General features: G+C 64.2%; 49 protein-coding genes and 8 pseudogenes (2 of these 57 cut by a window edge). 20 read left to right on the plus strand and 37 right to left on the minus strand.

Annotation, left to right across the window (positions count from 1 at the left end):
• From ACSKB8_RS35270 to ACSKB8_RS35280, 3 genes are all read right to left on the minus strand, one after another.
• On the minus strand, positions 1-533 hold the beginning of the coding sequence (locus ACSKB8_RS35270; RefSeq protein ID WP_438109108.1) for a cytochrome P450. It extends 736 nt beyond the left edge of the window; the window shows 533 of its 1,269 coding nt (coding positions 1-533); the start codon lies at positions 531-533; the stop codon falls past the left edge of the window.
• A 102-nt stretch (positions 534-635) separates the two neighbouring features.
• A complete protein-coding gene (locus ACSKB8_RS35275; RefSeq protein ID WP_438109109.1) occupies positions 636-962 on the minus strand; it encodes a hypothetical protein in 327 nt (108 codons plus the stop codon).
• A gap of 209 nt (positions 963-1,171) precedes the next feature.
• A complete protein-coding gene (locus ACSKB8_RS35280; RefSeq protein ID WP_438109111.1) occupies positions 1,172-1,945 on the minus strand; it encodes a ferredoxin--NADP reductase in 774 nt (257 codons plus the stop codon).
• 157 nt (positions 1,946-2,102) lie between these two features.
• On the opposite strand from ACSKB8_RS35280, the gene ACSKB8_RS35285 reads away from it, so the two are divergent.
• Complete coding sequence (locus ACSKB8_RS35285) at positions 2,103-3,299, plus strand: amidohydrolase family protein (protein WP_438109112.1); 1,197 nt, start codon at positions 2,103-2,105, stop codon at positions 3,297-3,299.
• Between the two features lie 118 nt (positions 3,300-3,417).
• Here ACSKB8_RS35285 and ACSKB8_RS35290 read toward each other — a convergent pair whose 3' ends face one another.
• The 8 genes and pseudogenes from ACSKB8_RS35290 to ACSKB8_RS35325 form a co-directional block, all read right to left on the minus strand.
• Positions 3,418-3,873 (minus strand): MarR family winged helix-turn-helix transcriptional regulator, encoded by a 456-nt coding sequence (locus ACSKB8_RS35290; RefSeq protein WP_091888638.1) that lies wholly within the window; start codon positions 3,871-3,873, stop codon positions 3,418-3,420.
• Between the two features lie 25 nt (positions 3,874-3,898).
• On the minus strand, positions 3,899-4,603 hold the full coding sequence (locus ACSKB8_RS35295; RefSeq protein WP_438109114.1) for an ABC transporter ATP-binding protein: 705 nt from the start codon (positions 4,601-4,603) through the stop codon (positions 3,899-3,901).
• Positions 4,600-5,391, minus strand: a complete 792-nt coding sequence (locus ACSKB8_RS35300; RefSeq protein WP_128934453.1) for an ABC transporter ATP-binding protein — start codon at positions 5,389-5,391, stop codon at positions 4,600-4,602. The genes ACSKB8_RS35295 and ACSKB8_RS35300 overlap by 4 nt, the downstream gene beginning before the upstream one ends.
• Positions 5,388-7,276 (minus strand): annotated as a pseudogene (locus ACSKB8_RS35305) (ABC transporter permease). Before ACSKB8_RS35305 ends, ACSKB8_RS35300 begins: the two are co-directional and overlap by 4 nt.
• A 70-nt stretch (positions 7,277-7,346) precedes the next feature.
• Entirely contained in the window at positions 7,347-8,549 is a 1,203-nt protein-coding gene (locus tag ACSKB8_RS35310; protein WP_438109116.1) for an ABC transporter substrate-binding protein, read from the minus strand.
• 79 nt (positions 8,550-8,628) lie between these two features.
• Complete coding sequence (locus ACSKB8_RS35315) at positions 8,629-9,213, minus strand: amino acid synthesis family protein (protein WP_438109117.1); 585 nt, start codon at positions 9,211-9,213, stop codon at positions 8,629-8,631.
• Between the two features lie 26 nt (positions 9,214-9,239).
• Positions 9,240-10,136 (minus strand): UPF0280 family protein, encoded by an 897-nt coding sequence (locus ACSKB8_RS35320; RefSeq protein ID WP_438109119.1) that lies wholly within the window; start codon positions 10,134-10,136, stop codon positions 9,240-9,242.
• A pseudogene (locus ACSKB8_RS35325) lies at positions 10,133-11,589 on the minus strand (6-hydroxynicotinate reductase). Before ACSKB8_RS35325 ends, ACSKB8_RS35320 begins: the two are co-directional and overlap by 4 nt.
• 244 nt (positions 11,590-11,833) lie before the next feature.
• Here ACSKB8_RS35325 and ACSKB8_RS35330 point away from each other — a divergent pair.
• Entirely contained in the window at positions 11,834-12,316 is a 483-nt protein-coding gene (locus ACSKB8_RS35330; RefSeq protein WP_438109121.1) for a (2Fe-2S)-binding protein, read from the plus strand.
• On the plus strand, positions 12,316-15,846 hold the full coding sequence (locus tag ACSKB8_RS35335) for a molybdopterin cofactor-binding domain-containing protein (RefSeq protein ID WP_438109123.1): 3,531 nt from the start codon (positions 12,316-12,318) through the stop codon (positions 15,844-15,846). Before ACSKB8_RS35330 ends, ACSKB8_RS35335 begins: the two co-directional genes overlap by 1 nt.
• On the opposite strand, the pseudogene ACSKB8_RS35340 reads toward ACSKB8_RS35335, so the two are convergent.
• Positions 15,843-16,812 (minus strand): annotated as a pseudogene (locus ACSKB8_RS35340) (catechol 2,3-dioxygenase). The gene ACSKB8_RS35335 and the pseudogene ACSKB8_RS35340 overlap by 4 nt on opposite strands.
• A 464-nt stretch (positions 16,813-17,276) precedes the next feature.
• On the opposite strand from ACSKB8_RS35340, the gene ACSKB8_RS35345 reads away from it, so the two are divergent.
• Positions 17,277-19,016 (plus strand): ATP-binding protein, encoded by a 1,740-nt coding sequence (locus ACSKB8_RS35345; protein WP_164939471.1) that lies wholly within the window; start codon positions 17,277-17,279, stop codon positions 19,014-19,016.
• 331 nt (positions 19,017-19,347) lie between these two features.
• A complete protein-coding gene (locus ACSKB8_RS35350) occupies positions 19,348-19,833 on the plus strand; it encodes an MgtC/SapB family protein (protein ID WP_438109125.1) in 486 nt (161 codons plus the stop codon).
• 47 nt (positions 19,834-19,880) lie between these two features.
• Here the strand turns inward: ACSKB8_RS35350 and ACSKB8_RS35355 are convergent, their stop codons facing one another.
• The 3 genes from ACSKB8_RS35355 to ACSKB8_RS35365 form a co-directional block, all read right to left on the minus strand.
• Complete coding sequence (locus tag ACSKB8_RS35355) at positions 19,881-20,048, minus strand: hypothetical protein (protein WP_165405372.1); 168 nt, start codon at positions 20,046-20,048, stop codon at positions 19,881-19,883.
• A 244-nt stretch (positions 20,049-20,292) separates the two neighbouring features.
• On the minus strand, positions 20,293-20,436 hold the full coding sequence (locus ACSKB8_RS35360; RefSeq protein ID WP_164934455.1) for a hypothetical protein: 144 nt from the start codon (positions 20,434-20,436) through the stop codon (positions 20,293-20,295).
• A 143-nt stretch (positions 20,437-20,579) separates the two neighbouring features.
• Entirely contained in the window at positions 20,580-21,203 is a 624-nt protein-coding gene (locus ACSKB8_RS35365; RefSeq protein ID WP_091888661.1) for a ParB-like protein, read from the minus strand.
• A gap of 310 nt (positions 21,204-21,513) precedes the next feature.
• On the opposite strand from ACSKB8_RS35365, the gene ACSKB8_RS35370 reads away from it, so the two are divergent.
• The 6 genes from ACSKB8_RS35370 (at position 21,514) to ACSKB8_RS35395 (ending at position 26,262) form a co-directional block, all read left to right on the plus strand.
• Complete coding sequence (locus ACSKB8_RS35370; RefSeq protein ID WP_091888663.1) at positions 21,514-21,852, plus strand: hypothetical protein; 339 nt, start codon at positions 21,514-21,516, stop codon at positions 21,850-21,852.
• Between the two features lie 203 nt (positions 21,853-22,055).
• Positions 22,056-22,343, plus strand: a complete 288-nt coding sequence (locus tag ACSKB8_RS35375) for an acyl carrier protein (RefSeq protein WP_007592476.1) — start codon at positions 22,056-22,058, stop codon at positions 22,341-22,343.
• 10 nt (positions 22,344-22,353) lie between these two features.
• Positions 22,354-22,824 (plus strand): 3-hydroxyacyl-ACP dehydratase FabZ family protein, encoded by a 471-nt coding sequence (locus ACSKB8_RS35380; protein WP_091888665.1) that lies wholly within the window; start codon positions 22,354-22,356, stop codon positions 22,822-22,824.
• Complete coding sequence (locus tag ACSKB8_RS35385) at positions 22,821-24,026, plus strand: beta-ketoacyl-ACP synthase (protein WP_438109130.1); 1,206 nt, start codon at positions 22,821-22,823, stop codon at positions 24,024-24,026. Before ACSKB8_RS35380 ends, ACSKB8_RS35385 begins: the two co-directional genes overlap by 4 nt.
• Positions 24,027-24,043: 17 nt before the next feature.
• Positions 24,044-25,321: a beta-ketoacyl-ACP synthase gene (locus ACSKB8_RS35390; RefSeq protein WP_128934463.1), complete on the plus strand. Its 1,278-nt coding sequence runs from the start codon at positions 24,044-24,046 to the stop codon at positions 25,319-25,321.
• Positions 25,322-25,329: 8 nt separating this feature from the next.
• A complete protein-coding gene (locus ACSKB8_RS35395) occupies positions 25,330-26,262 on the plus strand; it encodes a lipid A biosynthesis lauroyl acyltransferase (RefSeq protein ID WP_438109132.1) in 933 nt (310 codons plus the stop codon).
• 9 nt (positions 26,263-26,271) lie between these two features.
• On the opposite strand, the gene ACSKB8_RS35400 is transcribed toward ACSKB8_RS35395, so the two are convergent.
• The 11 genes and pseudogenes from ACSKB8_RS35400 to ACSKB8_RS35450 form a co-directional block, all read right to left on the minus strand.
• Entirely contained in the window at positions 26,272-26,481 is a 210-nt protein-coding gene (locus ACSKB8_RS35400) for a DUF5615 family PIN-like protein (protein ID WP_438109134.1), read from the minus strand.
• 100 nt (positions 26,482-26,581) lie between these two features.
• Positions 26,582-26,629: pseudogene (locus ACSKB8_RS35405) on the minus strand (hypothetical protein); the annotation flags it as partial.
• Position 26,630: 1 nt separating this feature from the next.
• Positions 26,631-26,861: a DUF433 domain-containing protein gene (locus ACSKB8_RS35410; RefSeq protein ID WP_091888676.1), complete on the minus strand. Its 231-nt coding sequence runs from the start codon at positions 26,859-26,861 to the stop codon at positions 26,631-26,633.
• Positions 26,862-26,943: 82 nt separating this feature from the next.
• Positions 26,944-28,056 (minus strand): polyamine ABC transporter substrate-binding protein, encoded by a 1,113-nt coding sequence (locus tag ACSKB8_RS35415; protein ID WP_438109136.1) that lies wholly within the window; start codon positions 28,054-28,056, stop codon positions 26,944-26,946.
• A 7-nt stretch (positions 28,057-28,063) separates the two neighbouring features.
• Positions 28,064-29,242: an aminotransferase gene (locus tag ACSKB8_RS35420; RefSeq protein ID WP_438109138.1), complete on the minus strand. Its 1,179-nt coding sequence runs from the start codon at positions 29,240-29,242 to the stop codon at positions 28,064-28,066.
• An 8-nt stretch (positions 29,243-29,250) separates the two neighbouring features.
• A complete protein-coding gene (locus ACSKB8_RS35425) occupies positions 29,251-29,577 on the minus strand; it encodes a rhodanese-like domain-containing protein (protein ID WP_027571677.1) in 327 nt (108 codons plus the stop codon).
• A gap of 324 nt (positions 29,578-29,901) precedes the next feature.
• Positions 29,902-31,830 carry a potassium transporter Kup gene (locus tag ACSKB8_RS35430; RefSeq protein ID WP_438109140.1) on the minus strand — a complete coding sequence of 643 codons (1,929 nt, stop codon included), beginning with the start codon at positions 31,828-31,830 and terminating at the stop codon, positions 29,902-29,904.
• 139 nt (positions 31,831-31,969) lie between these two features.
• Positions 31,970-33,869, minus strand: a pseudogene (locus tag ACSKB8_RS35435) (potassium transporter Kup).
• A 180-nt stretch (positions 33,870-34,049) separates the two neighbouring features.
• Entirely contained in the window at positions 34,050-34,880 is an 831-nt protein-coding gene (locus ACSKB8_RS35440) for an OmpA/MotB family protein (RefSeq protein ID WP_091888688.1), read from the minus strand.
• Between the two features lie 23 nt (positions 34,881-34,903).
• On the minus strand, positions 34,904-35,677 hold the full coding sequence (locus ACSKB8_RS35445) for a motility protein A (protein ID WP_018645542.1): 774 nt from the start codon (positions 35,675-35,677) through the stop codon (positions 34,904-34,906).
• A 302-nt stretch (positions 35,678-35,979) separates the two neighbouring features.
• Entirely contained in the window at positions 35,980-36,804 is an 825-nt protein-coding gene (locus ACSKB8_RS35450) for an SDR family NAD(P)-dependent oxidoreductase (protein ID WP_438109142.1), read from the minus strand.
• Between the two features lie 100 nt (positions 36,805-36,904).
• On the opposite strand from ACSKB8_RS35450, the gene ACSKB8_RS35455 reads away from it, so the two are divergent.
• Positions 36,905-37,198, plus strand: a complete 294-nt coding sequence (locus ACSKB8_RS35455; RefSeq protein ID WP_438109144.1) for a hypothetical protein — start codon at positions 36,905-36,907, stop codon at positions 37,196-37,198.
• A gap of 17 nt (positions 37,199-37,215) precedes the next feature.
• Here the strand turns inward: ACSKB8_RS35455 and ACSKB8_RS35460 are convergent.
• From ACSKB8_RS35460 to ACSKB8_RS35475, 4 genes and pseudogenes are all read right to left on the minus strand, one after another.
• Positions 37,216-37,936: pseudogene (locus tag ACSKB8_RS35460) on the minus strand (RraA family protein).
• 122 nt (positions 37,937-38,058) lie between these two features.
• Positions 38,059-38,940 (minus strand): CDP-alcohol phosphatidyltransferase family protein, encoded by an 882-nt coding sequence (locus tag ACSKB8_RS35465; protein ID WP_249761034.1) that lies wholly within the window; start codon positions 38,938-38,940, stop codon positions 38,059-38,061.
• A gap of 86 nt (positions 38,941-39,026) precedes the next feature.
• A pseudogene (locus ACSKB8_RS35470) lies at positions 39,027-39,740 on the minus strand (phosphatidylserine decarboxylase); the annotation flags it as partial.
• Between the two features lie 72 nt (positions 39,741-39,812).
• Positions 39,813-41,771: pseudogene (locus ACSKB8_RS35475) on the minus strand (ABCB family ABC transporter ATP-binding protein/permease).
• Between the two features lie 201 nt (positions 41,772-41,972).
• Here ACSKB8_RS35475 and ACSKB8_RS35480 point away from each other — a divergent pair.
• Positions 41,973-42,578: a TIGR00730 family Rossman fold protein gene (locus ACSKB8_RS35480; protein ID WP_164934453.1), complete on the plus strand. Its 606-nt coding sequence runs from the start codon at positions 41,973-41,975 to the stop codon at positions 42,576-42,578.
• Between the two features lie 3 nt (positions 42,579-42,581).
• Here ACSKB8_RS35480 and ACSKB8_RS35485 read toward each other — a convergent pair whose 3' ends face one another.
• The 4 genes from ACSKB8_RS35485 to cysS form a co-directional block, all read right to left on the minus strand.
• The gene (locus ACSKB8_RS35485) at positions 42,582-42,959 is read right to left on the minus strand and encodes a VOC family protein (protein ID WP_438109147.1); all 378 of its coding nucleotides are present in this window, start codon (positions 42,957-42,959) and stop codon (positions 42,582-42,584) included.
• Between the two features lie 126 nt (positions 42,960-43,085).
• Entirely contained in the window at positions 43,086-44,684 is a 1,599-nt protein-coding gene (gene cimA, locus ACSKB8_RS35490; RefSeq protein ID WP_370986723.1) for a citramalate synthase, read from the minus strand.
• Positions 44,681-45,172: a GNAT family N-acetyltransferase gene (locus tag ACSKB8_RS35495; protein WP_438109149.1), complete on the minus strand. Its 492-nt coding sequence runs from the start codon at positions 45,170-45,172 to the stop codon at positions 44,681-44,683. Before ACSKB8_RS35495 ends, cimA begins: the two co-directional genes overlap by 4 nt.
• Positions 45,173-45,288: 116 nt before the next feature.
• The gene (cysS, locus tag ACSKB8_RS35500; protein WP_438109151.1) at positions 45,289-46,671 is read right to left on the minus strand and encodes a cysteine--tRNA ligase; all 1,383 of its coding nucleotides are present in this window, start codon (positions 46,669-46,671) and stop codon (positions 45,289-45,291) included.
• Between the two features lie 289 nt (positions 46,672-46,960).
• Between cysS and ACSKB8_RS35505 the strand changes: the two genes are divergently transcribed.
• Positions 46,961-47,266 carry a hypothetical protein gene (locus tag ACSKB8_RS35505; protein WP_438109153.1) on the plus strand — a complete coding sequence of 102 codons (306 nt, stop codon included), beginning with the start codon at positions 46,961-46,963 and terminating at the stop codon, positions 47,264-47,266.
• 143 nt (positions 47,267-47,409) lie between these two features.
• Entirely contained in the window at positions 47,410-48,597 is a 1,188-nt protein-coding gene (locus tag ACSKB8_RS35510) for a DUF2865 domain-containing protein (protein WP_438109155.1), read from the plus strand.
• 180 nt (positions 48,598-48,777) lie between these two features.
• Here the strand turns inward: ACSKB8_RS35510 and ACSKB8_RS35515 are convergent, their stop codons facing one another.
• A complete protein-coding gene (locus ACSKB8_RS35515) occupies positions 48,778-49,680 on the minus strand; it encodes a DUF2189 domain-containing protein (RefSeq protein WP_438109156.1) in 903 nt (300 codons plus the stop codon).
• 540 nt (positions 49,681-50,220) lie between these two features.
• On the opposite strand from ACSKB8_RS35515, the gene ACSKB8_RS35520 reads away from it, so the two are divergent.
• From ACSKB8_RS35520 to ACSKB8_RS35540, 5 genes are all read left to right on the plus strand, one after another.
• A complete protein-coding gene (locus ACSKB8_RS35520; RefSeq protein ID WP_438109158.1) occupies positions 50,221-51,054 on the plus strand; it encodes a cytochrome c oxidase subunit II in 834 nt (277 codons plus the stop codon).
• 73 nt (positions 51,055-51,127) lie between these two features.
• Positions 51,128-52,906, plus strand: a complete 1,779-nt coding sequence (locus ACSKB8_RS35525) for a cbb3-type cytochrome c oxidase subunit I (protein WP_438109160.1) — start codon at positions 51,128-51,130, stop codon at positions 52,904-52,906.
• Positions 52,903-53,607, plus strand: coding sequence for a cytochrome c oxidase subunit 3 (locus ACSKB8_RS35530; RefSeq protein WP_370986716.1), 705 nt, complete (start codon positions 52,903-52,905; stop codon positions 53,605-53,607). Before ACSKB8_RS35525 ends, ACSKB8_RS35530 begins: the two co-directional genes overlap by 4 nt.
• A 14-nt stretch (positions 53,608-53,621) precedes the next feature.
• Complete coding sequence (locus tag ACSKB8_RS35535; protein ID WP_438109162.1) at positions 53,622-54,344, plus strand: heme-copper oxidase subunit III family protein; 723 nt, start codon at positions 53,622-53,624, stop codon at positions 54,342-54,344.
• A gap of 9 nt (positions 54,345-54,353) precedes the next feature.
• Positions 54,354-54,746, plus strand: coding sequence for a cytochrome C oxidase subunit IV family protein (locus tag ACSKB8_RS35540; protein ID WP_438109164.1), 393 nt, complete (start codon positions 54,354-54,356; stop codon positions 54,744-54,746).
• A 125-nt stretch (positions 54,747-54,871) separates the two neighbouring features.
• Here the strand turns inward: ACSKB8_RS35540 and ACSKB8_RS35545 are convergent, their stop codons facing one another.
• Both ACSKB8_RS35545 and ACSKB8_RS35550 read right to left on the minus strand, forming a co-directional pair.
• Positions 54,872-56,629, minus strand: coding sequence for an NAD+ synthase (locus ACSKB8_RS35545; RefSeq protein ID WP_438109165.1), 1,758 nt, complete (start codon positions 56,627-56,629; stop codon positions 54,872-54,874).
• Between the two features lie 233 nt (positions 56,630-56,862).
• Positions 56,863-56,980 carry the 3' end of a diacylglycerol kinase gene (locus ACSKB8_RS35550; RefSeq protein ID WP_128934485.1) on the minus strand. 236 nt of this gene lie beyond the right edge of the window, so only the last 118 of its 354 coding nucleotides appear in the window; the start codon falls outside the window, past its right edge — the gene reads right to left on this strand; the stop codon is at positions 56,863-56,865.

Genomic DNA, 56,980 nt, shown 5'->3' on the forward strand with positions numbered 1-56,980 from the left:
ACGGCATTGGTCAGCGAGGACATCGTGTTGGCCCAGGCGATGAATCGCGGACGGTCCGCCGGAGGCAGGCCCAGGAGCTCGGAGATCACCGCGAGCGGCAGGATACGCGCGTAGCGCTGGACGAGATCGACCGGACTTCCGTTCGCAAAGAGTTCGTCGGCGAGATCGTCGGCGATGGCGCGGATGCGCGGCTCCATCGCGACGATGGCGCGCCGACGAAAAGCCTCGTCCACGATGCTGCGCAGCCTGGTGTGATCCGGCTCGTCCATCGTCAGCATGTTGTTGGCGATGGTCCTGACGTATCTCGGCATCCACCAGCGCAGACCGGCGACGTCGCCATCCTCCTTGCGCAGCGTGAAGGTGGTGCCGTCCTTCAGGACCTGCGCGGTAGCGTCATGGGTCGTGGTGATCCAGACGTCGCCGACGAGAGGAAATCGCGTCGCGACCACGGGGCCGGACATGCGCAGCGTCGCGATCGCCTTGGCCGGATCGCGAAAGAAGGCCTCGCTGGTGAAATCGAGACGCGCTGTCATGGGTTCACCGGAGTGATTGCTGGCGTCTCAACCAGATGGTGCGCGGCGCGGCCGATGCAAGGTCGCAACGTGCACCTGCTTCGGCCGCAGACGTCGCAAGACCTATCCGCGTCCCGGAGATCGCTGCCCGGTCTTGCGCTGCTGCTGGCTGGTGTAGGCGTCCCAATGGCTCCAGCTGCCATTGCTGAGGCTTTGCAGGTCGGTTGCGAGCGGTCGGCGCGTGCGCTTGTCGTGATCGGCGATCACGCGCTCGGACTGCGCGATCTTGCGCTTGAGTTCCGCGATGGTCTTCTGGGTGTGGCCGTTCCGCTTCGACGAGGCGATCTCGCCCATCGTGAAGCGCGCAGTCTCCAGCGCCTTCAACTCGGCGCGATTCTTCTTCAACTGGACCCGGTGCCAGGCGATGTTGCTGTCGCTGTCCGCAACCATGTGGGAACTCCGCTGATTCGCTCCCATATAGTATCGTGCGCCGAATCGGCGCCGCAACGGGCGCCCGGCGGCGAAAATGCGACCTTATTGGGCAGGAATTACGGGGCCTATAGCGTTTTCGAGCGAAGCGGACATCGGTTCGCGTAAAGAAAACGCGTCAAAATGAGAATCCAGAGCCCCCCGTTCCGACTCATCGGAAGGGAAATGGCTCAGCGTTCGGCAAAGGCCTTTTCGACCACGAACTGGGCCGGCTCGCCGTGATTGCCCTCGACGAAGCCGCGTTCGCCCAGCAGCACGCGGGTGTCCGCGACCAGGGCCGGACTGCCGCAGATCATGACGCGGTCGTGGGCGGCTTCCAGGGCCGGCAGGCCGATGTCGGTGAACAGCTTACCTGACGTGATGAGGTCGGTGATGCGGCCGCGGTTGCGGAAGGGATCGCGAGTCACGGTCGGGTAGTAGATCAGCTGGTTCTGGATGTACTCGCCGATCAGCTCGTCCTTGGGCAGCGTCTCAGTGATCATCTCGCCATAGGCGAGCTCCCTGACGTGCCGGCAGCCGTGCAGCAGCACCACCTTCTCGAAGCGCTCGTAGGTCTCGGGGTCCTTGATCACGCTCAGGAACGGCGCAAGGCCGGTGCCGGTGCCGATGAGATAGAGGTTACGGCCCTCTTCCAGATTGTCGATCACCAGCGTGCCGGTGGCCTTGCGGCTGACGATGATCTCGTCGCCTTCCTTCAGGTGCTGAAGCCGCGAGGTCAGCGGGCCGTCCGGCACCTTGATCGAGAAGAACTCCAGCGTGTCCTCGTAATTGGCGCTGGCGACGCTGTAGGCCCGCAGCAGCGGCTTCTCGCCGACCTTGAGCCCGATCATGGTGAATTCGCCGTTGCGGAAACGGAAGGTCGGGCTGCGGGTGGTCTTGAAGGAGAACAGCGTGTCGGTCCAGTGGTGGACGCTCAAAACGCTTTCCTGATTGAAATTGCTCATCTCACCTTCCCTGTCGCTTCCAATGCGGTTCCGAGGCGGGCAGCTATGCGTCGTTTGTACACGATCATTCGTATACTAATGAATAATCCGGCTTGATCCCGCGGTCAAGGCTGCCCAAGATCGGAAGCGTTGCAGTTAGGAATAAGGAGCCCCTTCCATGGCGCATGACGCACCCCAGGCCACCGGACCCTCGAAGCTCGTGATCCGGAATATCGGCCTGATCCTGTCCGGCGCCCTGGAAAGGCCGATCCTGGACGGCGACACCATCGTTGCCGAGAACGGCAAGATCACCGCGATCGGCCGCTTCAAGGACGTCGATACCGAAGGCGCGACCACCATCGTCGACGCCCACGGCACCACGGTCGCGCCGGGCCTGATCGACAGCCACGTCCATCCCGTTGCCGGCGACTGGACGCCGCGGCAGAACCAGATCAACTGGATCGACAGCTACCTCCATGGCGGCGTCACCACCATGATCTCGGCCGGCGAAGTGCATATGCCCGGCCGCCCCCGCGACGTTGTCGGTCTCAAGGCCATGGCCGTATACGCCCAGCGCGCGTTCTGGACCTTGCGCCCCGGCGGCGTGAAGGTTCACGCCGGCGCGCCGGTGATCGAGTGCGAGATGGTCGAGGAGGATTTCAAGGAGATGGCCGCCAACGGCGTCAAGCTGCTCGGCGAAGTCGGGCTCGGTGGCGTCAAGGATGGTCCGACCGCGCGGAAAATGGTCGGCTGGGCGCGTAAATACGGCATCCAGAGCACGATCCATACCGGCGGCCCCTCGATCCCCGGCTCCGGCCTGATCGACAAGGACGTGGTGCTGGAGGCCGATACCGACGTGGTTGGCCACATCAATGGCGGCCACACGGCGCTTCCCGACGACCAGATCCGCTGCATCTGCGAGGGCTGCAAGCGCGGCCTCGAGCTCGTGCACAACGGCAACGAGCGCTCGGCCCTGTTCACGCTGCGCACCGCCCGCGATATGGGCGATCTGCACCGCGTCATCCTCGGCACCGACGCGCCGGCCGGCTCCGGCGTGCAGCCGCTCGGTATCTTGCGCATGGTGTCGATGCTATCCTCGCTCGGCGAGCTGCCGGCCGAGATCGCCTTCTGCCTTGCCACCGGCAACACTGCGCGGATGCGCGAGCTCGATTGCGGCCTGATCGAGGTCGGCCGCTCCGCCGACTTCGTCATCATGGACAAGGCGCAGCACTCGCCGGGCAAGACCATTTTGGAGAGCGTTCAACTCGGCGATCTCCCCGGCATCGGCATGACCATCATCGACGGCATCGTCCGCACCCAGCGCAGCCGCAACACGCCGCCGGCGGGCAAGGTACCGGAAGTGGTAGCGAAGTAGGCCAGGGGAGCGGTGCCGTAGGGTGGGCAAAGCGAAAGCGTGCCCACCATTCTTTCTCCAGTCGCAGAAATGGTGGGCACGGCGCCAGCGCGCCTTTGCCCACCCTACGAGACCGACATCACCGGAGCTTATTGAGCAGCGCCATCAGCGTCTCGCGCTCTTTTGCGTCGAGCGGCGCCAGCGTCTCGCGGGTGATCGCAAGCGCGTTCGGCGCCAGCTTCTCGGCAAGCTGCTGACCGGCGCGCGTCAAGCTGACCAGCAAACGCCGTCCATCTTCGGGATCCTGGCTCGTTTCCGTCAGGCCGCGCGCCGTCAGGCGGTCGATCACGCCCTTGATGGTCGCAACGTCCATCGCCGTCAGACGTCCGAGCTGGTTCTGCGAGCACGGCCCGGTCTCGGCGAGCTTCGACAGCGCCGCCCATTGGGTCGGTGTCAAATTGGTGCCGATGTCACGGGAGAAGATCGAACTGTGACGCTGCCACACCTGGCGCAGGATGAAGCCAACCTGCTCGTCGAGCACGTAAGGCGGTTTTGCCGGTTTGGCGTTCTTCTTTGCCGCAACGCTTCTCGCCATCCGTTCGCTGCCCTTCCCTTTGCCCTCACAACGACAGATGCGCGTCGCGGATATCCGGACGTGCGTCGAGCTCAGCCATGGTGCCGCCGAAGCAGATGCGGCCGCGCTCGATGATGTAGGCGCGATCGGAAATCAGCCGCGCGAAATGCAGATTCTGCTCGGAGACGACGATGCTGACGCCTTCCTTCTTCATGGTCAGGATGGCATCGACCATCTGCTCCACGATCTTCGGCGACAGGCCCTCCGAAGGCTCGTCCAGCAGCACCAGCGACGGATTGCCCATCAGCGTGCGCGCGATGGTGAGCATCTGCTGCTCGCCGCCGCTCATGCGCCCGCCCGGACGATTCTTCATCTCACCCAGGTTTGGAAACAGCGCGAACAGTTTTTCGCGCGTCCAGTGCGGCGCGTTCGGACGCTTGGGCTGGCGGCCGACCTCGAGATTCTCCTCGACGGTCAGGTCCGTGAAGATGCGCCGCTCCTCCGGCACATAGCCGAGCCCTTCGCGCACGATCTCATGCGTCGGACGCACCGAGACGTCCTTCCCTTCGAACGTGATGCGGCCGGTTCGCTGCGCGACGAGGCCGACAATGGAGCGAAAGGTCGTCGACTTGCCGGCGCCGTTGCGCCCGAGCAGCGCGACGACCTCGCCCTCGCCGACCTCGAAGCCGATATCGAACAGGATATGCGCCGGACCATAATGGCTGTTGAGCGCTTCGACCGTCAGCTTCATGTCGAGGCTCCCTCGCGATGGCGGGCATCGTAGACAAGGCCCTCGCCGAGATAGACCGCCTGCACCTGCGGATTGCCGCGCACCTCGGCCGGCGAACCCTCGGCGATCAGCGTGCCGCGGTTGAGCACGATGATGCGGTCGGCATGCTCGAACACGACGTCCATGTCGTGCTCGGTGAAGAGCACGCCGATCGATTTCTCCCGCGCGATCTGCGCGGTCAGCCGCATCAGGTCGACGCGCTCGCGCGGCGCCATGCCGGCGGTCGGTTCGTCCATCAAGAGCAGCTTTGGCTGGTTGGCAAGCGCGACCGCAAGCTCGAGCCGCTTGAGGTCGCCATAGGCGAGCTCGCCGCAGGGCCGATCCGCGTAGCCGCTCATGCCGACCAGCTCGAGCAGACGGCCGGCCTCGCCGCGGTCGAACTTCGGCGCCGAGCCGAACAGATTGAACAGCTGCTTCCCGTGCGAGATCAGCGCGACCTGCACGTTCTCGCGCACGGTCATGGTAGCGAAGGTCGCCGTGATCTGAAACGTGCGCCCGACGCCGAGGCGCCAGACATCGCGCGGCTTCCTGCCGGTGATCTCTTCGCCGAGCAGACGGACATGGCCGGAATCCGGCTTGTTCTGGCCGTTGAGCATGTCGAAGCAGGTGCTCTTGCCGGCGCCATTCGGCCCGATCAGCGCCAGGATCTCGCCGGCGCGCAGCGAGAACGAGACACCGCGCACGGCATGGATGCCGCCATAGGATTTGGTCAGGCCTTCGACCGCGAGAAGTGGGGGTGCGACGCTCATTCGGCGGACTCGATCGGCTTGGCAAGCAAGGGGGATCCCGGCGGCGATGCTTTCTTACGGCGCTGCGCCAGCAGCTCCAGCATGCCGACGATGCCCTTGGGGAAGACGACGACGATCAGCATGATGAAGCCACCGAGCACGAGCTTCGATAGATCGGTCTGGCTGACCAGCCAGATGTTCAAAGCCTTGTAGACGATGGCGCCGATCACCGCGCCCGATACAGTTTCGACGCCCCCGAGCAGCACCATGACCAGCGCATCGACCGACAGCGAGATGCCGAGATTATCAGGGAAGACGCTGCCCTTGAGGTAGGCGAACAGCGCGCCGCCGATACCGGCAGTGGTGCCTGCGATCACGAAGGCAGTCCACTGGATACGCTTCGCGTCGATACCGATCGCTTCGCTGCGCAGCGCCGAGTCACGCGTCGCCCGGAGTGCATAGCCGAACGGCGAGAACACCATGGCTCGCAGCGCGATGGTCACCAGCGCCGCGACGCCGAGCGCGAGCCAATAGAAATGCGATGGGCTCGCGGCCCAGCTCGACGGCCAAAGGCCCAGAATACCGTTGTCACCGCCTGTCACGTTCACCCACTGGAATGCGATCGACCACACGATCTGCGCGAAGGCGAGCGTCAGCATGGCGAAATCGACGCCGGATAGCTGCACTGCGAAGAAGCCGAACACGGCCGCGCCCAGGCAGCCGAGCAGCGGGCCGAGCAACAGACACACGATCATCGGCAGCCCCGCCATCTTGGCGAGGAAGGCGATGCCGTAGGCACCAAGCCCGAAATAGGCGGCATGGCCGAACGAGGCGAGCCCGCCGACGGACATCAGGAAGTGCAGGCTGACGGCGAAGATGACGAAGATCGCGATCTCCGAGCCGACCGTCAGCGCGTAATTGCCGGCGAACAGCGGCAGCGTCGCTGCGATGACGAGCGCGGCAAGAGCCGCCAGCCGTTCATTCGACGTCAGCGGGCGCCAGGGATTGACGGTGAGACCAGGCGTCTTGCGCGCGGCCGCCTCGGGCTTGCCGAACAGGCCCAGGGCCGGACGATCAGCACCACCGCCATCACCAGGAAGACCAGGATGATGGAGATCTTCGGAAAGATCAGGATGCCGAAGGCATTGAGCTCGGACACCAGCACCGCCGCAACGAACGCACCGACGATGCTGCCGAGACCGCCGATCACGACCACGACGAACACTTCCACGATGATCCGAAGATCCATGGCGTGATGCACGGCATCGCGCGGGATCTGGAGCGCGCCGCCGAGGGCGGCGAGGAAGACGCCGACCGCGAACACGCTCGTAAACAGCCACTTCTGGTTCACGCCGAGCGCGGCGACCATGTCGCGGTCCTGCGTCGCGGCGCGCACCAGGACGCCCCAGCGCGTGCGCTGGAACAGCAGCCAGAGAATGCCGAGCACCACGGGTCCAAGCACGATCAGGAACAGATCATAACTCGGAATGTTCTGGCCGAAGAAATCGATCGCGCCCTTGAAGCCGGGCGCGCGGCGGCCGACGAGGTCGTCAGGCCCCCAGATCAGCACCACGAGATCTTCGACCATCAGGGTCAGGCCGAAGGTCGCGAGCAGCTGGAACAATTCGGGCGCGTGATAGATGCGCCGCAGCAGCACCATCTCGACGATGACGCCGATCAGCGCCACCGCCAGCGCCGCCAGCACGATCCCGCCCCAGAAGCCGAACGCACCCGACAGCCGCTCGGTGAGCGTGAAGGCGATGTAGGCGCCGATCATGTAGAAGGCGCCATGCGCGAAATTCACGATCCGCGTCACGCCGAAGATGATCGACAGGCCCGAGGCCACCAGGAACAGCGACGCTGCGCTGGCGAGACCGGTCAGAAACTGTACGACATAAAAGGCCATCGGCGGTCCGGGTTAGGTTTGAAGTCACCTCTCCCCGCTCTTGCGGGGAGAGGTAGGGGATAAAGAGAGATCAATCCTTCGGACGCAGCTTCTCGACTTCGGCGTCACCAGGCAGATAGTCCGCGCCCTTCTTGTAGGACGAGTCCACCATCACACCCTTGCCGTCCTTCAGCGCGGTCTTGCCGACATAGGCACCAAGCGTCGACTGATGGTCGATCTTGCGGAAGGTGATCTCGCCGAACGGCGACGGCATCGACAGCCCTTCAGCTGCCGCGATCAGCTTCTCCGGATCGGCCGAGCCGGCCTTCGCCAGGATTGCCGCCGCCGATTTGATGGTCTGGTAGCCGACGATCGAGCCGAGGCGCGGATAGTCGTTGTACTTGACCTGGTAGGCCTTCAGGAACGCGTCATGCTCGGGCGACTTGATCGAGTACCAGGGATAGCCGGTGACGATCCAACCCTCCGGCGTCTCGTCCTTGAGCGGATCGAGATATTCGGGCTCGCCGGTCAGGAAGGAGACGACCTCGCGCCCCTTGAACAGGCCGCGGGTGTTGCCTTCGCGCACGAGCTTGACGAGATCGGCGCCGAAGGTGACGTTGAGGATTGCTTCCGGGTTGGCCGCGGCCACCGCCTGCACCACCGGGCCCGCGTCGATCTTGCCCTGCGGCGGCCATTGCTCGTCGACCCACTGGATGTCCGGGCGCTTCTCCGACATCAGCTTCTTGAACACCGCGACCGCCGATTGACCGTATTCGTAGTTCGGCGCGATCGTCGCCCAGCGTTTCGCGGGCAGCTTGCTGGCTGCTTCCACCAGCATCGCTGCCTGCATATAGTTGGAGGGACGCAGGCGGAAGGTGTATTTGTTGCCCTTGGACCAGGTGATCGCGTCCGTGAGCGGCTCGGCCGCGAGGAAGAACACCTTCTTCTGGTTGGCGAAGTCGCTGACGGCGAGGCCGATGTTCGACAGGAACGTGCCCGTGAGCATCGCAACACCCTCGCTCGAGACGAGCTCATTGGCCGCGGTCTGCGCATCCGCCGGCTTGCCGCCATCGTCCTTGGAGATGACGACGAGCTTCTTGCCGTTGATGCCGCCGGCCGCGTTGATCTGTTCGACCGCGAGCTGCCATCCCTTGCGATAGGGCTCGGTGAAGGCCGGCAGCAACGAATAGCTGTTGATCTCGCCGATCTTGATGTCCTGCGCCAGGGCCGAATGGGCCATGCCGCCGGCCAGAAGCGCGAAGGCCGCGCCGACAAAAACGTTTCTTGCTCGCATCCCAACCTCCAGTTTTGAACTTCTCTGTCGTTCGCACACGATTTGATCGGAGAACCCGTGCCCGGCTCTCCGGATCGCGTTATCTCAAACCGTCCTCGCCCTTGATCTCCGCAATCGTCAGCCCGCCGACGCGCGGCAGCGGACGGCCGCTGTCGGTGACGGCAACCGCAACCATGATCTCGTTGGCGCGCGGCGCATCGTTGATCTGTACTTCCATGCCGTCGAAATGGCTGCGTACGAAGGCTGCGTCCTTGTGCCCCAGAGGGATGTCCAGCGTCGTGCCGGGACCGCTGCGCTTCTTCGACGATGGGATCAGCGCCGCGCCCTTGCTCAGCACCTTGCGCACGGGCACCCCCATCTTCGGATGCAGGATCGCGGCGGCATGCTCCAGCTCGCCGTTCTCGCCGACGGCTGCGGCCTTGCCGTAGCTCTGCGCCTTCGCGCCATCGATGCCGAGCGCCGCCACCGCGCGCTTCGACAGCAGCTCGCCCAGCTCCTCGCCGATCGCGATCAGCGGGGAAAGGTCTTCGACATATTTCCCCGCAAAGGGATTCTCGATCACGGCGATCGCCGCGGCGCGCCGGGTCGGCGGCGACACCTGACGCCCCATCTCCATCTGGGTCTCTTCGACGACGGTGACGATCTTGCGGATGATCGCGCTCATGATTGCTTCCTCAGGCTCTTCCCTGTTCAGGCATGAACCGCGTTCTCCAGCATGGGCCGGCGCGATCGTTGCCGTTCAATATCTTTCGGTCCGATGACAAGCATATCACCACAAAGCTGCAACACGGCACCCTCGATCAATCCGCGATCGAATAATTGCCGTGCACATTCCGCGCCAGATTCCAGCGCGGCCGCGATCTCATTGTGCGACAACTGGCCGACCTCGCGGGTGACAAGGCGCACCCCGAGATCGCTGTCAGGCTGAAGCTCGTTGGCGGGCTTGCGGATGATGGCCGGATGTCCCGGCAGATCCACCGCGTTGGCGATGATGGTGGCCGCCGCATCGGCCTGCGATGCCGTTGCAGCCAACACGGTCACCGCGTCGGCGATCCCGAGCGAAAAACTGCGACCGTGGCGTCCACTGGTCGCGATCCCGCGTATGGGGTCGGCTGAATAGACCCTCAGGGTCCGCATCACGCCGGAGCGATCGGGCCGGTCTATCAGACCGACCGAAAAATGCTCGCCTTCGCCGAGATGAAGCGCGATATCGCCGCCATTGTTGACGTAGGCTTGATTGAGGGTTGCGGCTCCGAGCATTGCGCCAAGGATCTCTTCCGCTACGCTGCCGGCCACCGCGGCCATCGGCGTGATGAAGCAATCAGCGGCATAGGGCGCGACGGCGGCGTGCATCCGCCGCGCGACCACGCCCTTCAGCGAAGTCCGCCCCGCAGCGGCCATCCGCAGCTCCGGCAATTCCGCGCAGAGTTCGTCGAGCAGTCCGGTGAACCGCCGCGCGGCCGCCTCATAGGCGGCACGCACCTCGTCCGCGCGGCCCCTCGCCTCCACGATCAAATCAATCGGTCCATCCTGCAAATGCAGCCGCCGGCCATCAGACAGCAATGCGATTTGCGGGCGCCGTGTCATGCCCGACGTCCCGGAATCGGATTCTGCCAGGGCAGCTGGCGGACATCGTCACCGCCCTTCACCTCCGCCAGCGGCTTCACATAATCCATGTGCCCGCCGAGCGCGGCATAGTCGGACAGCTTCATCGTGAACTCGATCGGCGCGACCAGCGCCGGCGTCGGCACGTAGCCAAAGGCGCCCGCCGGCATCTGCGTTACGTCGACCATGTAGGTGATGCCGCCGCCGGGCCAGACATAGACCGGCGCGCCGCCGCTGGTGACGCGCGTCAGCGCGTCCTTCACCGAGCGCGTCAGCCGCACCGGATTGTCGGTGACACCCGCGCGCAGCGAGCCGCCGGCGCCCGCCATGAACAGCACCGTGCACAGCGCCGGCTCGCAATTCTCCTGGATGCGCTCGACCGAAAACTTCAGGTCATCAGGCATCTCGGTCTCAACCGGCTTCAAGGCCTCGTCGAGCACATAATAGGACGAATGCTCGCCGGTGGTGGAGACCATCAGCATGGTCAGACCGGGCTTGGCTTCCTTGGCATCAAATGGGCCGAGGATCGAGAGCGGATCCGAGATATTGGTACCGCCCCAGCCGGTGCCGGGATCGGCGACCTGGAAATAGCGGCCGGGCGTCGAACGGCGGCCCTTCATCTTGATGCCGGTATCGGCGATGTCGAGCAGCTTGCCGGCCTGATGTTCCGAGAGCACGCCGGTGATGTGGTCGTCGACCACGACGACCTCATCGACCTTGCCGTGCCACTGCTTCGCGAACATGCCGATCGTCGCCGAGCCGCAGCCGACCCGCATGCGCTCTTCCTTCACGCCGTTGACGACCGGCGGCTGGCCGGCCTGCACCACCACGCTCGCGCCGCCGTCGATGGTGAGCTCGACCGCCTTGCAATTGGCGAGATCCATCAGCGTGTCGCAGGTGACGCGCCCCTCTTCTTGGAGCCGCCGGTGAGATGATGCACGCCGCCGAGCGAGAGCATCTGCGAGCCGTACTCGCTGGTGGTGACGTGGCCGACCGCCTCGCCCTGCGCGCGAACGGTCGCGGTCTCCGGCCCGAGATAGCGGTCGGTGTCGATCTTCACCTTGATGCCGCAATAGGAGAAGATTCCCTCGGTAACGACAGTCACCATGTCGACGCCGTCGACCTCCGCGGAGACGATGAATGGCGCCGGCTTGTAGTCGGGATAGGTCGTGCCCGCTCCGATCGCCGTCACAAAGGTTGAAGGCTCGTGGACGATCTTGCCGTCCCAGTCTTCCGTGCGGCTGAAGGGGACGAGCTTGCCGCCATGCGAGACGGTGCGCTCCAGGATCACGTGCGGATCGACGCGAACGAGCTTGCCGTCGTGGTTGGCGTAACGGTCGCAGGCGCCCGCCGCGCCCGGCTTGATGTAGCACATCACCGGACAGGCATCGCAGCGGATCTTGTCGACGGCAGCGCTCGTTGTTTCCATCACCATGTCAGAGCCAGCGGAGACCGCGGTTATCATTCGTATACGAACGATGTTGCGCGCGGTCCCGATAGCTGTCAAGCGGCGGTGCGGCGCAAAAGATGCGCCTGCCGCATAAAACCTCATATGCCTATCCGCTCTGTCCACAAAGAAGGCAGTCGCGCTGCAGTGCGGCATGACGGCTTGCACGTTTGTGTACAAACGGTATCGTCGCGACTTACAAATCGCGTGATGACAGGGCTTGGGAACGAGGATGACGCAGACACCGATCCGCCTCACCGTAAACGGCAGGATCCACGAGGTCACTGCGGCGCGAGACACGCCTCTGCTCTACGTGCTGCGCAACGACCTCGCACTCAACGGGCCGAAATATGGCTGCGGCCTCGGTGAATGCGGCACCTGTACTGTCCTGATCGACGGGGCCGCGGCGCGATCCTGCGTGATTCCCGTGAGCGGCTGCGCCGGCCGCGACATCGTGACGCTCGAAGGCCTCGGTACGCGCGACAGGCCTGATGTCGTGCAACAGGCCTTCATCGACGAGCAGGCCGCGCAATGCGGCTATTGCCTCAACGGCATGATCATGACCACCAAAGCGCTGCTCGCGATCAATCCGCGTCCGACCGAACAGGAGGCGCTGGCGGCGCTGCGCTACAATCTCTGCCGCTGCGGCACGCATGTCGAAATCCTGCGCGCCGTGATGCGCGCCTCCGGCCAGCTCACCGAGGCCGTTGATTGATGGCCTCCCCGCATCCGAACGGAACTGAGCGGCCATCCGGTTCGCTCGTCGTCATCAGCACCGTGGACGAGGTCACAACCGAGACCTATGTCCGCATCACCGCCGACGGCGCGGTCACTGCCTATAACGGCCATGTCGATCTCGGCACCGGCATCCGCACTGCGCTGGGCCAGATCGTTGCCGAGGAGCTGGATGTATCCTTTGCGCGCGTCGTCGTCGTGCTCGGCGATACCGCATTGGTGCCGAACCAGGGCGCGACGATCGCGAGCGAGACGATCCAGATCACGGCCGTGCCCTTGCGCAAGGCCGCAGCCCAGGCGCGCCACTTCTTGATCGCACGCGCGGCCGAGCGGCTCGAACTGCCGGCGGCCGACCTTAGGATCGACGACGGTCTCGTCCGGGGCCCCGACAATCGCAGCGTCAGCTATGGCGAACTGATCGGCGACGAGACGATCAGCCTCGAGCTTGCCGACGTCGTCGCGGTCAAGGCGGCCAGCGATTATGCCATCGTCGGCCAGTCGATGCCGCGGGTCGACGTGCCGGCCAAGGCCACGGGCGAGCTGACTTTCGTGCACGACGTCCGGGTATCAGGCATGCTCCACGGCCGCGTGGTGCGTCCGCCCTATGCCGGCGTCGATGCCGGTCCGTTCGTCGGCACCAGCCTGATCGCGGTGGACGAATCCTCCGTGCGCGACATTCCCGGCCTGGTGGCCGTGGTGCGGATCGGCGATTTCGTCGGCGTGGTCGCCGAGCGCGAGGAGAACGCGATCCGTGCGGCAGAGCAGCTCAAGGTGAGCTGGAAGCCGACGCCTGCGCTGACCGATCTCGCCGATGTCGAGACCGCGCTGCGCGCCAATCCATCGACGCCGCGCACGCTGATCGACAAGGGCGACGTCGATGCGGCAATATCAGGCGCGGCCAAGCCGATGCAGCGCACTTATGTCTGGCCATATCAGATGCACGCCTCGATCGGTCCGTCCTGCGCGGTCGCCGACTTCCAGGACGGCAACATCCGCGTCTGGTCCGGCACGCAGAACCCGCACGTGCTGCGCAGCGATCTGGCGCTGCTGATCGAGCGTCCCGAGAGCGAGATCGAGGTCGTCAGGCTCGAGGCCGCCGGCTGCTACGGCCGCAACTGTGCCGACGACGTCACGGCCGACGCGCTGCTGCTGTCGCGCGCGGTCGGCCGGCCCGTGCGCGTGCAATTGACGCGCGAGCAGGAGCACGCCTGGGAGCCCAAGGGCACCGCGCAGCTGATTGATGTCAATGGCGGCCTCGACGCGGACGGCGGCGTTGCTGCCTACGATCTCGCCACGCGTTATCCGTCGAATGCGGCGCCGACGCTGGCGCTGCTGCTGACGGGCCGCATCTCGCCCGAGCCTGCCGTGCTCCAGATGGGCGATCGCACCGCGATCCCGCCTTACGACTACGACAACATGCGTGTGGTCGCCCACGACATGCCGCCGATCGTGCGCGCGTCCTGGTTCCGCGGCGTCTCGGCGCTGCCGAACACCTTTGCGCATGAATCCGACATCGACGAGGCCGCGACCGAGGCTGGCGTCGACCCGATCGACTATCGCCTGCGCTACCTGAAGGAGCAGCGCGCGATCGATCTCGTCAATGCGGTCGCCGAGCGCGCTGGCTGGACGCCGCGACCGGTCCGCGAGGAGAAAGACGGCGAGGTCGTGCACGGGCGTGGCTTTGCCTATGCGCTCTATGTCCACAGCAAGTTCCCCGGCTATGGCGCTGCGTGGTCGGCCTGGGTCGCCGACGTCGCGGTGAACAAGACCACCGGCGACGTCAGCGTCACGCGCGTGGTCGCCGGGCAGGATTCCGGCTTGATGATCAATCCGGACGGCGTGCGCCACCAGATCCACGGCAACGTCATCCAGTCCACCAGCCGCGCGCTGATGGAGGAGGTCTCGTTCGAGCGCGGCACGGTGGCGGCGCGCGAATGGGGCGCCTATCCGATCATCCCCTTCCCCGACATGCCCAAGATCGACGTGCTGATGCTGCCGCGTCAGGACCAGCCGCCGCTCGGCGTCGGCGAGTCCGCATCGGTGCCGAGCGCGGCGGCGATCGCCAACGCGATCTTCGATGCCACCGGCGTACGCTTTCGCGAGCCGCCATTCACGCCGGAGCGCATTCTCAGGGGATTGCACGGCGATGCTGCGGCCACGCCGCAGGCCCTGCCCGCGCCTGCCACCCCGCCGCCATCACGCATCTGGGAGAACCCGTTCGCCAAACGCGCCGGCATCTTCGCGGCGATTGCGGCGGTCTGCACCGCTGCGATCGGCATCGGCGCGGCGCTTCTGCCGGGGCGCGCAATTCCCCCGATCGCCCGGCCCGACGCATCGGTCTATTCCGCAGCGACGATCGCGCGCGGCGAGCAGCTTGCAGCGCTCGGCAACTGCGCGGAGTGCCACACCAGTCTCACGGGCGTGCTCAATGCGGGCGGCCGCGCGCTGGAAACGCCGTTCGGCACGATCTACTCGACCAACATCACGCCCGATGTCGAGACCGGCATCGGCGCCTGGTCCTACCCCGCCTTCGAGCGCGCGATGCGCGACGGGCTGCATCGCGACGGACGGCAGCTCTATCCTGCCTTCCCCTACACGCATTTTTCGAAGACCAGCGAGGCCGACCTGCAGGCGCTCTATGCCTACCTGATGGCGCAGCCAGCGGTGCGCGCGACACAGCCTGCGAACACGCTAACCTTCCCTTTCAATCTTCGGCCGCTGCTCGCGGGATGGAACGCGCTGTTTCATGAGGCGGGTGAATTCAAGCCCGATCCCGTGAAGTCGGAGCTTTGGAATCGCGGCGCCTATCTGGTCGAAAGCCTCGGCCATTGCAGCGCCTGCCATTCGCCGCGCAATGCGCTCGCTGCCGAGCAGCGCGGGGCCTATCTCGCCGGCGGCTTTGCCGAGGGCTGGGAAGCGCCGGCGCTGACCTCGCTCTCCCGCGCACCGATCCCGTGGAGCGAGGACGAGCTGTTCGCGTATTTGCGCACCGGCCATTCCCGCTATCATGGCGTCGCGGCCGGCCCAATGGCGCCGATCGTCCGGGACCTCAAGGCCCTGCCCGACCAGGACCTCCGCGCAATGGCGGTCTATCTCAATTCGTTCAATGACACCGCGAGTGACAGACAAACCCAAGACGCGCTCGCGACGAAACTCGAGAACGCGACGCAAGTCATCGTCGCCGCGTCCACCGGCGCGCGGCTCTATCAGGGCGCCTGCGCCGTCTGCCACGAGGTCGGCGGCCTGCCGCTGTTTGGCACCCGGCCCCCGCTCGCGCTCAACAGCAATCTGCACAGCGAATCGCCGGACAATCTCGTGCAGGTCATCCTGCACGGCATCACCGAACCCGTCTCCAGCGATCTCGGCTACATGCCCGCCTTCAAGGGCAGCATGAGCGACGCGCAGGTCGAGGAGCTCGTCGCCTTCCTGCGCAAGCAGTTCGCGCCGGACAAGCCGGCGTGGACGGGCGTGCGCGAGACGATCGCGCGCGCACGCGCATCCGCAAATTAGCCGTGCTTCTTGATCTCCACCTGCGGCGTGCCGTGGATGTGGAATGACTTCGATCGTCTTCAGGCCCCAGGCCTGGCCCTTCTTGCGCTCCTCCTCGGTCCACACGATCGGCTTCCAGTCCGGCGCGAGGATGAGACGTGCGCCAGCATTGGCGACCTCGACGCGGTTGCCGCCGGGTTCGTAGACATAGAGGAAGAAAGTCTGCTGGATCGCGTGCTTGTGCGGGCCGGTCTCGATATGCACGCCGTTCTCCAGGAAGATATCTGCCGCGCGAAGAATCTCCTCGCGGCTGTCGAGCGCGTAGGTGACGTGGTGGAATCGGCCGGGCGTGCCTGAATGATCGAGTGAATAGGCGAAGTCGTAGCTCTTGTTCGACATCGTCAGCCACATTGCGGCTTCACGGCCGTCGTTGAGCACGATCTGCTCGGTGAGACGGCAGCCGAGATAATTCTCGAAGAACTCGCGGTTGGCCTTGATGTCGACGGCGAGGCAGTTGAGATGGTCGAGCCGGCGGACGTTGACGCCGCGCGCCGGAAAACGCTGGGCCTGGTTCTTCAATGCGGGCTTCAGCTCCGGCGGCGCCTGGTACCATTCGGTCTCGTAATAGAGCTCGACGATGTGACCATCGGGATCGCGGCAGCGGAAGGTCGGCCCCTGCCCCATGTCGCCATCGATCCAGCCGATGTCGAAGCCGGAGCCCTTCAACGCGGCGACGCGGCGCTCCAGCGCCTGCTGGCTGCGCGCGCGCAGCGCCATGTGCTCCATGCCCGACGTCTTCGACGCCGTGAGCTTGAGCGAATAGCGCTCGTAATCGTCCCAGCCGCGCAAATAGACCGACTCGCCTTTCTGCCCGCTGACGGTCATGCCCATGACATCGACGAAGAACTTCAGGCTTTCGTCAGGCTTGGGCGTCAAGAGCTCCATGTGGCCGAGATGGGCGAGATCGAGGATCGGTTCGGGCTGCATGCTTTCCTCCAAACGTGGCCGCCAAGCGTGGCTACGATCAAGCGTGGCTGCGATCCGCGGGACCGGATCACGCAATCGGGCGCGGGACGCAAATCGGCGCGCGGGGGCGCTGTGGGACGCGGCCCATTTGTACTAATGTACAAATGATTAGGTCTCGTCAACAAATCTAAGTCGTCACCCGAACCGGATGACCCGACTTGCAGGATGACAATTGTTCCCCGCGCGTCGCGCCTGATGCCCGAATGGTAAAATATTCCCTAAGACCGCCGCGCCACCCCAACGGAACGTAAAAATTGCAGCATTTTTCCCGACGATTCCGCCCATAACTATGTATTGGCGACACGGCTCCCGACCGAATTACGGCGGATTTAACGAAGCGGCCGGGCCTGCGGCTTAACCGTTTGTGCAGCGACGGCCGCGCATAGTCCGGATCAAATCCCTTGCTCTTGCCAGGTTCATTGATCGTGACATCCTTTGGACGCGTGATTTCGGTTCGCGGATCGCTCGCCCGGGTCGGGCTTCTGGCGGAAGGCCGGATGCCGATCTCGGAGGTTCGGGCGACCGTCGGCCGTTTCGTCAGTATCCGCTGCGCCAGCTCGGTCATCGTCGCGATGATCACCGAGGTCTCCTGCGAAAACCTGTCGAGCACCGACAATTACATCGCGATCGCCTCGGTCGACCTGCTCGGCGAGATCCTCAACGCCGCCGACAAGGCCAAATTCCAGCGCGGCGTGACCAACTATCCGACCATCGGCGATGCCGTTGACCTGATCACGAGCCAGGAGCTGCGCACGATCTATGCTCCGACCGGGTCGGACCAGATCAATGTCGGCTTCCTTCAGCAGGACCGCTCGGTCGTCGCCTATGTCGACGTCGAGGAAATGCTGTCCAAGCACTTCGCGGTGCTGGGATCGACCGGCGTCGGCAAATCGACCGGCGTCTCGCTCCTGCTCAACGAGATCCTGAAGGCGCGCCCGAACCTGCGCATCTTCCTGCTCGACGTGCACAACGAATATGGCCGCTGCTTCGGCGATCGCGCGCTGGTGCTCAACCCACGAAACCTGAAGCTGCCGTTCTGGCTGTTCAACTTCGAGGAAATCGTCGACGTGCTGTTCGGCGGCCGCGCCGGCGTGCCCGAGGAGCTCGACATCCTCGCCGAGGTGATCCCGCTCGCCAAGGGCGTCTACACCCAGTACCAGAACGCCGACCGCATCGGTCTCAAGCGCATCGATCCCAAGCAGATCGGCTACACCGTCGACACGCCGGTGCCCTATCGCCTGGTCGACCTGCTGTCGCTGATCGACGAACGCATGGGCAAGCTCGAGAACCGCTCCTCGCGCATCATCTATCACAAGCTGATCTCGCGCATTGAGGCCGTCCGCAACGACCCGCGCTACGCCTTCATGTTCGACAACGCCAATGTCGGCGGTGACACCATGGCGGAGGTGATCAGCCATCTGTTCCGCCTGCCGGCTAACGGCAAGCCGATGACGGTGATGCAGCTCGCCGGCTTCCCGGCCGAGGTGATCGATTCCGTCGTCTCGGTGCTGTGCCGTATGGCCTTCGACTTCGGCCTGTGGAGCGACGGCGTCTCGCCGCTGCTGTTCGTCTGCGAGGAAGCGCATCGCTACGCCTCCGCCGACCGCAACATCGGCTTCGGCCCGACCCGCAAGGCGGTGTCGCGCATCGCCAAGGAGGGGCGCAAATACGGCGTCTATCTCGGCCTCATCACGCAGCGCCCCGCAGAGCTCGACGCCACCATCATCTCCCAGTGCAATACGCTGTTCACGATGCGTCTTGCCAACGATCGCGACCAGGCGCTGCTGCGCGCCGCCGTGTCAGACGCGGCCGCGAACCTCCTGTCCTTCGTGCCCTCGCTCGGCACCCGCGAGGTGCTGGCGTTCGGCGAAGGCGTCGCGCTGCCGACGCGGCTGCGTTTCAAGGAGGTGCCGCCGCACCAATTGCCGCGCGGCGAAGCCACCATCAGCAGCGTGCCCTCGGTCACCTCCGGTCACGACATGCATTTCGTCAGCGCCGTGCTCGAACGCTGGCGCGGCGCCACCTCGCAGCGCGACGTTCCGAACGATCCGGTTTTCGCGGCACCGCCTGCCAAGACGATGTCCAGCCTCGAGGCCCCGATGCTGCAACCCTCGATGGGGCTCGATCCCGACCGCTTCTCGCTGCTGAAGAAGCCGTTGCGGTAAGGCCGCGCTCGCGCTTCAAGCACACTGCCATGCCCCGCGACCCGGCTACGCCAAGGCTTCGCCGAGGTTGTGGTCTAGGGGCGCCGAAGCTTTAGCGTAGGCGGCAGGCGGGGCATCCCGTACGCCGCAGCTTCTCGGTTCAATCACACCCGCCTCTGGAATACTGGATCGCCCGATTAAATCGAGCGATGACAGCCAGGATGTGGCACGTTGAGACGGCCGCCCGCATCGATTATGTTTGCCGGACCAAGCCGCGCTGTCGACCCGGCTGGCGAATTTCACGGGCATGCGACCGAACGGGGACGACTGCCGAAGAAGTGATCGACCGGCTATGACCGAACTCGACTGGCCCGAAATCCTGCTGCGTCTCGGCAGCGCCACGCTCGCCGGCGGCGCGATCGGCCTGAACCGCGATCTGCAGGGCAAGCCGATCGGGCTGAAGACGCTCGGCATCGTCGGGCTCTCCACCGCGGCCGTCGTGCTGCTCGCCGTCGAGTTCGCCGAGCCCGGCAGCATCAACGATGCGGCAAGTCGGGTGATCCAGGGCATCCTGACGGGGATCGGCTTCCTCGGTGCCGGCGTCATTGTCCACGAGAGCAAAGGTTTTCGCGTGAGCGGCCTGACCAGTGCGGCCTGTACGTTCCTTGCCGCCTGCCTCGGCATTATCTGCGGCGCCGGACAATGGAAGATCGTCGCAGCCGCGCTGGCGCTCGCCTTCGTTCTGCTGACGGTCGGCCGCCCCGTCGAGAGCTGGCTGCACCGGATCCTCGGTGGCAAGGACGAGTTCGCACGAAGCGGCCTCAGAGCAGGGGCCTGAACGCAGCGCTTAGGCGGCTCCGGCTAACCTCGCACTCTCCGCGCCGCTCAGGTCTTGCGCCGCAGGCTCCAGAGACTCCCGGCGAGCAGGACGGCGGTCACGAGCAGGATGGCGACGAAGGTCTGGATGATGGTGAAGTTCAGCGCATCCCGCGCGACGAACAGCGCGGTGATGGCTCCGGCCAGAACAAACAGAATGCGAAGGATCAGGCTCATCGCCGCGTCTCCGGGTCGGCATGATCCGGAGCCCACTAGCCTTCCGCATTGGACACAATGCGTGTTCGCCCCTCATGCATCGTGACCCTAGCGGCCTGCGCCAGACAGGATTTGCGACATATCAAGGACCCGCGCGCCATCAGGACGCAGGACCTGAGAACCCGCGGATGCGGCTCACCGGCGCGCGAGGCCCGAAGTGATCGCGCGACCGATGCGTTGCGTGCGGCTGCGAAGCGCTATGCCGCTAGTGCTTTGCCATCAACTCGAGTGCCGGAGCAAAGCGCTCGGCGAACGTCAATGTCTTGGCGTGGTGAACTGCGGCAAACGAGGCCGAAACCCCTGCTGACGCGAGGGCGAGCAAGGCAACAGCGAAAAACAGACGGCGCATTCCTGCCTCCTGTGTGAGCCCGATCACCCCAAAGGATGGGACGGCTCTGTTTCAGGAGCGCTTCATGCGGGCGGAAAATGATTTCGCTCAAGAGGCTGTGATGAGGTCCGGATTGCGGTACCGCATGCGGTACAGATGCGCCCCTAATCATCGTCCGCCGGCCCACACCAGCCGGGCAGATAGATCGCATCCTTGCTTCTCGCCGAGGACAGGGCCTTCTCGAGCGCCTTGTCGAAATCGGCATCGATCACCTTGCGCGAGAGTTTTCGGCGCAGATAGTCGGCCCACAGGAATTCGGAGAACGGCGTCGTATCCTTGGCGAAGCCGCCGATGCGGCGGAGCTCGCCGGCGAGGCTGCGGAAGGGGTCATCCTTGAGGTCGGCCACCGATTTCGGCAGGTCGCGGAACGGCCGCCTTTCGCCCTTGGCGTCATAGGGATAGACCCAGCGCTTGTTGTCCATGACGCCCCAGAAGGCCTCGCGCTCGACCATTCTGAGGTCGCCAACGATGGTCACCAGCACGTCCTTGACGCCCTCGTCATGCAGCGCGCGGCCGAGATGATGATGGTCGATCACGTAATAGCGCAGGTCCGGACCGTAGACGACGGGGATCATGTGCTTGCCGAGCAGGTCGGCCTGCTTGTTGCTGTCGCGCTGGCGCCAGCGCTTGCGCTTCTCCTTGACCTCTCGCATGCCGACCGTCATCTGCGTCGGCCGAAGCGACAGGATCGGGACCGGATGCACTCTCGGCTCGCGCGTATTGGTCATGGTCGAACGGTCCCTTGCAATTGGTGGAAACAGGTTCCCTGGACTATGCCATGGTCCGAGGGGAGGCAAAATGCGTTGGGCTGCAGGCCGAGATCACAAGCCGATGTGGACGGGAAATGCCGGCGCGAGCTTCCCAGCCGTTGTTGCAACGCAATCCGCGCATTCCTGACCGCGTCGCGGCCGGCTGTTTGACAGCGCCTATGCAGAATAGTGCGAACAGGAAATGCAGCTACGCGTTGAGAAGATTTTCTGCAACAGGTTCGTCGCGTGTGCTATCTAAAAATCGCTGCTTCGGAGTGATCCCCGCCCCATGACAACCCAGCGGCCCATAAGCTCTGATGACGAGCACCGGGTGCTCCAGTTCAGGCCGCGCACCTCGCCTTCCCCGGTGGTTCGCCGGGGCAACGGCACCGTGCAGCAATTGCGCGCACCCGAGCCACTCGACCTGACGCGCTACGAGCAGCCTCGCACCGAACCGGACGATTTCCGCCACCGCATGCTCGCCAATATCGCGGCGCTCGCCTTCACCATCGCGCTGACCGCGATCGGAATCTGGCTCGCCGTGAGCATCGCGGACCTGCGCCGGACCCAGGATTGCGTGCTGATGGGCCGCCGCGACTGCGTCAAGATCACGACGCCGCATATTTAGCCCCGGCGGACGGGCTATGGCGGGCATCCCCAGCCCTGGTCTGCTCGCCGGCCCGGCTCCATTGAACTCAGGGCGGCGCTCCGATATACGGGCTTTCGACCCGGCCAGAGGGGGGTTTGAGGGCGTCATCAGGGGCGCGATGCCCACCCACCGCGCCACTCTGGAAATCTGACAAATACATGCAATATATCAAAGGCTTAGTGATGTCTTCCACATTCGATCAGGTCGCCACGATCATCGCTGAAACCTGCGACATCCCGCGCGACACGATCACGCCGGATAGTCATGCCATCGATGATCTCGGCATCGACAGCCTCGATTTCCTTGATATCGCCTTCGCAATCGACAAGCAGTTCGGCATCAAGCTGCCGCTGGAAAAGTGGACCCAGGAGGTCAACGACGGCAAGGCGACCACTGAGCAGTATTTCGTGCTGAAGAACCTGTGCGCGCGGATCGACGAGCTCGTCGCGGCCAAGGGCGCGAGCGCCTAAGCGCGCGGCCATGCAACTCGAATACTTCCACATGATCGATCGTATCGTCGACCTCAAGGTCGACGAAAAGACGATCGTCGTCGAGGCCCAAGTCCCGAAGGAGAGCACCGTCTTCGAGGGGCACTTCCCAGGTTATCCCTTGATGCCCGGCGTGCTCCTGATCGAATCGATGGCGCAAGCCTCCGGCTGGCTTCAGCTCGGCGTGTTCAAGTTCGAGCGCATGCCGATCCTGGCCGCCGTGAAGGAGGCCAAGGTCCGCGGTTCGGTCTACCCGGGCGATCTCATGAGCATCGAAGCGAGCCTTACCCATGAAGGCTCGGGCTATGCCATGACCGAAGCCAAGATCAGGGTCGGCGGCAAGCTGCGCGCAAACTCGGCACTCACCTTCACACTGATCCCCTTCCCCAATGCGGATATGCGCGGCTACATGGACGCGTTCGCCAAGCGCATCGGCTTTCCGCAACAGACTGTATCGCCATGACTGAGACTGCTTCGAAGCCCGCCCAGACGGAAGTCTGGATCACCGGCATTGGCCTTGCCACCTCGCTCGGCGAAGGGCTCGACGCCAACTGGGCCGCGCTCCAGGAGAAGCGCATCAATGTCGACGAGAAGGGCTTTGCGCCCTACATCGTGCATCCCTTGATGCCGGTCTCTTTCGACAGCCAGATTCCGAAGAAGGGCGACCAGCGCCAGATGGAAGCCTGGCAGCGTATCGGCACCTATGCCGCGGGCCTTGCGCTCGATTCCGCCGGGATCAAGGGCAACAAGGACATCCTGTCGAAGATCGACATGGTGATCGCCGCCGGCGGCGGCGAGCGCGACCTCAACGTCGACACCGGCGTGCTCACGGCCGAGGCCAAGGGCGCCAACGCGCCCGGCTTCCTCAACGAGCGGCTGATGAGCGATCTGCGCCCCACCCTGTTCCTGGCCCAGCTTTCCAACCTACTCGCCGGCAACATCGCCATCGTCCATGGTCTCGGCGGCACCTCGCGCACCTTCATGGGTGAAGAGGTCGCCGGCGCCGACGCCGCCCGCATTGCGCTCGCGCGCATTGCCTCGGGCGAGAGCGACATCGCGCTGGTCGGCGGCTCGCACAATGGCGAGCGCAAGGACCTGCTGGTCCTCTACGAATTCGGCGACTTCAACCTGAAGGACAAGTTCGCTCCGGTGTGGGCGCGCAAGGACCATCCCGGCTTCGCGCTCGGTTCGGCCGGCGCCTTCCTGGTGCTGGAATCGCGGGCGCATGCAGAGGCGCGCGGCGCCAAGCCGTTCGCGAAGCTGTCGAGCGTCGTTGCCGACCTCGCCCGGCGCAAGCAGGGTGGCGACATGACTGCGACGCTGGAGAAGCTTTGGGAAAAGCTGCCCAAGCGCGCGGGCAAGGGCGCGATCATATCGGGCGCGACCGGCGCCGAGCCCGCGACCTCGGAAGAGCGCAGCTTCCTGAAGAGCCATGCCGATCTCCCGGTGCGCTCGACCGGCACGATGTTCGGCCACACCATGGAAACGCAATTCCCGCTCGGCATTGCCCTCGCCGCACTGTCGATCTCGCGCGGCGCGCTGTTCCCGCCGAATGATTCGACGGGGACCGAGATTGAAATGCAGGGCGCACCCACCCAGATCGTGGTGGTAGGGGCCGGACACTGGCGCGGCGAAGGCATGGCGCTGGTCGAGGCAGTGAGCTAGCTGAATCGGGGATCGACATGACTGCACCACGCGACAAATTCGGGCGTCCCGTCGTCGTCGTCACCGGCATGGGCATCATGACCTCGCTCGGCGCCGGCAAGGCCGACAATTGGGCGAAGCTGGTCGCCGGCGAATCCGGTATTCGCACCATCACGCGCTTTCCGATCGACGGCCTCAGGACCACGATGGCCGGTACGGTGGATTTCGTCAGCGTCGATCCGTTCTCCTCCACCGCGCTCTCGGAGCGGATGGCCGAGCTGGTGACGGAGGAAGCGCTCGAGCAGGCCGGCATCGGCGCCAAGGCGGATTTCCCTGGTCCCCTCTTCCTCGCGGTTGCACCGGTCGAGGTCGAATGGCCGCAGCGTCGCGAACTCGGTCGCGCCGTCGGCCAGCTCGACATCACCTATGACGATCTGCTGCGCATTTCCGGCGGCGGCAAGTACAGCGCCTACCATCATCGCTTCATGTTCGGCTCTGTCGCCGCGCATCTCGCCGAGACGTTCGGCACCAAGGGCTCGCCGATCTCGCTGTCGACGGCCTGCGCCTCGGGCGCGACCTCGATCCAGCTCGGCGTCGAGGCGATCCGCCGCGGCGAGACAGACGCCGCGCTGTGCGTCGCGACCGACGGCACCGTGAACCCGGAAGCGCTGGTGCGCTTCTCGCTGCTTTCGGCGCTGTCGACCCAGAACGATCCGCCGCAGGCGGCCTCCCGCCCCTTCTCCAAGAACCGCGATGGTTTTGTGATGGCCGAAGGCGCCGGCGCGCTGGTGCTCGAAAGCTACGAGGCGGCGACTGCGCGCGGCGCAAAGATCCTCGGCGTGATCGCCGGCTGCGGCGAGCTCACCGATTCCTTCCATCGCACCCGCTCCTCGCCCGATGGCAAGCCGATCATCGGCTGCATGAACAAGACGCTGGCCGATGCCGGCATGACGCCGGACCAGATCGACCACATCAACGCGCACGGCACCTCGACACCCGAAAACGACAAGATGGAGTTCAACACGACATCGGCGGTGTTCGGCGAGCTCGCGCAGAAGATTCCGGTCACCTCCAACAAATCGATGGTCGGCCACACGATCTCGGCTGCCGGCGCGGTCGAGGCGATCTTCTCGCTGCTCACGCTCGAGCACCAGCGCATCCCGCCGACGATCAACTACGAGACCCCGGATCCCACGATCCTGTTCAACGTCGTCGGCAACAAGGCGCGCGATGCCCGCGTCACTGCGGTGATGTCGAACTCGTTCGGCTTCGGCGGCCAGAACGCCTCGCTGATCCTGACTCGCGAACCGGCCTGACCGGACGCATGGCGCTGCTGACTGCGAGGACGAAAGCCCGCGCGCGGGAGGCTGCCAAATCGATCGGAGGCAGCCTGATCGGCGCCGCCACGGTCGGCCTGCTGCGCACCACGCGCTATTTCGATCCGGTCAAGACCTCGGATTTTTTCGCACGCGTCGTAAAGCTGATCGGGCCGCGCCTGCGTGAGCATCGCATCGGCCGCGCCAACCTCACCGCGGCCTTCCCCGAGAAGTCGCCGGAAGAGATCGAAAACATCCTGATGGGCGTGTGGGACAATCTCGGCCGCGTCGGCGCCGAGTTCGCCCATATCGACCATGTCTGGGATTATGACCGCGATCACCCGGAAAAGAGCCGGATCGAATTGTCGCCGCGCAGCATCGAGTTGTTCGACCAGATCCGCGACGACGGCAAGCCTGCGCTGATCTTCGCCGCGCATCTCGCCAACTGGGAATTGCCGGCGCTCGCCGCCGTCGCGCATGGGCTGGATACCGCGATCCTCTATCGCCGGCCGAACATCGCCGCTGCCGACCGCATCATCCAGGAGATGCGTCAGGTCAACATGGGCACGCTGATCCCTGCGGGGCGCGACGCGCCGCTTCGCCTTGCGCAGGCGCTGAAGGACGGCAAGCACGTCGCCATGCTGATCGACCAGTACCTCACCGCCGGCGTCGAGGTCACCTTCTTCGGGCGCAAGACCCGCGCCAACCCGATGCTGGCCCGCCTGCTGCGCCAGATCGAATGCCCGATCCACGGCGTCCGCATCATACGCCTGCCTGGTGGCCGCTTTCGCGGCGAGCTGACCGAGGAGATCAAACCGGTCCGCGATGCCGACGGCAAGATCGACATCCAGGGTACGACGCAGGCGATCACGAGCGTCGTGGAAAGCTGGGTGCGCGAGCATCCCGAGCAGTGGCTGTGGTTGCATAGAAGGTGGCGGTAGGCGCGGACGTTACTTGGCAAGAGGTCGCATTCGGACTCGACCGGGCTCGATCACCGAGAAATGTCCCGCCCAATCGTCACGACCCAAGACCAGATCGGCGATCACTTTGCCGATCCGCCCAGGAGCAGGCGGAGGAACACGCAAGAGCACGATGCCGCATGTGGAGGGAAGCGAAGACGCTTTCGCCAGCTCCCCAAAATCCTTGTCGAAGGTGAGCAAGATTCGTCTTTCTTTCGACGCTTGCGCCAACACTTCGTGGTCGCTGGCTGCCGGGTGCAGACGTCCTGATCCAGACGACATCATGACCAGACGCACGAAGTGCGGCTACTGCGGAACCAGGAAAATTCTCATCGGCCAGGAAGCGCATCTCAGGCAGCGCTTGGATGAACCCTTTCGACACTCAGCGAATCGCGTGCGTAAGCCAGGCACGCAAGAATGTCGTCGCGTGAAATGCCGGGGTAATTGGCCAAGATGTCGGCCTCGCTCCAGCCGTCCGCCATCAACCCAATGATGAACTCCACCGCAATGCGCGTCCCGGTGATCACCGGCTTGCCGGCAAGCACATCAGGCGCAAGCGAGATGCGAGGATGATCCGTCATTGCTCAAGGCCTAGTCTGTTCAGCTGAGGCAGATAATACACCAATTCGGGCGGGATAGCGAATTTGGAACCTGCCTTTCGATCTACCTTCCCGTCTTCACCTTGGTCCAGAGCCTATTGATGATGCGCTGGGTCGCCGGCTCGCGCGCCGTGATGACGAACAGTTTTGCGAGCGTCGCCTCGTCCGGATAGATGTTCTTGTCGTTCAGGATATTCGGATCGACCAGCTTCTGGCTGGCGAGGTTACCGTTGGCGTAGGACAAAAAGTCCGAGTTCTTGGCGGCGACGTCGGGCCGGTAGAGATAGTTGATCAGCTCGTAGGCCTCATTGACGTTCTTGGCATCGGCGGGGATCGCAAGATTGTCGAAAAACATCTGCGCGCCCTCTTTGGGAATCGCGTAGCCGATCTCGATGCCGCTCTTGGCTTCCGCAGCGCGGGCGCGAGCCTGCATGATGTCGCCGGACCAGCCGACCACGAAGCAGATCTCGCCAGTCGCGAGCGCGCTCAGATATTCGGAGGAGTGGAACTTGCGCACGGACGGGCGGACCTTGGCGACGGCGTCGGCGGCCTTCTCGAGGTCGGCCTGCTTGGTCGAGTTCGGATCGAGCCCGAGATAGTTTAGCGCCGCCGGAAAGATGTCGTCGGCGGAGTCGAGCATGTGCACGCCGCAGTCTCTGAATTTTGCCAGGTTCTCTGGCTTGAACACGATGTCCCAGCTGTCGATCTTCGCGTCCGGTCCCAGGATCTGCTTCACCTTGGCGACGTTGTAGCCGATGCCCGTCGTGCCCCACATGTAGTTGGCGGCGTAGACATTGCCGGGATCGTAGGTCGCAAGATGCTTGGTCACCATCGGCCAGGCATTGGCGAGGTTCGGCAGCTTCGACTTGTCGAGCTTCTGGAAGATGTTGGCCTTGATCTGGCGCTGCAGGAAATAGGCGGTGGGCACCACGACGTCGTAGCCGGACTTGCCGGCCATCAGGCGTGTCTCCAGCGTCTCGTTGGCATCGAAGGTGTCGTAGACCACCTTGATGCCTGTCTCCTTGGTGAAGGCCTCAAGGACATCCGGCGCCATGTAGTTGGACCAGTTGTAGAAGTTGACGACCCGCTCCTCGGCCTTGGCGGGAGCGGAGAGCAACGTCAGCGCTGCGGCGATTGCAAGACCGAGGCAAAGCCTGGAGCGGCCGACGTTTGTCATCTCAAATCTACCTCTTGCGGCCGCGCACCGCGTCCGACAGCCGCTCCAGTGCGGTGTCGAGGGTCTCGTCCTTCTTGGCAAAACAGAAGCGGACCACTGATGTCACCGGGTCCTGCTCGTAGAAGGCCGAGACCGGGATCGCCGCCACCTTGTAATCCCTGACGATCCGCCAGCAGAACTCGGTGTCGCTCTCGTTGAGTCCGAGCGGCGACAGGTCGACGGTGAGGAAGTAGGTGCCTTGCGACTTCAGCACGGGGAAGCCGAGGCTCTCCAGCCCCCTGGTCAGACGGTCCCTGCTCCGCGTCAAATCCTTGCGCATCGACAGGAAGTAGTCGTCGGATTTGCCGAGGCCGTAGGCGACGGCGGCCTGCAGGTTCGGCGCGGTGGTGAAGGTCAGGAACTGGTGCACCTTGGCAGCAACGCGCAACAGCGGCGGCGCGGCGCAGACGAAGCCGATCTTCCAACCCGTGAGCGAGAAGATCTTGCCGGCCGAGCCGACCTTGATGGTGCGCTCGCGCATGCCGGGGATGGTGATCAGCGGAATGTGCTTGTGCTCGTCGAAGGTGACGTGCTCCCAGACCTCGTCGCAGATCGCGATGACGTCGAATTCCTGGCAGTAGCGCGCCAGCAGCTCGAGGTCCTCGCGCGGATACACAACCGCCGAGGGATTCAAGGGGTTGTTGAACAGCACCGCCTTGGTCTTTGAATTGAAGACGCTTTTCAGCATGTCCTCATTCAACCGCCAATGCGGCGGCTCGAGGCGGACGAGGCGCGGAATGCCGCCGGCCTGGCGGATGATCGGCAAATAGGAATCATAGACCGGCTGGAAGCAGACCACCTCGTCGCCGGGCTGGACCACCGCGAGAATCGCCGAGGTCAGCGCCTCGGTGCCGCCGGAGGTCACCATCACCTCGCTCATCGGATCGAGCTTGAGCCCGTGCCAATGGCCGTAATGGGTCGCGATCGCCTGGCGCAGCTCCGGCAGGCCCATCATCGAGGGGTATTGGTTGTAGCCGTTCAGCGAGGCCTCGGCCGCGGCGCGGCGGATGTCCTCGGGGCCGGGATCGTCGGGAAAGCCCTGGCCGAGATTGATGGCGGCATTGTCGCGCGCAGCCTGCGACATCGCCTCGAAGATGGTGACGGGAAGGTCGGCGAAGACCTTGTTCAGGGAAGAGCCTTTGGACATCGGGTGGGTCAGCCACCGACCTTGCTGGGAAGACCGGCCGCCTTCCAGCCCAGCATGCCGCCGGCCAGATGCTTGTCGTAAGGCAGGCCCGCCGCCTGCGCGGCCAGCGAGGCTGTCACCGAGCGCTTGCCCGAGCGGCAGGCGAACACGACCTCCTTGCCTTGGGGATCAGGGATCGCCTTGGGATCGAAGGTCGAGAGCGGAACCACGACGCCATAGGGATAGGCTTCGGCCTGAACCTCGTTCGGCTCACGGACATCGACAAGCAGATAGCGCCCTTCCGCGACACCTTTGGAGACCTCGTCCGGGGTCAGATCCTGTACCTGATTTGCCACATCATCCTCCAACGTCGCAGGCATATGCCGGGGCGCCCCCGGCCGGCGGGCAACCTCGCCTCTCGGGACGCGAAAATCAAGCGCTACAAAGGCTTGAGCCACGCGGCGCAAGTTAAAGCTAAATCGCAGCGACTTGAAGTGCAGGTTTCAGATGCCTGAAACTCCTGCTTCAACTCCCGCCACGCATTCGGTGTCATTCCCCGCGAAGGCGGGGAATCCAGTACGCCGCGGCTCCTCGGTTCTAGCCGCACCGTCTCTGGAATACTGGATCGCCCGGTCCAGTGCGCAAGTGCGCACAAGGCCGGGCGACGACAGCGATGGGAGCTAGATCGTCACCTGCGTGCCGACCTCGACCACGCGGCCTGAGGGGATCTGGAAATAGTCGGTGGCATCGTTCGCCGAGCGGCTCAGCGAGATGAACAGCCGGTCCTGCCAGCGCGGCATGCCGGAATGCGCGGCGGGCTTCAGCGCCCTGCGCGACAGGAAGAACGAGGTCGACATGATGTCGAACTGCCAGCCGAGCTTGCGCGCGATCGCCAGCGCCTTGGGCACGTTGGGCGATTCCATGAAGCCGAACTTCAGCGTCACCTTGGTGAAGGTCGGTGAGATCTGCTCCAGCCTCACCCGCTCGGTCGGGTCGATGCGCGGGGTCTGCGCGGTCTCGATGGTGAGAATGACGTTCTTCTCGTGCAGCACCTTGTAGTGCTTCAGACTATGCATCAGCGCGGTCGGCGCGCTGAGCGGGTCCGAGGTCAGGAACACGGCGGTGCCGGGCACGCGCTGGGGCGGTCGCTTCTCCAGCATTGCCACGAGGTCGGCGAGCGGGAACTCGAGCTTGCGCGACTTATCGAACAAGAGCCGGCTGCCGCGCCGCCACGTATACATCAGGAGGATCATGAGCGCGCCGAGCGCCAGGGGCACCCAGCCGCCTTCGAAGACCTTGAGCAAGTTCGCGGCGAGGAAGGTCAGGTCGAGGAATAGGAACGGCACAATCAGGGCGGCGGCCGCGACCGGCGACCACCGCCAGACCTTCCAGATCACGACAAAGCCCATCATCGCCGTGACCACCATGGTGCCGGTGACGGAGATGCCGTAGGCCGACGCCAGCGCGCTGGAGGAGCGGAACAGCAGCACCAGCAGCACCACCGCGACTAGCAGCAACTGGTTGATGCGCGGGATGAAGATCTGGCCGGAATGGGCTTCCGACGTATGGCGAATTTCGAAGCGTGGCAGCAGCCCGAGCTGGATCGCCTGGCGCGTCAGCGAATAGGCACCGGTGATCACCGCCTGGCTCGCGATCACCGTCGCCATGGTGGCCAGCACAACCATGCTGCCGCGGAAAAAGCCTTGCGGAAACAGCTGGAAGAACGGGCTCACGATCGCGCCGGGATCGCCGAGCACGAGAGCGCCCTGCCCCAGATAATTCAGCGCCAGCGATGGCAGCACGATCGACAGCCAAGCGGTCTGGATCGGCCGCTTGCCGAAATGACCAAGGTCGGCATAGAGCGCCTCGGCGCCGGTCACAGCCAGAAACACCGCACCCAGCGTGATGAAGCCGATGATGCCATGGTGCAGCATGAATGACACGGCGTAGAGGGGGTTCAACGCGAGCAGCACCTGCGGCTGCTGGATAATCGGATGGATCGCCGCCGCCGCGAGGACTGCGAACCAGACGCACATGATCGGCCCGAAGAAGGCCGCAACGCGCGCCGTGCCGCGTGACTGCACGGCGAACAGACAAACCAGGATAAGGACGGTCAGCGGAACGATGTAAGGCTCGAACGTCAAGGTGACGTCCTTCATGCCTTCGATCGCCGACAGAACCGAGAGCGCCGGTGTGATCACGGCATCGCCGTAGAACAGCGCGCCGGAGATGATGCCGAGCAGGACGATGGTCGCCCCGCCCGTGCCGACCGCGCGCTGGGCCAGTGCCATCAGTGCGAGCGTGCCGCCCTCGCCATTGTTGTCGGCGCGGAGCAGGATCACGACGTATTTGAGTGTCACCACGACGATGAGCGCCCACAGGATCAGCGAGAGCACGCCGAGCACGGCGGCCTGCGTCGGCAACCCGTCTGCGCCTGAGGCGGCCATCACCGCCTCGCGGAATGCGTAGAGCGGGCTGGTGCCGATATCGCCATAGACGACGCCGATGCTGCCAAGCGTCAGCGCACCGAATCCGGCTGTGGTGTGGGCGTCGCCATGCCCGTTGGCCGCCGCCGTCTCCGGGGCGGGAACTGCTACGTCACTGGTCATGGGAGAGCCCGATGGCCTCAAAATGCTTCACTGCACAACGGCGGAAGAGCGCGCGGGCTTATAGTCCTGCGCTGCCAGCATAGCCTAGCCCGATTCTGGGCCCTTACCATGCAAATTAGCATAGGTCCGCCAATTGCGGTCAAATGGTGACTTGGGTGCCGACTTCAACCACCCGCCCGGTGGGAATCTGGAAATAGTCGGTAGCGTCATTGGCGGACCGGCTCAGCGCAATGAAGAGATGGTCCTGCCAGAGCGGCATGCCCGATTGCGCCGAGGCCTTCAGCGACCTCCGCGACACGAAGAACGACGTCGACATGATGTCGAACTGCCAACCCTGCTTGCGCGCAATCGCGAGCGCCTTGGGCACGTTCGGCTGCTCCATGAAGCCGAAGCGCAGGCGGACCTTCGAGAATTTGTCGCTGATCTTCTCCATGCGGAACCGCTCCGACAGGTCGACCCGCGGCGTATGCGCGGTCTCGATGGTCAGGATCACGTTGTGCTCGTGCAGCACCTTATTGTGCTTGAGATTGTGCAGCAGCGCGGTCGGGACGAACGAGGGATCGCTGGTCAGGAACACCGCGGTGCCCTTGACGATGTGCGGCGGCCGCTTCTCCAGGCTCCGGATCAGATCGTCCAGCGGCACCTCGATCCGGCGCGTCTTCTGGATCAGGATTCCCGAGCCGCGCCGCCAGGTCCAGATCGTCCCCGCCATGAGCACGCCGAACAGCAGCGGCACCCAGGCGCCTTCGAGCAGCTTGAGCAGGTTGGCGCTGAAGAAGCTCATATCGACGACGACGAAGGGCACGATGACGGCAGCGGCGGTGGCGGCGCGCCAGTTCCACAATTTCCAGATCACGACGAAGCCCATGATGCCGTCGGCGACCATGGTGGTGGAGACCGCGATGCCATAGGCCGAAGCCAGATTGCTGGGGGTGTGGAACAGCAGCACCAGCAGCATCACGCCGATCAGCAGCAACCGGTTCACGCGCGGCAGATAGATCTGGCCAGCGTGAGTTCTCGGAGGTGTAGCGCACCTCGAAGCGTGGCAGCAGGCCAAGCTGCACCGCCTGATAGACCAGCGAATAGGCGCCGGTAATCACCGCCTGGCTCGCGATCACCGTGGCGGCGGTCGCAAGCCCGACCAGCGGCAGCACCAGACCTTCAGGCACCATGCGGTAGAAGGAATGCTCGATCGCGCTGGGATCGGACAGCACCAACGCGCCCTGCCCGAAATAGTTGATCAAGAGCGCGGGCAGCACGAAGAACATCCAGGCCGACTGGATCGGCTTGCGGCCGAAATGACCGAGATCGGCATAGAGCGCCTCGCCGCCGGTCACCGCCAGGAACACGGCGCCGAGGGTCACAAGGCCAATCGTGCCGTGCGACAGCAGGAATTGTAGCGCGTAGTAGGGATTGATCGCCGCAAGCACCGAGGGATCGTCGGCGATGTGGACGGCGCCCATCACCGCAAGGCAGGTGAACCAGACCACCATCACCGGCCCGAAGGCGGAGGCCACCAGCGCCGTCCCCTTGCTCTGGACCGCGAACAGCAGCGCCAGGATGAGAACGGTGAGCGGCACGACATAGTGCTCGAACGCGGGGGTTGCGAGCTTGAGGCCTTCGACCGCCGACAGCACCGAAATCGCCGGCGTGATCATGGAATCGCCGATGAACATGGAGGCGCCGACCACGCCGAGCGCGAGCAGGAACCAGCTCCGCCACCCTAGCGCGCGCTGGCCGAGCGCCATCAGCGAGAGCGTGCCGCCCTCCCCGTTGTTGTCGGCGCGCAGCAGCAGCAGGACATATTTGGCAGTGACGACAATCAGGAGCGCCCACAGGATCAGCGAGAGTACGCCGAGCACCATGACCCGTGAGACCGGCTCGCCATGCGCCGCGCCCCTGACGGCCTCGTGGAATGCGTAGAGCGGCGAGGTGCCGATGTCGCCGAAGACGACGCCGATGCTCCCGAGCGTGAGGGACCAAAAGCCCGCGGTGACCGGCCCTTCCTGGGTCTCAGTCGATGTGATGCTCGCCGTCATGAGGGTGGAAAACGCTTCGTCCCTGAATTTGATCCGGCGCCTTTTGACGCTTCCGGCGCGCCTGTCAATCGGCACCCCACCTTAGCAGGTTAGCAGGCGCCGAGGCGGATGCTGTGACGGCGCGGCCACGCCGTCACCTGCGCGACGACATGCCTCAGGTAAGATGGTAACGCAAGAGACCTACGGCTTCAGATTCGGCGGCAGCGGCGGATCTTCGCGCATCAAGGTGATGGTCACCCGCCGGTTGGCTGCGAGCGAGGGATCGTCCGGAAACAGCGGCTGGGTGTCCGCCTTGCCGGAAACAGCGAAGATGTGCGACGGCGGCAGTCCCTCGCGTTCGAGGATCTGGCGCACGGCATTGGCGCGGTCGGCCGACAGATCGAAGGCGCCGTAGTCGCTGCGGACCGGCACGAAACCCGCCGCGGTGTGGCCGGCGATGGAGACGCGCAGCGGCGTCGCCTTGAGCGGGACAGCGAGCTTTTCGACCAGGCGGCGGGTGCGGTCATACGGCACCTTGGAGCCGTCGGCGAACATCGAGCGGCCGTCCTGGTCGACGATCTCCAGATTGAGGCCCTGCTTGGTCTCCTCGAACATGATGTGCTTGGACATCTCGGTCAGTTCCGGCATGTCCTGCAACGCCTGGCGCAGCGAGGCCGCAGCGAGCGCGAAATTGCGGTCGACCTTGATCTTCGCGCCCGAGGTGCGGTCGCGGTCCTCCTGGTCGGGCGTCGGCGTGTTGGAGGCATCCTCGGGCTGGATGTGGTCGACGTTCTTCAGCCGCGGGCGGGTCGGCAGACCGTCGGACTCGACGATGCCGGCATAGCGCGCCTCGCTCTGCACGCCGAAGGCGTCGCGCATCGATCCGGCGACGATCTTCAGCTTGTTGGCATCCTGGGTCGAGAAGGCGACGAGCATCACGAAGAAGCTCATCATCAGGCCCATCAAGTCGGCGAAGGTCACGAACCAGCCGTGACCGCCGCCGTGGGCATCGCCGCGTTTCTTCTTGGCCATGGCCTAAATCCGGATGCGCGCGATCAGGCCGGCACCGGCTCACCCTCGGCGTGACGATGCTTCTCCGGCAGATAGGCCAGCAGCATTTCACGCACCAGGGTCGGGCTCTTGGAGTCGCGGATCATCAGGATGCCGTCGATGATGAGGGTGCGGTTGGTCTCTTCATCCAGCAGCTTGCCGTGCAGCTTGTCGGCGATCGGCAGACAGAACAGGTTCGCAACCAGCGCGCCGTAGAGCGTGGCGAGCAGCGCGGTCGCCATGAACGGGCCGAGCTTGGAGGGATCGGTCATGTTGGCGAACATCTGCACCATGCCGATCAGCGTGCCGATCATGCCGAAGGCCGGGGCACAGTCGCCGATGGCACGGTAGATCTTGCTGCCCTCGTCCAGATGCATCAGGAAGTTGTCGCGGTCGCGCTCGAGATTGTCGCGGATGAAGTCGAGGTCATAGCCGTCGGCGACGTAGCGGATGCCCTTGGCGAGGAAGGGTTCGTCGGTCTCGACCTTTTCGAGACCCACCGGGCCCTGCTTGCGGGCAATCTCGGCGATGCGGGCGAGCTCGTCGACGAGGTCGTGGGCCGACAGCCGGCTCATGGTGAAGGCGAACTTCGCGCCGAGCGGAAGGCCGTGCAGGAGCGCCGAGAGCGGGAAGCGGATCATGGTGGCGGAGATCGAGCCGCCGAAGATGATGATCATGGCATGTTCGGAGATGAACATGTGGAGATCGCCACCCATGAAGATCATCGCGGTGATGACGATGATGCCGGCCGTGAGCCCAACGCCCGTCATGATATCCATGGGAGACTCCAACGCGTACGCAACAACGGCCGTCCTGGCCGCTGGCGCGGCCCAACCCCGAACCGCAGCGGAAACCCTAGAGCGCCGCCCTTAAAGCCGCGTAAAGGTTAAGTCCGGACAGTGGGGGTACGCCGTGCTGCAGGCGCTGCGATTGCCGGCCGGCGGCAGGAATCTCAACATTTCGCTAACCATAACCGGCCACGCTAGCATGATCCGGAAAAGTGTGCAGCGGTTTTCCGAAAAGATCATGCTCATACAATAACCTAAAGCGCGATGACAATTCATCCTGATCTCATCGCGCTTTAGGGCGATAGCCCCGTCAGCTCCAGGCTGAGCGCGCGCAGGCGCTTGCGTGCGTCGGCATCGTAGGCCTGCGGATTTGCGCGTGCCTCGTTCATGCCGTTGAAAAACAATCCGCTTCTATCAGCGACGTCGTCGCCCTCGACAAGGTGCAAGATCGCCGCACCGCCTTGCTCCACCGTAGACATCGGCGTGATGCCGCCGGCGCGCACCATCGTGGTGTTCATGTAGGTCGCGGGATGCAGCGCGTTCACGGTGATGCCGGTGCCCTTCAATTCCCGCGCCAGATCGATCGTGAACATGATCTGCGCGAGCTTGCTCTGCGCATAGGCGCGCGAGCCGCTGTAGCCCCTGGTGATCATGACGTCGTCGAAATCGATCGGGTGCTGGCCGAGCGAGGCGACGTTGACGATGCGCGACGGCGCCGCCGTTTTCAAAAATGGCAGCAACAGATGGACGAGCAGGAAGCCAGCGAGATAGTTCACGGCAAATCGCAGCTCGTGACCGTCGGCACTGACCTGCCGCTGCGGCCCGTCATTCTGCGAGCCAATGCCGGCATTGCTGACCAGGACGTCGAGGCGCTGGTGATCACGCATCACGGCCTCCGCCAGCGCACGTGTGCCCGACATCGATGACAGGTCGGCCTGGTAGAAAGTCGGCGCGATACCGCCGGCCTTGACGATCTCGTCGCTCAACGTCTTCGCACGCGCCGCGTCGCGGCCATGAATCAGGACGCTCGCACCTTCTTCAACCAGCCGGCGCGCAACGTAGCGGCCGACGCCGTCGGTCGAGCCGGTGATCAGAACCGTTTTGCCCTTCATCCTCATTGCGCGTCCTCCGACTGCGGCCCTGCGTCACATCCGTGACGCGCCATCATGCGGTATTCTCCGGCTGTGCGGCATGCTCCATCGCAGGAGCCGATTTGCCATGTTGACGTTGTTCAGTCTTCTCACCGCGCTGCCCGCGGTGTTAGCACTCCACCTGCTCGAGCCGGAACTGGTTCTGCCGGCATTCAGCGTCCTGCTTTTTGTCGAGGCCGGCTTCGCCGTGATCGCGGCGCGCTCGATTCATCTCCCGGACAATGCGGACAACATCACCCTTTGGGATCTTGCCGGCGGCTTCACCCTGATCGGATGCGCCGCCGCAGTGTTCGGTGAGCCGGATCAAGCCGCCCTGCTTCTGACGGAACAAGGCGACCCACGGCCGGCATCGCCGCCGTAGGCCGCTTCGTCACGCGTTTAGTGAATCTCCGCCGAGCGCTTCAGCGCGGCCTTGAGCTTCTCCAGCGAGAAGTCGGGACTGCGCGCGATCTCCAGGATCGGCGTCTCGCGGCGGCCGCAGAGCTCGGCGGCTTCGGGCAGCTTTGCCGCGACGTCGAGCGGAATCACGATGGCGCCGTGCTGGTCGGCATGGATCAGATCGTCCGACTTCACGGTCATGCCGGCGACGCGCACCTCGCCGCCAAAGCTCTCGGCATGCACCCAGGCATGCGAAGGACCGATCGAGCCAGCGAGCGCCTGGAAACCAGGGGCCCATTGCGGGATGTCGCGGATCGAGCCGTCGGTGATCACGCCGAGGCAGCCGAGCGCCTTGTGCACATTGCTCTGCACCTCGCCCCAGAACGCGCCGTAGCCGACATCAGGACCGTCGATATCCTGGATCACCGAGATGCGCGGGCCGTGACCGGTGCCGACATATTCGTAATATTCGATGCGGCGCTTGGACTGCTCCTCGGCAGGAAGCGAGGATTTCAACACCGAGCGGATCGCAACCGTGCGGGCATAGCCGACGATCGGCGGCAAATCGGGGAACGGACAGACCAGCTGCTTGGTGGTGTAGCCGATCAGCCGTCGCTCCGGCGCCGACGATCTCCATGGCATTGCAGATCGTCGGCGTGTCGTAGCGGCCCAGCGCTTCGAGGACGGAAGCGGGCAGCGGCCCGGTCGCGGAATTGGTCACGGCGTTCTCTCCCACATTGGCGGCCGCTGTTGGCGCGGTGCCGCCGGCACAGGGCGATATAGCCGAGATCAGGCTTCAACCCAACTCGGCGCGCCTCATGGCAGATATCCGCGTGTGGCCGCTTAGTGCAGCCGGCCGGGCCGGTCGTCGTCGTGCGGCGGCTCCGACAAATTCGCCAGCGTCGGTGCCGAAGGCGGTGACGGGACCTCGCCTCCCGCCGGCGCGGTGGTTTCCATCGCACGCGCCTGATCGCGGTAGGATTTGTAGCCGAGCGGCAGGCAGAGCAGATAAAGCACCGTGCCGATCGACAGCACGTGCCAGGGATAGGCGATCAAGATCGCGATAAAGACGATCACGGCGACGAACGCCGGCAGCACCAGTTCCGGCGGCACGCGCATGCGCTTGGTCTTGCCGGAGAACACCGGCAGGCGCGACACCATCAGGAACGCGATCAAAAGCGTATAGGCCGCCGTTACCGCCGCCGGCCAGCGCCCGAGATCGAGGAACGCGACATAGATCGGCAGCAGCACGGTGATCGCGCCGGCCGGCGCCGGCACGCCGGTGAAGAAATTGGCGGCGAAGGCCGGCTTGTTGGGATCGTCCATGGTGGCGTTGAAGCGCGCCAGGCGCAGGCCGCCAGAGATCGCGAACACCATCGCGGCGATCCAACCGGCATTGCCGAGCTCGTGCAATTGCCAGAAATACAGCATCAGGCCGGGCGCCACGCCGAAATTGACGAAATCGGCGAGGCTGTCGAGCTCGGCGCCGAATTTGGACTGGCCCTTGATCATGCGCGCGATGCGGCCGTCGATGCCGTCGAGTGCCGCCGCGAACACGATGGCGTAGACGGCGAGCGACATCCGCCCCTCGATCGACAGCCGGATCGAGGTCAGGCCGGCGCAGATCGCCAGCAGCGTGATGACGTTGGGCACCAGCATCCGCACCGGAATCGGACGGAACCGCCGCCGGCGCGTGTCAGGATCTCTCAAATCGTAGGGCGTCATGGCTCGTCCTCACCTCAAGGCGAGATATAGCAAGCCGCGCTCCCCTCCGCCATTGCGGCGGAAGGGCCACATGCACCGACTATTGGTTAATTGGCGCGATAGCTGCGGCTCGGGTCATCCCCGGCAAGATCGGCCAAAATCGTCTCGCCGGCGATCGCGGTCTGCCCTTCCGACACCAGCGCCTTGGTGCCAACAGGCAAATAGACGTCGAGGCGCGAGCCGAAGCGGATCAGGCCGAAGCGCTCACCGGCACCGATCGCCTGCCCTTCCTTGACGAAGCAGACGATGCGCTTGGCCACGAGGCCGGCGATCTGGATCACGCCGATCCGCGCGGTCGGTGTCGTGATCACCAGTGAGTTGCGCTCATTGTCCTCGCTCGCCTTGTCCAGCTCGGCATTGATGAACAGGCCAGGCCGGTAGGCGATGCGGTCCACCCTGCCCGCTACGGGAGCGCGATTCACGTGGCAGTTGAACACGCTCATGAACACCGAGACGCGCGGCAGCGGCCGGTCGCCTAGCCCGAGCTCGGCCGGCGGCAGCGCCATGGTGATCATCGAGATGCGGCCATCCGCCGGCGACACCACGAGCCCCTCGCGCACCGGCGTGACCCGGACGGGATCGCGGAAGAACAGCGCGCACCAGACGGTCAGGATCGTGCCGATCCACCCCAGAGGGGACCACAGCCAGAACAGGATCAGGCTTGCCAGCGCAAAGCCGCCGATGAAGGGATAGCCCTCCTTGTGGATCGGCGGGATCTGACGCTGGATCGAATCGAGAATGGACATCGCTCTCTGCCGCTGAAGGGTTGACGGCGCACGGGGCCGTCCCGCGCGGTGGAGTTGTTTAGGCCAGAGTTGGGACCGGAGACAAGGTCACTCCGCCGCCGCAGGCGCCGTCAGGGCGTCGTCGACGGGCGGCGGCTGCCGGTTGGGCGCCTCGCTGGCGTCGGCCATCTTGGCCAGTTTCTCCCGTGCCGCCTCGGCCTCGCGCTGCCTGTTCCACATGCTGGCATAGAGGCCGGCCTGCGCGAGCAGCTTTGCGTGGGTGCCGCGCTCGGCGATGCGGCCCTGGTCCAGCACGATGATCTCGTCGGCGCCGACGATGGTCGAGAGCCGGTGCGCGATCACCAGCGAGGTGCGGTTCTTGGCGACGCGGTCGAGCGCACCCTGGATCTCGTGCTCGGTGTGGGTGTCGAGCGCCGACGTTGCTTCGTCGAGCACCAGGATCGGCGGTGCCTTCAAGACGGTGCGTGCGATCGCGACGCGCTGCTTCTCGCCGCCGGACAGCTTCAGGCCGCGCTCGCCGACCTGGGTCTCGTAGCCCATCGGCGCCAGGCGGATGAAATGATCGATCTGCGCCAGCCGCGCCGCCTCCTCGACTTCGGCATCGCTGGCGTCCCAGCGGCCGTAGCGGATGTTGTAGCGGATGGTGTCGTTGAACAGCACGGTATCCTGCGGCACCATGCCGATCGAGGCGCGCAGCGAACCCTGCGTGACCTCGCGAATGTCCTGGCCGTCGATCAGGATCTTACCGCCGGAGACATCGTAGAGACGGAACAGCAGACGCGAGATCGTCGACTTGCCCGCGCCCGACGGTCCCACGATCGCAACCGTCTTGCCAGCCGGTACCTCGAAGCTGATGCCCTTCAGGATCGGCCGCGTCGGCTCATAGGCAAAGCGCACGTCCTCGAAGCGCACGGTGCCGGCGGAGACGACCAGCGGCTGCGCATCGGATGCGTCCTTGATCTCGGCCTCGCGGCCGAGCACACCGAACATCTTCTCGATGTCGATGATCGCCTGCTTGATCTCGCGGTAGACCATGCCCATGAAGTTCAGGGGCTGATAGAGCTGGATCATCATGGCATTGACCAGCACGAAATCGCCGACCGTGTTGGTGCCGTTGCGCACGCCGATCGCGCACATCAGCATGGTCGCGGTCAGACCGAGCGTGAAGATCACGGCCTGGCCGGTGTTGAGCACTGCGAGCGAAGTATAGGTGCGGACGCTCGCCTCCTCGTAACGCTCCACCGACTTGTCGTAGCGTCGTGCCTCGCGCGCCTCAGCGCCGAAATACTTCACCGTCTCGTAGTTGAGCAGCGAGTTCGATCGCCTTGGTGTTCGCCTCGGTGTCGGAATCGTTCATCTTGCGGCGGATGCCGATCCGCCACTCGGTCGCGATGTAGGTGTAATACATGTAGAGGGTGACCGTGATCAGGGTCGCGACCACGTAGCGCCAATCGAACTGCCAGAGCAGCACGGCCATCAGCAGCGAGACCTCGACGATGGTCGGGATCAGCTGCAGGATCACCATGCGGACGATGACCTCGATGCCCTCGCGGCCGCGCTCGAGCACGCGCGTCAGACCGCCGGTCTTGCGCTCGAGGTGGAAGCGCAGCGACAGCTCGTGCATGTGAATGAAGGTGATGGTCGCCAGCTTGCGCACCGCATGCATGGCGACGCGCGCGAAGATGCCGTCGCGCCATTGCGTCAGCACCGCCATCAGGATGCGCATCGCGCCGTAGCTCGCGGTGAGCAGCAGCGGTGGGGCGATCACCCAAAGATGCCAATTGTCCGCCAGCACCGGCGCGGTGTTGGCGCCGGTCAGCGCATCCGTCGCCCATTTGAAGCTGAACGGCACGGCGAGCGTGATCAGCTTGGCGGCGAGCAGCAGCACCAGCGACCAGACCACCCGCATCTTCAGATCGAAGCGGTCGCCCGGCCAGATATAGGGCCACAGATGCGCCAACGTGCCCATCAGCGTGGCCCGCTCCAATGGTCCCCCGCAGGAGGATCAGGAACGTCGGCGCCGTCGAACGATTGAGGTTGGTCCATCAAGAAGCCTGAAAGCCCGCCGGATGCGGGCGTCGCTACCATTAACGATTTTCGTTCGTCATATAGAGCCTTCCCGATGTCCGCGCACCCCGCCAGATGGCGAATCTTTCGATTGTTTATCGCCATTTACCGGTAGATTTCCGGGGATCCGAATCACCGATTGGGCTTGACGCCTCTTCGTTGCAATGCATCATGGCACCAATGAGCACAATCAAAACTGTCTGTGTCTATTGCGGCTCCGGCCCAGGAACCAATCCCCGCTTCACCGAAGGCGCCAAGGCATTCGGCAAGGCACTCGCCGAAAACAACATCCGCCTGGTCTATGGCGGCGGCTCGCTCGGCCTGATGGGCGCGGTCGCAACCTCCGTGCTCGATCACGGCGGCACCGTCACCGGCATCATCCCCGACTTCCTGCGGCTGCGCGAAAACGCGCTGACCCGCGTGCAGGAGATGATCGTCACCCCCGACATGCATGAGCGCAAGCGGCTGATGTTCGAACGCTCCGACGCCTTCGTGGCGCTGCCGGGCGGCGTCGGCACGCTGGAGGAGCTGGTCGAGCAAATGACCTGGAAGCAGCTCGGCCGTCACGCCAAGCCGGTGCTGCTCGCCAACATCGACAATTTCTGGGAGCCGCTGTTCTCGCTCTTGTCGCACATGCGCCAGACCGAGTTCATCCGCGCCGGCCTTTCGATCGACATTCTCAAGGCCGATCGCGTCGAAGAGATTCTGCCGAAGCTGAAGACGGCTGCCGCCCAGGTCGCCGAGGCAGAAAAGCAGCTCGCACCGGAAGTGGCACGCAGGCTTTAACGGCTACTCGCTCGGAAACGTCACCGCCTCGATCCGGTTACCGTCGGGGTCGGTGACGAACGCCGCGTAATAGCGCACGCGATCGTGCGGGCGGATGCCCGGCGCGCCGTCGGAGGCACCGCCGGCCGACAGCGCGGCGGCGTGAAACGCGTCGACCTCATTAGTCGTCTTCGCCCGCAGGCAGATGTGCACACCGCTCTCCAGCGCGACGCGCGGCATGCCCTCGCGCAAGTTGATCCAGAACTCCGGATAGGCCTTGCCGAAGCCGATAGTCCGCGGCCGCGTCACGAGGCGCGTGAGACCGAGCGCGGCAAGCGCGGCCTCATAGAATTTCGCGGCGCGATCGAGATCGCTGACGCCGACGGAGATGTGGTCGATCATTGGTCGCGCTCCCTTTCTCCTCCTCGTCATTGCGAGCGTAGCGAAGCAATCCAGCGTGTGGACCGCGGAGGGATTCTGGATTGCTTCGCTTCGCTCGCAATAACGGCGCTGTTGCGCCGCCGTCGCTTACGCCGGCGCGCCCGACTTCACGAGCTTGTAGATCACCGAATCCATCAGCGCCTGGAACGAGGCGTCGATGATGTTCGGGGACACGCCGACCGTGGTCCAGCTGTCGCCGTTCTCGTCCTCGCTCTCGATCAAGACGCGCGTAACCGCGCCGGTGCCGCCATTGAGGATACGCACGCGATAATCGATCAGTTTCAAGCCCTCGATGTACTTCTGGTACTTGCCGAGGTCCTTTCGCAAGGCGACGTCGAGGGCGTTGACGGGACCATTGCCTTCGGCGGCCGAGATCAGATGCTCGCCGGCGACGTCGACCTTGACCACGGCCAAAGCGACGGTGACGCGCTCACCGTGCGAATTGTAACGCTGCTCGACATTGACGTCGAACTGCTCGACCTCGAAATAGTGCGGCACCTTGCCGAGCGTCCGGCGCGCCAGAAGCTCGAACGAGGCGTTTGCGGATTCATAGGCGTAGCCCGCCGCCTCGCGTGCCTTCAATTCCTCGACGAGGCGCGTCAGCTTGGGATCGCTCTTTTCATAAGCGATGCCGGCGCGATCGAGCTCGGCGATGACATTGGAGCGTCCGGCCTGGTCGGAGACCAGCACCTTGCGGTGATTGCCGACCAACTCCGGCAGGACGTGCTCGTAGGTCTGCGGATCCTTCAGCACGGCGGAGGCATGAATGCCAGTCTTGGTGACGAAGGCGCTCTCGCCGATATAGGCCGCGTGCCGGTTCGGCACACGGTTGAGCATGTCGTCGAGCGTGCGCGAGACCTTGACCAGCGTTGCCAGCTTCTCGGCCGTGACGCCGATCTCGAAGGCGTCGGCAAAATTCTTCTTCAGCTTCAGAGTCGGAATCAGCGAGCAGAGATTGGCGTTGCCGCAGCGCTCGCCGAGGCCGTTCAGCGTGCCCTGGATCTGCCGCGCACCAGCGCGCACCGCGGCGAGCGAATTCGCCACCGCCTGCTCGGTATCGTTATGGGCGTGGATGCCGACATGATCGCCGGGAATGTGCCTCGTCACCTCGGTGACGATGGCCTCGACCTCATCAGGCATGGTGCCGCCATTGGTGTCGCACAGCACCACCCAGCGTGCGCCGGCCTCATAAGCGGCCTTGGCGCAGGCGAGCGCGAACGCCGCGTCTTCCTTGTAGCCGTCGAAAAAATGCTCGCAGTCGAGCATCACTTCACGTCCAGCAGCCTTCGCGGCCGCAACGCTGTCGCGGATCGAGGCGAGGTTTTCCTCCTTCGTCGTCTCCAGCGCGACGCGCACCTGATAGGCCGATGACTTCGCCACGAAGCAGATCGCGTCGGCCTTGGCTTCCAGCAGCCCGGCGACGCCGGGATCGTTGGAAACCGAGCGCCCGGCTCGCCGCGTCATGCCGAAGGCGGTGAAGCGCGCATGGGCGAGCTTTGGCTTGGTTGCAAAGAATTCGCTGTCGAGTGGATTGGCGCCGGGATAGCCACCCTCGACATAGTCGATGCCGAGATCATCGAGCATCGCCGCGATGACCTGCTTGTCGGCCAACGTGAAATCGACCCCGTTGGTCTGCGCGCCGTCGCGCAGCGTGGTGTCGAAGAGATAGAGACGCTCCTTGCTCATTGCGGAGCTCCGAGCATCTTCTTCATGGTGGTGTTGGCGAGCCACTCGTCGTTGATGGTGACGCTGTTGCGCTGCTGGGCGATGTAGCCGCGCTTGGCGAAGAAGCCCTGCGCGGTGTCGCTGGCGTCGACCGAGAGGCTCGTGGCACCTCGGCCGCCGGCAAGCTTTTCCAGCGCATCGACCAGCATGGTCGCAACGCCCTGCCCGCTCACTCCCGGATGCACATAGAGCATGCGGATGTGATCGTTGCCGCGCAGCGAGGCGAAACCGATGGGCGAGCCTTCCAGCGTCGCGACCAGGGTCAGGTCGGCGGCGAGCCGCTTGCCGAACTCTTCGCTTTCCGCCGTCTCCATCCAGGCCTGCTGCTGCGCCTCGCTATAGTCGTCACCGGTCAGCTCCTCGATGCTCGCGGTGAAGATCGCGGCGAGCACCGGCACGTCATCAGGCAGGAACGGCCGCAAGCCGGGTTTTGGCAAAGTCTGTCCCATCGGTCTTCACCACATCCCATAGAGTTTCAGCACCAGCGCCACGGCACCAGCGAGCAGCGCGATCTTCAGTACGATGTAATAGAGCCAGTGCCGTGGAAAAGGCGTGTCGGGCCGCTTCATCGCGCAATCTCCCAGGTCGTGCCCTCCTTGGAGTCCTTGATCGCAACGCCCATCGCGGTGAGCAGATCGCGGATGCGATCGGATTCCCCAAAGTCCTTGCGGCTACGGGCCGCCGTTCGCTCCGCGATCAGGCGCTCGACTTCCTTCGCATCGATGCCGCTCGCCTGCTGCTTGCGGCCTTCCCATTGCGCAGCGCTCTCGGAGAGGAAACCGAGTAGCCGCAATGATCCTGCCAAGGCGTTCACGTCGCTGCCGCGCAAGCCGTGCAGCGCTGCGATCGCCAGGGACGTGTTGAGGTCGTCCAGTAGCGGCTCGACCACGGAAGCCGCCGGCCTGCCGGGCTCGACGTCGGCCGCGACGCGATACCAATCGTCGAGCGTCTTGGCGCTCTCCTCCAGCGACTTCATGGTCCAGTCGATCGGCGAGCGGTAATGCGTCTTCAGCATGTTCAGACGCAACACCTCGCCCGGCCAATCCTGCAGCAGCTCGTGGATGGTGATGAAGTTGCCGAGGCTCTTCGACATCTTCTCACTCTCGACCTGGAGGAAGCCGTTGTGCATCCAGTAGTTCGCCATGCGCTGCTGGTGGAAGGCGCAGCAGGTTTGCGCGACCTCGTTCTCGTGATGCGGAAACACGAGATCGATGCCGCCGCCATGGATGTCGAAATGCTCGCCGAGGTGCTTCCAGGCCATGGCCGAGCACTCGATGTGCCAGCCCGGACGTCCCTGCGCAGCGATGCCGGCCGGCGACGGCCATGACGGCTCACCCGGCTTGGACGGCTTCCACAGCACGAAGTCGGTATTGCCCTTCTTGTAGGGCGCGACATCGACACGCGCACCGGCGACCATCTCGTCCAGCGATCGATTGGACAGCGCGCCATAGCGCGGCAGGCCTGCATCGGCCGCGTTCATCGCCTGCGGCGAGAACAGCACATGGTCTTCGGCGACATAGGCAAAGCCGCCGCCGACGAGCTTCTCGATGATCTCGCGCATCTCGCCGATATGCTCGGTCGCGCGCGGCTCCACGCTCGGCCGCAGCGCGCCCAGCGCATCGACGTCGGCGTGAAACTGTTTTCCCGTCTGCTCCGTGACCTTGCGAATGGCCTCGTTCAGCGGCAGGCCAGGAAAATCCCGCGCGGCACGGTCGTTGATCTTGTCGTCGACGTCGGTGATGTTGCGGACATATTTGACATGCGCCTCGCCATAGAGATGGCGCAGCAGCCGAAACAGCACGTCAAACACGATCACCGGCCGTGCATTGCCGATATGGGCGAAGTCATAGACGGTCGGTCCGCAGACATACATACGGACGTTCTTCGCATCGAGCGGTACAAAGGTCCGCTTTTCCCGGCTCAGCGTATCGTAAAGGCGCAATTCCATATGGATACCCGTCGGCTGTTGGCCGGGCGTCCAGGGCTCTCAATGTGTTTGAGAAAAGACGGCTCCAGCCAGCGAATCGCTAGCTCGTAATCTCGCGGCAAATGGCGCAAATGGCGAGGAGACCGTTCATGCGGCCACATATGGGCTATGAGGCGGCCCCGCGTCAAGAGAGCCGCGAAAACGCCGCTTTATCTCCGCAAAGCGCCCGGCTCGTCCTGATGGTTCATGATCCTTAACCATTTGGGCCCATTCTGGAACTGGCGGTTCCTTTTTTGCCCCCGGTGTTTTCATGCGATCCTTGTTCGCGCTCATTTTCGGCGCCTCCATCATTGCGGCATCCAGCGCTTGCGCCGAGACCCGCGTCTTCATCATCGCCAACCAGGCGGACGGCTACGGGGTCGACCAGTGCCTGGCCAAGGGCGACAAATGCGGCGCCTCCATCGCGCGCACCTATTGCCAGTCACGGGATTTTGCCCAGGCCTCGGCCTATCGCCGGGTCGATCCCGACGAAATTACCGGCTCCGTCCCCAAATCCGGCGCAAACTGCTCCCATGGCCGTTGCGACGAATATGTCGCAATCACCTGCCAGCGCTGAATTCGCTCGGAACTGGCGGACCTTAGGCCCAATCTTTGGCCGTTGAAACGACGTGACGATGCCGCAGGAAGCGGCTATGGGAGGGCGCGCTTCGGCCCTCCAAAGTCACTTGGAAAGTCACATTGGGCCGTGACCTCGCTAGAATGGCGGATATGCCTGAATTGTTGTCCCTGCCTCGTGCCCGCTTCCTCCTTGCCTGCACCCTGCTCCTAAGCACGGTCGTGCTCGCCACCGGCGCTTTCGCGCAGGCCGGCCCGCCCGGACCGCCGCCTCAGCCCGGCCAGAACGGACTCGGCCCCAATCCGATGTGCGTGCGGCTGGAAGGCCAGCTCGCCGCGCTCGACCGCGGCGGCGGTGGCGACCCCGCGCGCGAAGAGCAGATCCGCCGCTACCAGGATTCCCAGAGCCGTCAGCAGGCCGAGCTCGACCGCGTCACCATGCAGGCCAAGCGCATGGGCTGCGATTCCTCCGGCTTCTTCTCGCTGTTCAACGGCCAGTCCGCGCAATGCGGCCCGGTCAACACCCAGATCCAGCAGATGCGCGCCAATCTGGACCAGATCACCGGCAATCTCGAGCGGCTGCGCGGCGGCGGCCCCGGCGGCTTCAGCCCCGAGCGCGACAACCAGCGCCGCTCGGTGCTGGCGGCGCTGGCGCAGAACAATTGCGGCCCGCAATATGCCAACGCTGCGCAATCACAGGGCGGCGGCAACTTCCTCAGCAATTTGTTCGGCGGCAACAGCGCGGGCAATCCGCAAGCCGTGCCGCCCGCCGATCTCGGCCCGCAATCCGGCACCTTCCGCACGGTATGCGTGCGCACCTGCGACGGCGCCTATTTCCCGATCTCGTTTGCGACCGTGCCGGCGCGCTTCCCCGACGACGAGAAGACCTGCAAGGCGCTGTGCCCGGCCGCGGAAGCCGTGCTCTATACCCATCGCAATCCCGGCGAAGACATGAACTCGGCGGTCTCGATCGGCGGCCAGCCCTACACGGCGCTGCCGACCGCGTTCAAATTCCGCAGCGAGTTCAACCCGTCCTGCTCCTGCAAGGCCGCGGGCCAGACCTGGGCGGATGCGTTGAAATCGGCCGACGACAAGGCGGCGGCCGAGCAGCAGGGCGACATCATCGTCACCGAAGAGAGCGCCAGGAAGATGCAGCAGCAGCGGCTCAACAAGGGCACGCCTGCCAATGCCAAGAAGGGCGCAGCTCCGGCGCCGACGACGTCCACCGCGCCCGCCGCGCCGCCGCCGGCGGATACTGGCGCCCCTGCTAACTCCGAGAACAAGCCGATCCGCTCGGTCGGCCCGACCTTCCTGCCGCAGCAGCAGAAGTAGGCAGCCCTGCTTTTACTGTCATGCCCCGCGAAGGCGGGGCATACAGTACTCCGTAACGCCAGTCGTGCACACAAGCAGCGCCGCAGGGTACTGGATCATCCGCTTTCGCGGATGATGACAGCAATCCAGGGGCACAATCGCCCGTCTCACTCGCAACCGTTATCCCTCAAACGCGCGCTACTACTCGCCCTCGCGGCTCCACGGGAAGAGATTGGCCGGAAAGTCTGCCGCGTAGCGCTTTCCCTTCGGGGGCGGCGGCGGTGCGTCCGGTGGGTTCGGATTCGGCTCGACCACCCGCCGATAGAGGTGCCAGGTGGCATGACCGAGCACCGGCAGAACGACAGCGAGACCGACGAAGAGCGGCAGCGAGCCGATCACGAGCAGCGCTGCCACGATGAGGCCCCATCCGGCCATCGCAACCGGATTCGCCGCGACCGCTCGAAGCGACGTGCGGATCGCGTCGATCGCAGTCGCATGCCTGTCGAGCATCAACGGAAATGACACGACGCTGACGCACAATGCCACAACCGCAAACAGGAAGCCGACACCGCAACCGACGATGATGAGCGACCACCCTTCCGGTGTCGTCAGCACGCGCGTTGCGAAGTCGGGAATGCTTGCGGCCGCCGCGTGACCGAAGATTGCGACATAGATTGCGTTCGCGGCACCGATCCAGGCCCCGAACAGGACCAGCAGGAGCACGCCGAGTTCTACCATGGCGCCGAACGAAGGTGCGCGCAGCACCTTGAACGCATCCCATGCATCGACCTCCTCGCCGCGCTCGCGACGACGGCTGAGTTCGTAGAGACCGATCGCGGCAAAAGGCCCGACCAAGGCAAAGCCGGCGGCCAGCGGAAACAGTAGCGGCAGCACCGAATAGCCGAGCACCATCCTGAACAGGACGAGACCGAGAACGGGATAAATCACGCACACGACGATCGCGTGACTCGGCATCGCCTGGAAATCCTCCCAACCCAGGCGCAGGGCGTCGGACAGGTCGGACAAGCTGATCTTGCGAATGGGATAGGAGGCCGCTTCGCCGAATACGTGCCGCCTGATGTCGTGGGAGTACAGAGTGGCCATGAACGGACCTCCCGTCCTGAAAATCGCGGTTTCGATAACACGCGCTTTCCAGCCACGCGTGTCCGCCGGATGAGCAGGAAACGCGATGGGTCGAGTACGGTAACCCAGGTTCAGCGAACGAGCCTGGCCGGACGGAACCCGTCGCGACCTGCCTCGCAAGCTTAGCGCGCGCGGGGCAAGGCTGAACTCACGGTTCGGTGAATTGCGGGACCTGATTTGTGCGTTGCATCACCCCGGACGCTGAGCACACCCGATGCTTTGTCGACCTTCCGGGCGACGGCAACGTCCACGCCGCGCGTTGACACGCCGATATGCTCTATTGACGCCGGATTAGGCTGGGACCATTTTACACACAGACGCCCTTAGCTCCGATGAGATTGATGGTCGCGAGCGTTCCCTTGATTTCGCGACCAGTGGAATGGGCGAAGCAACAGGCCGGCGATGGCACGAATGCCGACCAAGAAAGGCCAGCCATCGCGACAGACATGAGCTCCGCCCTGGATTCGTATCCGTAGCCTTCAATGGCAAGGATGGATCAGGATGGCTGTCGCACTGATATTGCTTCTGGTCGCGATCGGCTCGGTGCTGTTTCACCTCTACAGCCCGTGGTGGTGGACGCCGATCGCCACGAACTGGGCCTATATCGACCACACCATCAACATCACGTTCTGGATCACGGGCTTTGTTTTCGTCGCGGTCATCGCCTTCATGGCCTACTGCGTCTTCCGCTTTCACCACAAAGAGGGAAGACGGGCCGACTACAATCCGGAAAACAAAAAGCTCGAATGGTGGCTGAGCGTCGGGACCGGCGTCGGCGTCGCGGCCATGCTGGCGCCTGGCCTCGTGGTCTGGCACCAGTTCGTGACGGTGCCTGCGGATGCCACCGAGGTCGAGGTCATGGGGCAGCAATGGCAATGGAGCTTCCGCCTTCCGGGCAAGGATGGGCAATTGGGCACATCCGATGTCCGCAACATCGCTTCCGACAATCCGATGGGACTCAATCGTGACGACCAACACGGGCAGGACGACGTCGTGATCGAGAGCGGCGAGCTGCACCTTCAAGTGGGAAAGCCGGTCAAGGTTCTCCTCCGCTCGGTCGATGTCCTGCACGATTTCTACGTGCCCGAATTCCGGGCCAAGATGGACATGGTTCCAGGCATGGTGACCTATTTCTGGATAAAGCCGATCCGAACCGGAACGTTCGACGTTCTCTGTGCGGAGCTTTGTGGCGCTGCTCACTATCAGATGCGCGCCAAGGTCATCGTCGACGAAGAGCGTGAATATCACGCTTGGCTGGAGCAACAAAAAACGTTTGCAGAATTGTCGCCGGCAAAAGCCGTCGTGAAGGCGACGTACCAATCCGGCGGCAAGTAGTAAGCCGCCGCCAAGATAGATCGGGTGCATGAGGCCAAGGTCTCACCCGATGGAAACGACCGAGGAGGTTTCTATGGTCGATATTCCATATGAAGGGATCCCCGGCATTCCGCCTGCCGAAGTGCCTGATGTCGAGCTCTATCATCCGCGGAGCTGGTGGACACGCTATGTCTTCTCGCAGGACGCCAAGGTGATCGCCATTCAGTATTCGCTGACGGCCACGGCCATCGGGCTGGTGGCCCTGGTGCTATCGTGGCTGATGCGGCTGCAACTGGGATTCCCCGGCACCTTCTCCTTCATCGATGCCAACCAGTATCTCCAGTTCATCACCATGCACGGCATGATCATGGTGATCTATCTGCTCACCGCGTTGTTCCTGGGTGGCTTCGGCAACTACCTGATCCCGCTGATGGTCGGCGCCCGGGACATGGTCTTCCCTTATGTGAACATGCTGAGCTACTGGGTCTACCTGCTCGCAGTCCTGGTGCTGGCCTCGGCCTTCTTCGTGCCCGGCGGCCCCACCGGCGCCGGCTGGACGCTGTACCCGCCGCAAGCGATCCTCTCCGGAACGCCCGGGCAGGATTCGGGCATCATTCTCATGATGTCGTCCCTGATCCTGTTCATCATCGGCTTCACCATGGGCGGACTGAATTACGTGGTCACGGTGCTCCAGGCGCGCACCCGCGGCATGACGTTGATGCGCTTGCCGCTGACGGTGTGGGGCATTTTCACGGCGACCGTGATGGCGCTCTTGGCATTCCCTGCACTGTTCGTTGCCTCGGTCATGCTGCTGCTCGACCGTCTCTTGGGAACCAGCTTCTTCATGCCTTCGCTCGTCGAGATGGGCACGCTGTCGAAATATGGCGGCGGCAGCCCGCTGCTCTTCCAGCACCTGTTCTGGTTCTTCGGCCATCCCGAAGTCTACATCGTCGCCCTGCCCGCCTTCGGCATCGTCTCCGATCTGATCAGCACGCATGCGCGCAAGAACATCTTTGGTTACCGCATGATGGTCTGGGCGATCGTGGCCATCGGCGCGCTCAGCTTCATCGTATGGGCGCACCACATGTATGTGAGCGGCATGTTCCCGCAATTCGGGTACTTCTTCGCCACCACGACGCTCATCATCGCAATCCCCACCGCGATCAAGGTCTACAACTGGGTGCTGACCCTGTGGCGCGGCGACATCCATCTCACGGTGCCGATGCTGTTCGCCCTCGGCTTCATCATCACCTTCGTGAACGGCGGGCTCACCGGCCTTTTCCTCGGCAACGTCGTCGTGGACGTGCCCCTCTCTGACACCATGTTCGTGGTCGCGCATTTCCACATGGTGATGGGCGTGGCGCCGATCATGGTCGTGCTCGGCGCGATCTATCATTGGTACCCCAAGGTCACGGGGCGGATGCTGAACCAGGCTCTCGGCAAGTTTCACTTCTGGGTCACCTTCCTCGGCGCCTACCTGATCTTCTTCCCCATGCACTATCTTGGACTGCTCGGGGTTCCGCGCCGCTATTTCGAACTCGGGGATGCGGCGTTCATCCCGTCCTCGGCCCATTCACTGAACGCGTTCATCTCCGTGGTGGCCTTGACCGTCGGCTTCAGCCAGATGGTGTTCCTGTTCAACCTTGCTTGGAGCTTGTTCAAAGGTGAGGCCTCGGGCGGCAATCCGTGGCGGGCGACGACGCTGGAATGGCAGACGCCGGAGACGCCTCCAGGGCACGGCAATTGGGGCAAGGAGCTCCCGGTCGTGTACCGCTGGGCCTATGACTACAGTGTCCCCGGCGCCGCGAAGGACTTCATTCCGCAGAACCAGCCGCCGCACGCGACGCAGCTCGTTCAGGGAGCTGCTTCGTGAGCGCCATCATCCTGTTCCTGGCTGTGCTTGCGGTGATCGCCGGATGGTGGCTGTCGCAGCAGCGGCTGACGGCCAAGCCATGGCTGGAGGAAGGCCCGATCGGTGACTTCCCGGGCGGCGATGCCATGACCTGGCCGGCAGCGAAGGTCGGACTTGGCGTGTTTCTCGCCGTCGCGAGCACATTATTCGTCCTCTTCATCAGCGCCTACTCGATGCGCATGAGCGTGGTGGACTGGCGGCCGCTGCCGATACCGCGACTGCTGTGGGTCAACACGGGCGTCCTGGTCCTGAGCAGTGCCGCGCTGCAATGGTCATACGTGGCCGCGCGCCGAGACGATGCTGAAGGCGTCATGATCGGCCTGCTCGCGGGCGGAGCATCTGCCGTGATCTTCCTCGCCGGACAGCTCCTGGCCTGGCAACGGCTCGGGGCTGCCGGATATTTCGTGGCGTCCAATCCGGCGAATTCCTTCTTCTACCTGTTGACCGCGGTGCACGGGCTGCATCTGACGGGCGGTCTGGTGGCCTTGGGCCGAACCTCAGCCAAGATGTGGCGCGGCGTCGAGATCGCCGACATGCGCTTGAGCGTAGAGCTGTGCGCCATCTACTGGCACTTCCTGCTGCTGGTCTGGCTTGTCCTGCTCGGCCTTCTCACGGGATGGACCGACGATTTCGTCAACATCTGCCGCCAATTGCTGAGCTAGGGAGGCGAGACCAGATGGCTGCGACCATGCTGACAAATCCGGGCCAATCGCCTGCGCGGCTTGAAGGCTGGCGCGGCATCGCCGCCGACTGGGCGTCCGATCAGCGCGCCTTCAAGAACGTGTCCTGGGGCAAGGCCATGATGTGGATCTTCCTCCTCAGCGACACCTTCATCTTCAGTTGCTTCCTGCTCTCCTACATGACGGCGCGGATGTCGACGACCGTGCCCTGGCCCAATCCCAGCGAGGTCTTCGCTCTCAACATCGCTGGCAGGCACATTCCGCTGATCCTGATCGCCATCATGACGTTTATCCTGATCAGCAGCAGCGGCACGATGGCGATGGCCGTCAATTTCGGCTACCGCCGCGATCGCGTCAGAACCGCGGCCTTAATGCTGGCCACGGCAGCTTTCGGCGCAACCTTCGTTGGAATGCAGGCCTTCGAATGGACCAAGCTGATCATGGAGGGCGTTCGGCCCTGGGGCAATCCATGGGGTGCCCCGCAGTTTGGTGCGAGCTTCTTCATGATCACCGGGTTTCACGGCACCCATGTGACGATCGGTGTGATCTTCCTGATCGCCATTGCGCGGAAGGTCTTTCGCGGCGACTTCGACGTCGAGAGGCGCGGTTTCTTCACGAGCCGCAAGGGGTACTACGAGATCGTCGAGATCATGGGCCTGTACTGGCACTTCGTCGATCTCGTGTGGGTGTTCATCTTTGCATTCTTCTATCTTTGGTGAGGTCGGCGCATGACAAACGCGGCGGTACACATGGAAGGACAGCTTCACGCTCCGGTGCATAGCGCAATCGCAACGGGAGCCGTTCACGCCAAGGGTCAACAGCACCCGATCAAGCTCTACCTCGTGGTGTGGGGCTGGTTGTTCGTCCTCAGCACGTGCTCCTACCTCGTCGATTACTTTGGCCTACATGGCTATCTCAGATGGTCGCTGATCCTGCTGTTCATGGTGTTGAAGGCCGGCCTGATCGTCGCCGTCTTCATGCACATGGCCTGGGAGCGACTGGCCCTGGCCTATGCCATCCTGCTGCCGCCGGTCGCGGTCTTGGTATTCGTGTCGATCATGGTGCTCGAATCCGAATACACCCACTTCCTTCGGGTGCTCTTCTTCGCAACCCCGTCGTAGCGGCAATCCGAGTTCTCACTGTCATGCCCCGCGAAGGCGGGGCATCCAGTACTCCGCGGGAGGAGTCGGTTTCTACAATGTCCGCCGCGGAGTATTGTAGCGAGACTGCCCGTCTCTCTCCGATGCTAACCCTCGAACGCGTCAATCGAAGCGCGGCTGCCGCGCGAGACCAGCGTCTCGTCGGGCACCGGCAACGGCTCGCCCTTGTCACGAAAGCGGTTGGTGATGGGATAGCGGCGGTCGCGGCCGAAATTCTTAGGTGTCACCTTCACGCCGGGTGCGGCTTGGCGGCGCTTGTATTCGGCTACGTTGAGGAGATGGTCGATGCGGGTGACGGTCTCGCGGTCGAAGCCGGCCGCGATGATTTGATCAAGCGGCTCCTCGCGTTCGACCAGGCGTTCCAGGATGGCATCGAGCACGTCGTAAGGCGGCAGCGAGTCCTCATCCCGCTGGTTCTCGCGCAACTCCGCGGTCGGCGGCCGCGTGATGATATCGGGCGGAATGATCTCGCCAACCGGCCCGAGCGCGCCTTCCGGCTTCCAGGAATTGCGCAGTGCCGCCAGCCGAAACACCTGCGTCTTATAGATGTCCTTGATCGGATTGAAGCCGCCGTTCATGTCGCCATACAGCGTGGCGTAGCCGACCGACATTTCGGACTTGTTGCCTGTCGTCACCACCATCAAGCCGGTCTTGTTGGAGATCGCCATCAAGAGCGTGCCGCGGGTGCGGGACTGGAGATTCTCCTCGGTGATGTCAGGCGGCAGGTTCTTGAAGATGCCGGACAGGATGGTCTCGAACCCGTTGACGGCTTCCGCGATCGGCAAAACCTCGTAGCGGATGCCGAGATGGCCTGCGAGCTCGCCGGCATCCGCAACCGAGTGTGGTGCGGTGTAGCGATAAGGCAGCATCACGCCATGCACCTGATCGGCGCCGAGCGCATCGACCGCGATCGCGGCGCAGAGCGCGGAATCGATGCCGCCGGAGATACCGAGCAGTACGCCCGGAAAGCCATTCTTGGCGACGTAATCGCGGAGGCCCAGCACGCAGGCGGCGTAATCGGCCTTGTCACCCTCGGGTTGCTCGGCGACTGGCCCCGCGCAGCGCCAGTCGTCACCATTTCTGGTGAAGCGCAGCGTGACGATGCTCTCTTCGAACGCCGGCAGTTGCGCCGCGAGTGAGAGGTCCCCGTTGAGCACGAAGGAAGCACCGTCGAACACCAGCTCGTCCTGGCCGCAGACCTGATTGAGATAAACCAGCGGCAGCCCGCTTTCGGTGACCCGCGCCACCGCGACCGACAAGCGAACGTCGTTCTTGTCGCGGGCGTAAGGCGAGCCGTTCGGCACCAGGATGATCTCGGCGCCAGTCTCCGCCAGTGTCTCGACCACGTTCTCGTAGTCCTCGGATTCTTCCAGCCAGATGTCCTCGCAGATCGGCACGCCGATGCGCACGCCGCGCACCGTCACAGGGCCGGCGGCAGGGCCCTGCGAAAACAGCCGCTTCTCATCGAACACGCCGTAGTTCGGCAGATTGCACTTGAAGCGCAGCGCGGAGATACGGCCGCCATCGATCAGCGCACAGGCATTGTAAAGCCTGCCCTCCTCGACCCAGGGCGTGCCGACCAGCATCGCCGGACCACCGTCCGCCGTCTCGCGCGCCAGCGCCTCGATCGCCGCGCGGCAGGCGGCCTGGAACGCCGGCTTCTGCACCAGGTCCTCCGGCGGATAGCCGGCGATGAACAGTTCCGGAAACAGCACGAGATCGGCGCCGTCGGCGGCGGCTCGCGCGCGCGCCGCCCGCGCCTTGGCGGCGTTGCCCTCGATATCGCCCACGGTCGGATTGAGCTGGGCGAGCGTGACCGCGAATGCGTTGAGACGTTCGGTCATGGGCGCGCTCGCTGTCACCTCTCCCAAAGGGAGAGGTCGGATTGCACCTGGCGATGCGAAGCATGCCCAGGGCAATCCGGGTGAGGGGTTACGGTCTCTCGTGGGACCTGCTCCCCCTCACCCGATTTACGCTCGACGATGCTGCGCATCGCGAGGCGCAAATCGACCTCTCCCCGTTGGGGAGAGGTGAAGGAGGAGCCTCGGATTCCCACGCTCAATGGATATTCTCCGGGCTAGACGAAACCCAATCGCTCGACGAGCGCAAAGATCCAGAACGCGCCGGCCATCAGCAGCGCAACGCCGACTGCGGCCGAGCCCATGTCCTTGACCCGGCCGATCTGCTTGTCGTGG

The organism is Bradyrhizobium sp. BR 1432 (assembly GCF_051547705.1).
Classification (GTDB): Bacteria; Pseudomonadota; Alphaproteobacteria; order Rhizobiales; family Xanthobacteraceae; genus Bradyrhizobium; species Bradyrhizobium zhanjiangense.

Coding starts and splice junctions, on each gene's coding strand:
- ACSKB8_RS35450 (WP_438109142.1), bottom strand. CDS start 36,804: ATGAGGATGAAGGGCAAAACGGTTCTGATCACCGGCTCGACCGACGGC.
- ACSKB8_RS35380 (WP_091888665.1), top strand. CDS start 22,354: ATGCAACTCGAATACTTCCACATGATCGATCGTATCGTCGACCTCAAG.
- ACSKB8_RS35285 (WP_438109112.1), top strand. CDS start 2,103: ATGGCGCATGACGCACCCCAGGCCACCGGACCCTCGAAGCTCGTGATC.
- ACSKB8_RS35395 (WP_438109132.1), top strand. CDS start 25,330: ATGGCGCTGCTGACTGCGAGGACGAAAGCCCGCGCGCGGGAGGCTGCC.
- ACSKB8_RS35375 (WP_007592476.1), top strand. CDS start 22,056: ATGTCTTCCACATTCGATCAGGTCGCCACGATCATCGCTGAAACCTGC.
- ACSKB8_RS35390 (WP_128934463.1), top strand. CDS start 24,044: ATGACTGCACCACGCGACAAATTCGGGCGTCCCGTCGTCGTCGTCACC.
- ACSKB8_RS35370 (WP_091888663.1), top strand. CDS start 21,514: ATGACAACCCAGCGGCCCATAAGCTCTGATGACGAGCACCGGGTGCTC.
- ACSKB8_RS35350 (WP_438109125.1), top strand. CDS start 19,348: ATGACCGAACTCGACTGGCCCGAAATCCTGCTGCGTCTCGGCAGCGCC.
- ACSKB8_RS35310 (WP_438109116.1), bottom strand. CDS start 8,549: ATGCGAGCAAGAAACGTTTTTGTCGGCGCGGCCTTCGCGCTTCTGGCC.
- ACSKB8_RS35410 (WP_091888676.1), bottom strand. CDS start 26,861: ATGACGGATCATCCTCGCATCTCGCTTGCGCCTGATGTGCTTGCCGGC.
- ACSKB8_RS35485 (WP_438109147.1), bottom strand. CDS start 42,959: ATGATCGACCACATCTCCGTCGGCGTCAGCGATCTCGATCGCGCCGCG.
- cimA (WP_370986723.1), bottom strand. CDS start 44,684: ATGAGCAAGGAGCGTCTCTATCTCTTCGACACCACGCTGCGCGACGGC.
- ACSKB8_RS35455 (WP_438109144.1), top strand. CDS start 36,905: ATGTTGACGTTGTTCAGTCTTCTCACCGCGCTGCCCGCGGTGTTAGCA.
- ACSKB8_RS35465 (WP_249761034.1), bottom strand. CDS start 38,940: ATGACGCCCTACGATTTGAGAGATCCTGACACGCGCCGGCGGCGGTTC.
- ACSKB8_RS35535 (WP_438109162.1), top strand. CDS start 53,622: ATGGCTGCGACCATGCTGACAAATCCGGGCCAATCGCCTGCGCGGCTT.
- ACSKB8_RS35385 (WP_438109130.1), top strand. CDS start 22,821: ATGACTGAGACTGCTTCGAAGCCCGCCCAGACGGAAGTCTGGATCACC.
- ACSKB8_RS35520 (WP_438109158.1), top strand. CDS start 50,221: ATGGCTGTCGCACTGATATTGCTTCTGGTCGCGATCGGCTCGGTGCTG.
- ACSKB8_RS35505 (WP_438109153.1), top strand. CDS start 46,961: ATGCGATCCTTGTTCGCGCTCATTTTCGGCGCCTCCATCATTGCGGCA.
- ACSKB8_RS35275 (WP_438109109.1), bottom strand. CDS start 962: ATGGTTGCGGACAGCGACAGCAACATCGCCTGGCACCGGGTCCAGTTG.
- cysS (WP_438109151.1), bottom strand. CDS start 46,671: ATGGAATTGCGCCTTTACGATACGCTGAGCCGGGAAAAGCGGACCTTT.
- ACSKB8_RS35445 (WP_018645542.1), bottom strand. CDS start 35,677: ATGGATATCATGACGGGCGTTGGGCTCACGGCCGGCATCATCGTCATC.
- ACSKB8_RS35360 (WP_164934455.1), bottom strand. CDS start 20,436: ATGCGCCGTCTGTTTTTCGCTGTTGCCTTGCTCGCCCTCGCGTCAGCA.
- ACSKB8_RS35415 (WP_438109136.1), bottom strand. CDS start 28,056: ATGACAAACGTCGGCCGCTCCAGGCTTTGCCTCGGTCTTGCAATCGCC.
- ACSKB8_RS35315 (WP_438109117.1), bottom strand. CDS start 9,213: ATGAGCGCGATCATCCGCAAGATCGTCACCGTCGTCGAAGAGACCCAG.
- ACSKB8_RS35440 (WP_091888688.1), bottom strand. CDS start 34,880: ATGGCCAAGAAGAAACGCGGCGATGCCCACGGCGGCGGTCACGGCTGG.
- ACSKB8_RS35290 (WP_091888638.1), bottom strand. CDS start 3,873: ATGGCGAGAAGCGTTGCGGCAAAGAAGAACGCCAAACCGGCAAAACCG.
- ACSKB8_RS35365 (WP_091888661.1), bottom strand. CDS start 21,203: ATGACCAATACGCGCGAGCCGAGAGTGCATCCGGTCCCGATCCTGTCG.
- ACSKB8_RS35545 (WP_438109165.1), bottom strand. CDS start 56,629: ATGACCGAACGTCTCAACGCATTCGCGGTCACGCTCGCCCAGCTCAAT.
- ACSKB8_RS35335 (WP_438109123.1), top strand. CDS start 12,316: ATGGCCTCCCCGCATCCGAACGGAACTGAGCGGCCATCCGGTTCGCTC.
- ACSKB8_RS35540 (WP_438109164.1), top strand. CDS start 54,354: ATGACAAACGCGGCGGTACACATGGAAGGACAGCTTCACGCTCCGGTG.
- ACSKB8_RS35320 (WP_438109119.1), bottom strand. CDS start 10,136: ATGACACGGCGCCCGCAAATCGCATTGCTGTCTGATGGCCGGCGGCTG.
- ACSKB8_RS35330 (WP_438109121.1), top strand. CDS start 11,834: ATGACGCAGACACCGATCCGCCTCACCGTAAACGGCAGGATCCACGAG.
- ACSKB8_RS35495 (WP_438109149.1), bottom strand. CDS start 45,172: ATGGGACAGACTTTGCCAAAACCCGGCTTGCGGCCGTTCCTGCCTGAT.
- ACSKB8_RS35525 (WP_438109160.1), top strand. CDS start 51,128: ATGGTCGATATTCCATATGAAGGGATCCCCGGCATTCCGCCTGCCGAA.
- ACSKB8_RS35515 (WP_438109156.1), bottom strand. CDS start 49,680: ATGGCCACTCTGTACTCCCACGACATCAGGCGGCACGTATTCGGCGAA.
- ACSKB8_RS35355 (WP_165405372.1), bottom strand. CDS start 20,048: ATGAGCCTGATCCTTCGCATTCTGTTTGTTCTGGCCGGAGCCATCACC.
- ACSKB8_RS35430 (WP_438109140.1), bottom strand. CDS start 31,830: ATGACCAGTGACGTAGCAGTTCCCGCCCCGGAGACGGCGGCGGCCAAC.
- ACSKB8_RS35280 (WP_438109111.1), bottom strand. CDS start 1,945: ATGAGCAATTTCAATCAGGAAAGCGTTTTGAGCGTCCACCACTGGACC.
- ACSKB8_RS35295 (WP_438109114.1), bottom strand. CDS start 4,603: ATGAAGCTGACGGTCGAAGCGCTCAACAGCCATTATGGTCCGGCGCAT.
- ACSKB8_RS35510 (WP_438109155.1), top strand. CDS start 47,410: ATGGCGGATATGCCTGAATTGTTGTCCCTGCCTCGTGCCCGCTTCCTC.
- ACSKB8_RS35300 (WP_128934453.1), bottom strand. CDS start 5,391: ATGAGCGTCGCACCCCCACTTCTCGCGGTCGAAGGCCTGACCAAATCC.
- ACSKB8_RS35480 (WP_164934453.1), top strand. CDS start 41,973: ATGAGCACAATCAAAACTGTCTGTGTCTATTGCGGCTCCGGCCCAGGA.
- ACSKB8_RS35420 (WP_438109138.1), bottom strand. CDS start 29,242: ATGTCCAAAGGCTCTTCCCTGAACAAGGTCTTCGCCGACCTTCCCGTC.